The sequence below is a fragment of the Thermococcus marinus genome (assembly GCF_055389025.1).
Genome location: NZ_AP042417.1, coordinates 877,228 through 930,208, shown reverse-complemented (window position 1 = coordinate 930,208; position 52,981 = coordinate 877,228). Strand labels below are relative to the sequence as shown.

The following is a 52,981-nucleotide window of genomic DNA, read 5'->3' as shown; positions in this document are numbered from 1 at the left end:
CTGGTGCTGGGAGCCCTTTTCGTGGGAGAATACATTAAAGATGAACGGCATATCCAGGAAAAGGAACAGGTGTTCAAACAGGTACTCGCCCTGAACTCGACGGGCGGGGAGTGCGGCATGATAATGGCGGGTGTTTCTGCAGATTTCAAACCTGAGGACATCCCATGGTTCATAATGACGGTGGAGCAAAAGAACTCCTCAATCACCTCGGTGGAGTGGGAGGACTATACCGTCAGGATAAGCGTTTCGGCCCCATTCGACAATTACAAGGAGTTACTGAAGGAGTTCGAGGGAAGAGGGTGGGAGATATCAGCTATAGAGATTGACCCATCAGCCTTCCGCACACCGCCCGAAGAGATGCAGAGGCTCAACGGCACAATTCAAACGCTACTGAAATACCTTCCCCTGCTCCCAAGTGACGAGAGAGAGGAGGTAAAAGAGTACATCGAAGGCCTCAACAACACCATTCGGAGAGACATGGCCAGAAATCGGTTTGCATGCATTGAAGTCGTAACCAGCACTCCTGATGCGTTCCTCTACATCTACAAAGATTGGTCAGACTTCTTCGCAAAGGTTGCCCTGCTGGTAGCGGGCATGACAGTGGCGGCCACTCTGAGGAGGTAGTTCTGGAGGACATCAATATAACCACCCAGAAAAAAGCGGGCGAAACCGTTAATACCTACCAGCCTTACTTTTATTTTGGTGGTGTTATGGAGCGCTACGTCCTCTCACTTGACGAGGGAACCACCTCTGCCCGTGCCATAATTTTTGACAGGGAGAGCAACGTCATGGGAATGGGCCAGTACGAGTTCTCCCAGCACTACCCAAAGCCGGGCTGGGTGGAGCACGACCCGGAGGAGATATGGGACGCGCAGTTCAGAGCGATAAAGACGGCCATCGAGAACGCCAAGATCGAACCGTCCCAAATAGCGGCTATAGGTGTTACCAACCAGCGCGAGACTACAATCGTGTGGGACAGAAACGGAAAGCCCCTCTACAACGCTATAGTCTGGCAGTGCAGGAGAACGGCCGAAATGGTGGAAGAGATAAAGAGGGAATACGGCGATGTAATCAAGGAAAAGACCGGCCTCGTGCCGGACGCCTACTTCTCGGCCAGCAAGCTGAAGTGGCTCCTCGACAACGTCCCCGGCCTGAGGGAGAAGGCTGAAAGGGGCGAGGTTCTCTTTGGAACCGTTGACACGTTTCTCATCTACCGCCTTACTGGCGAGCACGTTACAGATTACTCCAACGCCTCAAGGACGATGCTCTTCAACATAAGGAAGCTCGACTGGGACGAGGAGCTCCTTGAGCTGTTCGACATTCCCGAAGAGGTCCTCCCCGAAATTAGAGAATCAAGCGAGGTCTACGGCTACACGAAGAAAGAGCTTTTGGGCGCTGAGATTCCCGTGAGCGGAGACGCCGGCGACCAGCAGGCGGCGCTCTTCGGCCAGGCTGGCTTTGAGACTGGGATGGTGAAGGCCACATACGGGACGGGGAGCTTCATTCTGGTCAACACCGGCAAGACCGTCCGCTATTCCGACAACCTACTTACAACCATAGCCTGGGGGCTTGACGGAAAAGTTACCTACGCCCTCGAGGGGAGTGTCTTCGTTACAGGCGCGGCAGTGCAGTGGCTCCGCGACGGGATAAAGATAATCAAGCACGCCGCAGAGACGGAAGAGCTTGCGGAGAAGCTTGAGAGCAACGAAGGAGTTTACTTCGTCCCGGCCTTCGTGGGGCTTGGAGCACCGTACTGGGACCAGTTCGCGAGGGGCCTGATAATCGGCATAACGCGCGGAACCGGAAGGGAGCACCTCGCGAGGGCGACGCTTGAGGCGATAGCCTACCTGACGCGCGACGTCATAGAGGAGATGGAGAAGCTCGTGGGCATAAAGGAGCTCCGCGTAGATGGGGGAGCAACCAAGAACGACTTCCTCATGCAGTTCCAGGCGGACATACTTAACAGGCGCGTTGTAAGGCCAGTCGTCAAGGAAACGACCGCACTCGGTGCGGCCTATCTGGCAGGTCTTGCCGTCGACTACTGGGAGAGCCTTGAGGAGATAAAGGAACTGTGGAAGGCTGAGAGGGTCTTCGAGCCGAGGATGGACGAAGAGACCAGAGAGAGACTTTACAACGGCTGGAAAGAGGCAGTAAAGAGGGCGATGGGCTGGGCGAAGGTAGTTGGAGTCTGACAGTCGAATGAACAACTATATGCATTTGCTTCCTGTTCGCCTCTGTCCTTTTTCCTAATGTCCTAAAAAGTCCTTTCCAGGCTTTTTTCAGCAAACTAAAGGTTAAGGAAAGCTTTAAAACATCAACACCGTTTCTGAGGTAAGATTGAGGTGACCCTTATGAAGACGAAAGTCGCTATAATAGGCGCGGGTATTAGCGGTGCGAGCATAGCAAGGGTTCTCAGCAGGTACGAGAACCTTGAAGTCCACCTGATAGAGAAGGCCCCCGATGTCGGCTGGGGTGTGAGCAAGGCCAACACGGCTTTAATCCACGGCGGCTACGACGACGACCCGAAAAAGTACCCGATGAGGGCGAAGCTGTGCATAAGGGGAAACAGGCTCTGGCACCAGTGGGTCAAGGAGCTTGAGATTCCACACGTCTGGAACGGGGCTCTGATAGTCGCTTTGAAGGAAGAGGACTTCGACGAGCTTGAGAAGCTCCTTGAGCGTGGGAGGCAGAACGGCGTCCCCGAGATGAGGCTCGTTGACCGGGAGGAGGTCTTCCACCTGGAGCCTAACCTCACGAGGGAAGCAATAGGTGCCCTCTGGGTTCCGATAGTCGGCCAGATTGGGCCGATTCCAGCCGTTATAGCTCTCGTCGAGAACGCTGTGGCTAACGGAGTCAAGACCCACCTTGAGACCGAGGTCAGGGAGATAAAGGTCGAGAACGGCGAGGTTAAGGGTGTTGAAACAAACAACGGCTTCATTGAGGCGGACATCGTTATCAATGCAGCGGGTCTTTACGCGGACAGAATAGCGAGAATGGCAGGCATAGACTACTTCGAAATCCACCCGAGGAAAGGTGAGTACTGGATTTTTGACGACGACGTTCCCGGGCCGAAGCGCGTCCTCTTCCCGACGCCGACGCCGATAAGCAAGGGAATAGTCGTGACCACCGAGATTTCTGGACACCTGATGATAGGGCCGAACGCCCAGGATTTACCGCCCGAGGAGAAAGAAAACCTCGCCACGACCAAGGAGGGCCTTGAGCAGGTCTGGGAGGGGGCCAAGAAGCTCTGGCCGCAGCTGCCCCCAAGAAGCAAGGTAATCAGGACTTTTGCAGGTCTGAGGCCCGAGCCGACTGGAGGGGACTTCATAATCAAAGCCGAGGAAGAGGTCTGGGGCTTCATCAACGTCGCTGGAATACGCTCACCCGGCCTGACGAGCGCCCCTGCGATAGCCCACGAGGTGGCGGGCATAATCGAGCGCGACCTTGGAATCGAGCTGAAGGAAAAGGAGAAGTGGAACCCCTACAGGAAGGAGATTACCCACTTCTTCATGATGAGACCAGAGCAGGCGAACGAGGCCGTAAAGAAGAACCCCGCCTATGGAAAAATCGTCTGCAGGTGCAACAACGTCAGCGAGGGGGACATTCTGGAGGCCATCGAGAGGATGAAGTTCATCGGCGTTAAAACACCGAGCGTGGATTCTGTCAAGTTCAGGACAAAGGCAACAACCGGAACCTGTCAGGGAAGCTTCTGCAGGCCGAAGATAATACAGCTCCTAGCCAGGGAGTACGGCGTCGAGCCGTGGAAGGTCACGCTGAAGGGTAAGGGAAGCGAGATTGGAATAGGAGACGTCAAGGCCCTTCTCAGGGGGGAGGAAGCATGATGGAGCCGTTCCCCCAGATTCCGATGCTGAGCTACGACGTCGTTGTAATAGGCGGCGGACCTGCTGGAATGGCCGCCGCGGTGAGGGCTAAGGAGCTCGGCCTTAACGTCCTTTTACTCGATGAGAATGATTATCTCGGCGGAATACTCCCCCAGTGCATTCACCCAGGATTCGGGCTTCACTACTACAAGGAGGAGCTGACCGGGCCTGAGTTTGCCTCGCGTCTCGCCAGGAAGCTTGTCGAGCTGGGCGTTGAGTATAAAACGGCCGCGAGGGTTCTGGAAATAAAGAACTACTCCGACCTCGAGAAGGTCGTAATATTCACCTCACCGAGTGGAGTCTACCAGGTCTGGGCTAAGGCCATTATTTATGCGGCGGGAGCGAGGGAAAGGCACGCCTTCGAGATTGGCATAACCGGCGACAGGGTTGCGGGAATCTACACCGCTGGAGAAGCCCAGACGCTCATGGACATCTACGGGGTTCTGCCCGGGAAGGAAATCGTCATCGTCGGCTCCGGAGACGTCGGCCTGATAATGGCGCGCCGCTTTGCCCTCGAAGGTGCGAAGGTCAAGGCAGTCATAGAGCTGATGCCATATCCGGGCGGACTCGCCAGAAACGTCATGATACTCAGGGACTTCGATATTCCACTCTACCTGAGCCATAAGGTCGTGGAAGTCCGCGGAAAAGGCCGCGTTGAGCGGGTAAAGGTTGTCAAGGTTGACGAGAACCTCAACGAAATCCCGGGAAGCGAGTTCTGGATTGAGGCGGATACGTTGATAATATCTGCAGGTCTCGTCCCGAGCGTTAAAAAATTGAAGAAGATAGGGGTTGAGATTGACCCCGCAACGGGCGGACCGGTCGTGAACGACAGGCTGGAAACCAGCGTCCCGGGGATATTCGTTGCCGGGAACTCGCTCCTGATAAACGACCTCGTTGACTACGTTGCCGAGCAGGGTGAACTGGCGGCTGAAGGAGCTAAAGAATTCATCGAGAAGGGGGGAATAGAGAGCAAAAAGTGGATTAAAGTGGAGAAGGGCGAAAACGTCCGCCTGCTTGCGCCCCACTACCTCAGCGGCGAGGGGGACGTTTACCTCTACCTGCGCGTGTCCAAGCCGATGGAGGACATTGAGCTCAGGATTCCAGAGATAGGCAAGAAGATGAGGCTCCCAGTCGTCAAGCCGGCGGAGATGCTCAGGATAAAGCTGAAGGCAGAGGAAATCAAAAACACCGAGAAGCTCACCGTGGAGGTGGTGAAGGCATGACGACCTACCGCTTTACCTGCATCGTCTGTCCCCTCGGCTGTTCAATAGAAGTCGAGGTGGAGAACGGGAAGGTCAAGGACGTCAAGGGATGCAGGTGCCCCCGCGGTAAGGAGTGGGCGGTTCAGGAGGTCACGAACCCGAAGAGGGTAGTGATGAGCGTCTTGCCGGTGGAAGGCGGCGCCCTGCCCACGGTGAGCGTCAAGACCGCCGAGCCGGTGCCGAAGGAGAAGATTCCCGAGCTCATGAAGTTCCTGGCAAATCTAAAACTCAAGGCGCCGGTGAAGGCCGGAGAAACGGTTGCCGAATGGGAAGGAATAAAAATAGTGGCCACGAGGGGGGCTTAGCCCCCTTACCAGGATATTTTCTTAAAGTTCCCCGCGTTCTCTATTCCCTCTGGCGTTTTTATTTTAATCGGCTCGTTGATGCCCCACAGGGCAACGGTTTCATGAATGGTCATGTGAATATCTGTAGTTTCTCCGCCATACACCCCACAGTTATCACGAGTTCCATTGTTTCTCGATGAGGGTCGGCATGCCGTCCTTTGTCAGGTGAACTTCGACCCAGCCGGCTTTCGTCGTGACGTTAACCAATCTCTCTCCATCCACGCCCCAAAGCTCGTCCACGTATTCACTCTGGTTTGTGGCGTTCATGAACTCCCAGAACGTCACGTTCACGCGGAAGGCATACCCGCTGGAAAGCTCCTTTATGGTGACGTTCTTGACCTCAAGGAGATTTCGAATGTAGTCAACGTTGAGGGAGACCTTAGCCTTCGAGGACAATTCCTCACTGGGCGGAACCTGACCTCCTCCTCAGCTAGGACGAGGGTTTGGCTTAACCCCTCGCCAACGGCAGGGAGGTTTGAGGGGTTCTCAAAAACGAACCCCAAAAGAGGGTTCGGAGAACCCCTCTGGCCGGGTCTCCGGCCAGTTACCCCTACCCACCGTCAAACCCGGCAGGCTCGGGGTTATGGTTTTCACAACCTTCTTTAAAATGTTGAAAGCTCCAACTAAATCCGCGTTAAAGACAAGCCCCGTCGCGGGACACTTAAACAAACCACGAACAACCCTTGCCCCCTCATGAGGCTTCCCGCAAACGGGGCAAGTTTGAGAAGTGAAAGCCTCATTCACAACCACAACCCGAATACCATACTCTTCCGCAACCTCAGTTAAACGTTTAATGACATAATTAAACCGCCACACATGAGAGAGGAGGAAGTTCTGCTTACTGCCCTTATCAGAGTTTCTGGTGATTCCCTTTGGATAACCAACCACGATTTTGGAAACGCCCAACTCGTAGAGCTTCTTAACCGCTCCTCTTACCGCCGTGTTAATGTAGTGTTTAGCCTGGAGTTTAGCCTTCCCGTGCATTCTTTTAAGCCTTCTACTCGTCTTGGCTCCAGACTTGTTGAGTTTTGACTGGTAATCGGCGATTTTCTTCCTCCAGTAAAAATCAATGCTCTTCAAAGGCCTTCCGTTCACTAGGAAGCTTTCCCCATTCTCCACGTAAACAGCCATGAGATTGTTCACTCCAAGGTCTATTCCTGCCGAAAGGCTTCCTTTAGGTTGCCTTGGAACGCTTACCCATTCTTCGCCTTCGAGTTTTTCCTCGACTGTAAAGCTCACGTGAGCATACCATTTTCTCCTAACGGGGTCGTGGGTTATCTCTAAGCGTCCTTGCTTGCCCTTCAAGTGTATTCTCCCCTTAAACTGGACTTCGAGGCGTCTGAACTTTCCAAGGCCTTTGAGGATTAGTTTATTGTCCTCAATTTTGTATTGGTCGTTCCTGAGGACGATTAGGGGTTTTCTCTGCCAGCCTTCTTTGAGATAGTTTGGGGGTTTTGGTTTGAGCCAGTCTAGTAGTTCTCCGTTCCGCTTTTTGCGAAGGAGTGAGAAGAACGAACGCCAGGCTTCAGCATTTTTCCTCGCTATTTGCTGAACCGTGGCTGAGCCAATTTCCCGTTTAAACTCCTCATAAACGGTTTTTTCGGTTGAATTGAAGTCCACGATTTGCTCTTGGAAGTATTGTTGTCTTCTCAGGTAGTTTACTCGGTTCCAGACTTTAGCTCCAGTATCGGCTAACTGATGGAGGATTTTTGCTTGTTCTTTTGGGGGCTGGAGTTTTACTGTTACTGTTCGCTTCATTTCAAGGAATGGTATGGTTTTTGGGCTTTAAAAAAGATTGCTTTCCTGTTTGGAGGCTTGTTGGGTTGTTTACTCCATCCCCGCCCTTAAGGGCGAGGCTTTCAAAAGAAAAATGTAAGGCCAGTTCATACCAACGTCCAGTCCCATCATATGGGCAGTCAGGTTCATCGTCCCATTCTCCAGCCTGGCAGTGTTGTTGAAAACACCGGTAGAGCGGCCAGACATCGTGAGAGTTATCTCCTTGTTGGTGTCCGGGTCTGTGAACTGCATGCTCACTGAGAAGTTTTGGTCGTACTTCCCGGTCTCTATGCTCTGGATTGCTTCAAGAACTTTCTCCTCGGTGAGACCAACGCTGTCCCCGATACATCCGCTTGCCAGCACTACAATGGCAATCACAATGAAGGCGATTGCACGCCTCATTATAACTACCTCCAATTGTTTTCTAATGTAGATAAGATAGTTGGTTTAAATACCTTTTTGTATGCAGATTTTACACACTACTTAAAAAAGTTTGCAAAAAGTGGAAAGTCTCCCTAACTCCCCTCAGGCCTGAACAGCTTAATGAGCTCTCCACGGATCAAGAATCTCAGAACCTCCCAGTTCCCTTTGTGAAAAATTATAAACAAAAATCCATTCAGGAACACAATTCAGAGCGCCTCAAACTTCTGTATGAAAATTTTCAAATCCGTCTTAAACGGTTCCTCCGCCCTTTGAAGTTCCTCATTAAGGAGCTGAAGGAAGTTCTCCTCGTCCGTCGCCTCATTCCAGAGCTCCCTGACGAGGGCCTCAAGCCTGTACCAGTACTCAACGTAGGGGCGGGCCTCGAAGAGCGCCTGCTCAAGTTTTTCCTCGTTCACCGCCATCCCCTCCTCCACAGGTAGTACCAGGCCTTCTGCCTGTCCTCTTCTTCACCGAGGATGAGGAAGTACCTGATGATTGAGATGTTCACCAGGATAAGGAATATCAGCATTATGTTGTACGCCGGGACGGTCAAGCTCAGGAAGGCGAAGTAGTCCCAGGCAAAGTGGAGAACTATCGCAAGGGCATAGAACTGGGCCAGTGAGTAGGTTTTGCCTTCCGCTAGGAGGCCGTAGCCGACTCCGATTATTGCCGTCCATGTAGCGTGGGCGAAGGGCGTTAGAAAGGCTCTGACGAGAGTTACCCCCAGACCCCAGCCAAGGCCGTAAAGGAAGTTCTCTGTGGCTGCGAAGCCCAGGCCCGCGGCGACACCATACACAAGGCCGTCCATGATGCCGTCCATCTGCCCTGCCCGGTACGGAAGCCTGAGTGCAAGCGCCTTGGCAGGCTCTTCGACCACACCCGCAACGAGTGCCATATAGAAGGCCGTTGCGGGGAGTATCGGCTTGATTAAACCCCCGATTGTTAGAACGCTCTCGAGCACGTACGCAATTCCGACGGATACTGTTGCACTGAGCAGGAAGGTCATTATGACGTAGCTCTTGGGCTCTGGCTCGTACCTGTCCTTATGATAGAAGTACCAGAGCACCGCGAGTGCCGGAGCGTATGCAAAAAACACGAGGGCCGTAAGCACGTCCATTGGCATTCACCTATGGATGTAATCCTTGGGGAGTTTAAACCTTTCGTCAGAGTCTTGAGAGAACCTCTCTAAGGCGGGAGAGCCTACCAAAGCTGAGGAGTTCATCGCCAGCGGGCACCACGACCTTAAAATCTTCCCGGTAGAACCCCAGGAAGGGCGAGACAATTTCCCTGAGGACGTCGTTTCCGTAGGCCCAGGGGCTGAAAGCGGGGAGGACAATGAGCTTCTCGCCCAGCAGAAACGCGGGAAGCTTGATGACCGCACCGACCTCGTCCCTCAGCCTCACCGCGGGGTGCTCGTGGCCGATTATGAAGCGCTCGCCCTCAACTACCTTATGGCCGTGGACGAGCTTCCATCCATTGAGTTCGAGTTCGTCAACGACCTCAACGCCGAGCTCCCTCAGCCAGAGGACTCCAACATCGTGGTTGCCCCTCACCAGGACAACCTCTTCCACAAGCGGGCTTATCTCATCGAAGAACGCCTTTAGCTCGGCCCTTTCACGCCACTCTGGAATAAATGAGTGCTTCAGGTCGCCGTCCACGATAAGCCGCTTGGGCTTCTCCCGCTCTAGGAGGGATTTCAAGCTCCCGACGACGTCATGAAAGACCCGGGGAAGGTAAAAACCCTCTTTTGCCATCGCTACTTCGTAGCCGAGGTGAACATCGGCTATTATGAGACTCTTACCAAGGAGCAACGCCTTTTCAGGCAGGGGTCTTGGCTTCATGCTCGGAGCTTCGCTTGGCTCTTTTTAAGGTTTGTTAGGGGAGCCAAACAGGTTTTAGGTAAATACCAAGAAATCTAGCGGTTAATGTAGTGAATTCCGGTCGCGTTTATCATGTCCAGAACGTCCTCGCGGGGCAGAAGCAGGTAGTCCTTCCCCATGGAAGGGGGCACGTAGCCTTTGTAAGAGCCTTCTATGAACTTCCAGCTTCCGAGCCCAGTGAAGTAGACATCGGCCCCGCTCGAGGGGGTTTTGCTCACCCAGACAACGATGGAGAGTATACCCGGCTCCTTCGTGAAGTTCACGGCGAGGTAGCCGGGAACAACGCTTCCGGTGCAGTTCACATCCATCCCGGAAAAGCCCACGGCCTCTAGCGTGCCGGAATCAAGCTCATAGACCTCCAAAACTCCCATCTGATCAAAGCTGTAAACGTATGCAACTGCACAGTCGCTTATCAACTGGTCACTGACGACAAACTGCCAGTCTCCCTCAGGGGGAGACGTTCCAAGGTATATCTCGCTCACCTGTGGAACTGGGGGCTGTATAGTACCCACGAGGTACTCACGCCAGGGGCCTACTGAGAGGATTACAATGGCGACAAACGCGAGCAACGCTAAAATCGTCGCTTTGCTCTGGAAAAAGTTTCCCATCGGCACCCCCCGAAAATAATAAGAAGTCATCATAGAAATACTTTACCGTTCCAGCCGTTTTCCTTTCCGGACGTTCTCAATCACATCAAACAGGCTCCACAAATCCCGTATAACGTGGAGGTGTGGAATCAGCGCGAGCTTTTCGCGGTTCTTTTCCACGAACCTGGCCGTGAATGGGAAGTAGTACCACACGAACTCGGTGTTCTCGTCTCCCCTCCCGATGAAGCGCCAGGGCTTGTCGTCCACCCAGATGAATGTTTCGTCCCCGTACTTCTCCCTGACGAGCCAGAATGCCTCGTCGAGCGTCATCTCCCTGCCGAAGACGATGACGTCGTCGAAGAGGTCGTACATGCCCGCCATCTTTAAGCGTTTGACCTTCATGCCGTCTATGAAGTCCTCAGCTGAAAACGAGATGACGGTGTGCCCCTCCTCTTTGAGCCTCTTAAGGAGCTCCGGGGCGTCGTCGATTGGCTTGCTCAGCTTGGCCCTCTCGATGAACCACGTCTCAAAGAACCTCGTCCTCAGGAAGAAGGGTGGCTTGTAGGTCTTCTTGTGGCCCCCAAGGCTCGGCCTCTCAAACTGGAGCTCGATTTTAGTCAGGAGTTTAGCCCACAGCGCTTTCCCTGGTAGCCAGCGGTAGCGCTTTTCAAGCGCCCTCTTGAATGCCTCTTCAATGCATGAGTAGCTGTCCACGAGCGTCCCGTCGAAGTCAAACGCGATTATCATGATAATCCCCCCAAAGCCATCGCTGGGTGCCTCTAAAAGCTTTTGCAGGGGGAACACTTATTAACCCCGGAGAGACAACACATCTGCCTGCAAAGGTGTAAAATGGAGGGGATAAAATGAGGGGGCTGAAAGCAGCTTTGGTTATCCTGGCCGTTCTGCTGGGAGTCGGAACCGCAGGCGCCTGGCCGACCGATGGGCCGACCCTCGACAACCCAATGAACGTCCACCAGAAGCTGACCTACAAAGCCATAGAGGCCGTTTACAATGACAACCCCGAGCTCGGTAAGATACTCATGCAGTACCAGGACAAGCTCCTCTACGGCGCCTACGATGAGGACTGGCGCGGCGGCCAGATTGAGTTCAACGGGAAGATATACACGCTCCAGAGCCAGTACCACTTCCTCGACCCGATGGACCACGCCGAGCTGATAACCGTCGATCTCTTCGGAGACCGCGAGAGCTCCGGCGCCGACATGGCCCAGAGGCTCTACGAGCAGGCTGTCCAGCTCTGGAAGCAGGGCAACAGGGAGGAGGCCATGCTCTACCTCGGGAGGGCCGTCCACATCCTTGAGGACATGAGCATGCTCATCGCCCACACGACTCCTCACCTGTTTGAGACTCTTGATGAGTTCACGTATGCAGAAGAAGCCCACGACTTCGTCGAGAACGAGGTATCCCCCGCCGTTGCCGGCGACATACTCAACGACCGCGTTCCCCTCGACCTCACGCCGATAAAGTGGTGGCAGATTCCGCAGGAGAAACAGAAGTTCATCATGGGTGCGGACATATACATAGCCGACAACGAGAACGGCCACATGGACCTTTCCCACGGCGTCGCCTGGGCCTATGCAGACCTCATAGCCCACAACTCCTGGCGTTACATGCTCTACTCAACCGGCAAGGACATCAACCTCTGGAGCGAGCGCGGTCACCTCGGAAGCTACTTCTGGACAAAGACCCTCAAGAAGGGCGATAAGAGCGTCCTCAAGCTGGAGTTCAAGGGAGCCAGCTCGATAACCCTCGTCTTCAAGGACATAGACATGCAGAACTCCTACTTCAAGACACTTGGCTACGTCGAGATTTACGACAAGAACTGGAACCTCATAGCCCGTTACTCCCAGGACCCGAACCCGCTTAAAGACACCCGCGTCACCGTGCCAGGCGACACGGTCTACATATACACCCACGTGGACAAGGACGACTGGCTCGATGACGACGTGGACGGCTGGGCTATAAGGAACATAGAGCTCCACGCCAACTTTGACGTGAACTCACCGAGCGGCTTCAAGACCCTCGACGGAAGGGAGTACACCAAAGTCCAGTGGGCGGTTTATGAGGTCATGCAGTACGACATAAGGGCCGTCGCCGGGCTTATGGAGAAGTTCTTCGAGGACGTTGGTGTTACCGGTTGACCTTTCTACCTTTTCATTGTTCATCACAGCTATTTTTGTCAGCACGTACCCCTTCTGTCCCCCAATCCCAAGCACAAAGCATATATCCCCCAGACCTAACTTTCAATGAGCATTTTAAAGCTCAGAAGGTGATGAGTATGGGAAAACACTACCTCCCAAACCTCCCGCAGAAGGAGGAAATGCTCAAGGAGATAGGCTTTGAGCGCATCGAAGACCTCTTCTCAGACGTCCCGGAGGGCATGGTCAAGGAGTTCAACCTGCCCGAGGGGAAGAGTGAGTACGAGGTCTTCACGGAGCTCAACGAAGTCCTCTCAAAGAACAAGACCGTCCTTGAGATGCCCAGCTTCCTTGGGGCCGGGACGTACTTCCACTACATTCCGGCCCACGTGAAGTACCTCATCGAAAGGAGCGAGTTCCTGACCGCTTACACCCCCTACCAGCCAGAGATAAGCCAGGGAATGCTCCAGGCCCTCTTTGAGTACCAGAGCATGATAGCTGAACTCTACGGCCTGCCTGTCGTCAACTCCTCCATGTACGACTGGGGAACTGCAATAGCCGAGGCCGCCCTGATGACGGTCAGGCTCCACAGGGGCAAGAGGAAGCGCTTCGTTGTCCCGAAGGCCATGAGCCCCGAGAAAAAGGCCGTTATAGAGACATACACCCGCGGGGCCGGGCTTGAGATAGTCGAGGTTCCGTGGGACGAAAGGGGACAGCTTGACATAGAGAAGCTCAAGGAAGCCGTTGAAAACGCGGCCGGCGTCTACGTTGAGATGGCCAACTTCTTCGGCCTGGTCGAGGAAGACGTGAGGGAGATAGGCGAGATAGCCAAGGAAGCCGGAGCCTACTTCGTTGTAGGGGCAGACCCGACGATGCTCGGAGTCTTTGAGGCCCCCGGAGAGCTCGGCGCTGACATAGCCGTTGGTGAAGCCGCATACCTCGGCAACCCGATGAACTTCGGCGGGCCGAGGGCTGGAGTCTTTGCGATCAGAAACGACAAGAACCTGATTCGCCAGATGCCCGGAAGGATAATCGGAATGACAAAGGACGCCGACGGAAAGAGGGCATTCGTCATGACGCTCCAGACGAGGGAACAGCACATAAGGCGCGCCAAGGCTACCTCAAACATCTGTTCAAACGAGGCTCTCGTTGCGGTTGCATCTGCCATACACCTCGCGAGCCTTGGACCAAAGGGGCTGAGGGAGCTTGGAGAGGTCATCCTCAAGAACACCACCTACCTCAAGAAGCGCCTCTCTGAGGTTGCTGAAGTCCCGTTCGAGGGTCTCTACTTCAAGGACGTGCCTGCGAGGTTCGAGGTTCCCTACGATGTTATACACGAGAGGCTTCTTGAGAGGAACATCCACGGCGGCTACTACATTGGAAAGCACTTCCCAGAGCTCGGCGAGACGGCACTCTTCGCGGCGACGGAAACGACGAGGAAAGAGTGGGTTGAGGCCCTCGTAGGGGCTCTGAAGGACATAATAAACGAGGCGGAGCTGTGAGGTGGTAAAGATGTTCCGTCAGGCTAAATGGGATGAACCCCTCATCTTCGAGCTCTCAAGGCCCGGAAGGGTCGGCTACACCCTCCCCAAACCGATTGAGGATATAGAAGTTGAAATCCCCGAAAAGCTCAGGCGCAGGAGCCCCCTCAACCTCCCGGAGCTGAGCGAGCCCGAGGTCGTGAAGCACTACACCCGCCTGAGCGAGATGAACTACGGCGTCGATTCCGGCATCTATCCGCTCGGCTCGTGCACCATGAAGTACAACCCCAAGATAAACGAGGAGATAGCCTCCCACCCAGGCGTCGCCTACGTGCACCCCTACCAGGACGAGAGGACTGTCCAGGGCGCGCTGAAGATAATGTGGGAGCTGGAGCAGTGGCTCAGGGAGATAACCGGCATGGACCGCTTCACGCTCCAGCCGGCGGCCGGTGCGAACGGTGAGTTCACGGGCGTTTCGATAATCCGCGCCTACCACCTCGACAACGGCGAGCCGCAGAGGGACGAGATGCTCGTTCCGGACTCGGCCCACGGAACGAACCCAGCAAGCGCCGCCATGGCCGGCTTCAAGGTCATCGAGATTCCTTCCAACGAGAACGGCACCGTTGATTTGGAAGCCCTTGAGAACGCCGTGGGCGAGAGGACTGCTGGACTAATGCTCACCAACCCGAACACCCTCGGCATCTTCGAGGACGAGATACTCGAGATTGCGAAGATAGTCCACAAAGCAGGAGGTCTGCTCTACTACGACGGGGCCAACCTCAACGCCGTCCTCGGAAAGATAAGGCCCGGCGACATGGGCTTCGACATCGTCCACCTCAACCTGCACAAGACCTTCTCTACCCCGCACGGGGGCGGCGGTCCTGGAAGCGGGCCCGTTGGCGTTAAGGACTTCCTCAAGGACTACCTCCCGGTTCCGCTCGTGAGCTACGACGAGGAAAACGACCGCTACTACCTCGACTACAACGTGCCGAAGAGCATAGGCAAGGTAAAGGAGCTCTACGGCAACTTCGCGGTTATGGTTAGGGCCCTTACATACCTCAAGATAATGGGCAGGGACGGCCTGAGGGAGGCCAGCGAGGTAGCCGTTCTCAACGCAAACTACCTCACCCTGAAGCTCAAGGGGACGAGGGGTTATGAACTGCCGTATAAGGAGCTGAGGAAGCATGAGGTCGTCTTCAGCGCCGAGCCCATGAAGAGGGAGACCGGCGTTAAGGCCCTGGACGTTGCGAAGAGGCTCCTCGACTTCGGCCTGCACGCACCGACGATATACTTCCCGCTCATAGTGCACGAGGCGCTGATGATTGAGCCGACCGAGACCGTCAGCAGGGAGGAGATAGACGCGTACGTTGAGGCCCTCAAGAGAATAAGCGAGGAGGCCTACACCAACCCAGAGGTTGTCAAGAGCGCCCCGCACAACACCGCAGTTAGGCGCGTGGACGACGTCCTGGCGGCGAAGAAGCCGATAATAACTTGGCGCATGTACAGAGAGCTCAAGGAGAAGGGAGAGGTTGACTACTGACTCTTCCTCTATTTTTCACAGTTTTTGGCGCAAATATATGTTCCCGAGAAAGTCTGGTTTTCTCCCGACACCCTTCTAATGTCGGCTTCTCACTTCAAGGGCAATCGTCTAAAGAGAAAACACAAAATTTGAACCCTTAAAAGGAGCTACGGACTTTGATGAAACTTTTGCTCGGCAAAAGTTTCTTGTGGTGGGCCCGGGGGGCTTTGAACCCCCGACCACGCGGTTATGAGCCGCGCGCTCTGACCAGGCTGAGCTACGGGCCCACTTGATGGCGCCGCCGCCCGGATTCGAACCGGGGACCGCCGGATTAACAGTCCGGCGCTCTACCTGCTAAGCTACGGCGGCTCGACCCAATGTAGGGGATACTGGGTACATTTATAAATTTTGCGGTTGGGAGAGGGAAAAGATTTATAACCCCTAAGGAATTCCCTAAAGCGAGCCTGCCCCGGTAGCCTAGCCTGGCGGGGCGGCGGACTTGTAATCCGCCGGTCGCGGGTTCAAATCCCGCCCGGGGCTCCAAAATTGTCCTTCCCTTCTTAGGAGCTTTCCCTCAAAGGAAAGCCTCATCAAAATGGCATCTTCTATGAAACGGCTCCTGTTATACGTTGCCCTGTCCATAAGTTCAATAACCTGCGGACTAAGCGTGATGTGAATGGGAACACGAGACCTTTTAGGCTTCTTTTTGGTCATTTCAACGCCCTCAACGTCTTCTTTTTGTGTGGCCACATATGGCCACATGTGGCCATGCGAAAAACTTCCGCGCCCCAAGGATATAGATGTTGTGGTCATGAGGCCTCACCAGAGTTCGGCGACTTTGCCTATCTCGAATTTCCACATTTTGGCAAGGCTTTCCATTCTTTCCGAGAAGCGGTCGGAGAGCCTGTACATGCCCCTGTCCTCGTAAATCATGCCGAGGGCGAGAAGCTTCTTCACGACCCTGAAGTAGAGGACTTTATCAGCGCCTTCAATGCCGAGGGCTTCCTGATACTCGTCCTTAAACATGCCTCCGTTCCTTTTGAGATACTCAACGAGACGCTTCGCTATCTCGAGGGTCTTGCCCTCGAAGAGGAGCTCGAGGGTGCTGGCCGGTGGTTGATAGACAGGAACTCGTATTTCTACATAGTCGGGAAACTTTCTCCTGCGGGGCATTATACCACCTCTGTTATTTTGTTAGAGGGAAGCGTATTTTTGAGTTTGGGGAACGGTGCGCGGAGTGGGGAGTATAAGTACAGGTGGTGTATATTTGGGCGGGTTTTTCGGGGTTTGGAGTTGGTCATTCGCGGGAAAGTTTTTGGAAAGACGGATAATATACAGGGGGCGTTAGTATTCGGCATCATATTATCCAGTCCTCCTCGGCAGGGTCAGGAATCTCTTCATCATCGAGCTCGGGAAGGTCAACCCTGCCGTACCTGATAAGGAAGTTGATGATGAACTTAATGACGTGCTCTGGAAAACCAGCTTCCCTAAGCTCGGCCTCAATGAACTCTACGGGCTCAATGTAATAAGCACACCAGCGCTTCCCCTCGTACTCAAAGCAGATGAGGCTTCCCGGATAGCCATCATCACTGACCTCGAACCTAATCACGAGCTCACTCACGGCCATCACGCTCCTACCCATACACTATAACAATCGTGTCCCTCAAGATTTTCCACATCTGACCCAACTCGACGTTGAACAAGAATTCCTCGCCAGTCTTTTCATCTACACCCTTGAATTCAGGCCCCTCGATGTGCTTCACCCTGAGCCTCCGCCGTGTCCCATCTTTAAAGACAAACTCCCAGACGCCCTTCTCAACTTCCTTTCCTTCTACCACCAAGTCAGTAATATCTACAAACGCCACGCCCCGTCACCTCCCCTCTTGGCTAAGCTCTATCCAATACGCTGGAGGCAGCGCATCACTAAGAAGGAAAGAGATGTCAGCATCATCAAAAACGTCGCACTCCCTGCTTTTGACAGCCGCATAAAAGCAAACCTTAGCCCTTCTAACTCTCAGCCCCTCCCTAACAGCCGCCTTGACACGCGCTGCACCCAACAAAATCACCTCCCCCACAAGAGAAACCTGAGCGTTTCCGGCAACTCCTGAGCCGGAACACGGATAACATCATCCAAATCCACGAAAGCATAGTAATCATGCGCGTGCCCCTCACCATACCACCTGAAGTCCGCGTAAGTGTTCCTGACATTCCAGACCAAGAACTCCCTGCCGAGGTTCACAAGATAGTAGAAATCCATGCCCGCCTTCTCCGCAAACCACTTGTGCCCCTCGTACTGCTTCCCATTCACCTTGACCTTCCCGTTCACGATTGCCGAGCGCGGGTTCATGTTTTTGAGTTCAAAACCCGTGAAGCGGAAGCCCCTGACGCCGTTTCTCTTGAGATACTGCACGATGAGGCTGTCGACGTCAGTCACGTACATGTGCACGTCCAGGCCCTTCCGGGCCTTCTGGAGCGCCCTTGAAAAGGCGACCCGGTTCTCCGCGTCCCGCATGAGGCGCTTGAAGTAAGTGAAAGCGTCATCAATGCTGAGGGCATCTTGATAAACGAAAGCAGTCCTCGAGGCCATCACTCCCCACCCCCGAGGAGGACAGCGATCACATCTCGCATGATGTCCTTGTGGTAGGTCTTCTGGAAGGCTTCCACGTGCTTCTTCAGACCCTTAGCCGCCGCCAAGATTTTCCGCCGCTCTTTTCTTTCATTCTCAGAAAAGAGTTCGAGAGCCGTTTGAAAGCTCATGCTTTCACCTCCACTGCCCGGCTTCCAGCCCTGTGCGCTTCTTCCAGCCGGGCGCGCTCGAACTCTTCAAGCACGCTGAGCCTGTCCAGGCGCTCCGCGAATAATGCAGAGATTCCTGCCCGCTTTGCCTCCTTCTTGTCCAAGACCTCAATGCTCACCTCGTCATCAAGAAGCTCGCCGTTTCTCTTCATCAATGCCGCCTTGGCCAAAGCCACCTCCCACGCCATAAGCCTATGAGGAGCCTCCACAAGAAACAATTCCCCATCAATGAGAATGAGGTACTCAGTCATGAGCGACCCCTCCTCTTGCAGAGGTCTTTCACTTCCTCGTCAGGCCAAGCCTCAATCTTGACGTAGAGCTTGCCCTCCCGCGCAGTTTTCCTGAGAATCCTGCAGAGATCGTCAACTTCCGAAGCATCGTAGCAGTCGCCCGCGTACACCCAATAATCTTCATCAGGCAACCGTGTAAAGACAAGAAACTTCATGCCCTCACCTCCCTCGCATCTACTGAACCCTCCTTGAGGATCCTCCCCGCCAGAACTATCTTCTCCTCAGCATCTCTCCAGTTCTCAGCCTCAACTTCTACCTCAAAAGAATCCTCGACCATATCCACGTAGCTCATGCCATACTCCTGTATCGCATCGTCTTCATCCATCCACTCGCCATCAATCCGAACAAACATGAATCTGTACCTCATACCCTCACCTCCCTCCTCTGGATTTTCCTTAGAAGGTCCTCCAGCGCGTCCGCGTAGCCAGTCCAGTACTCCGCGCCGTTCTCCTGCCTTAGAGTCAGAGAGAACGCCGTTTCGCGAGCCTCCGCGATTTCGCGCTCAAGCCACTCGATTATGGTGGGCACTTCCTCGACCTCTCTGGCCTGCTCCAGCGCCGCCCGCTCACGGGCGACGAAAGACCAGAACTCAGCCTCCGCCTGGCTCATTCCTCATCACCCCAATCCTCGTCCTCCAGAAGAGCCTCCACGAACTGCGATTCGGCCTCCACAGCCCCCTCCAGCTCCTCTATCTGTTGGAGGATGTCAACCACAGAATTTAGCAACGCTACCTCGCGGTTTTCGTCGGGTTTTGCAACGTACACGTATCCCTCGAAGTCCCCAAACTTCTCAGCGAACTCCCTCCACGCCTTGCCGAACTCTGCCGCCTGCTCGGGCTCTATCGGGATGCGAAATACCCCAAGCGCATAGATCTCAGACATCGGCCTTCACCCCCGAATTGTCGCCTTTTATGGCTTTGAGGAACTTTCCAGCCAGAACAGCGAGTCCCGCGGTCGTAGGGCCAATTTCCTCTGGCGTGGTAAAATCCCAAACCGAAATATTGCCTTTCTCAAAGCCCACATCAACGGATACTTCAACAGTGTCTGGATAGCACCAGATGCGTATCCTCAGGTCTCCAAGTGTTAGTTTTGCATGGTTGTAGGAAATCTCCTGAACCTCTGGCCTGAACTTCTCCGGGAACTCCTTCAGAACTGCCTCAACAAGCTTCCCAATATCACAAACCTCAGACATCGGCCTTCACCTCCAAAACCGGTGCGTGGGATTCAGCCTCCTTCAAAGCGCGCAAAACAACGCGCCGAAGGTTAGAAACAAAAGCCTCAAGCTTTCCATCACCCTCAGCCCTGGCCTCAAGCTCATCGAGAACCGCCAGGACGGCCCTCCGCCAGTCGGCAGGGTCAATGTCCTGAAGGACCTTCTCCAGCTTCGTTGGAACGCTCTCCTCAAGGAACTCTTTCGCCTCCTTGCCACGCTTCTGGTTGAGCAGGCCCATGTACTGCCTCTCGACAACCTCAAAGAACGTCGCAAGCCAGCGCTCCGCCGCTTTGCCCGTCTTGAGAGGCTTGACCTCGGGAACGGCCTCGCCCTTGTTGATGGCCTTGGCCGCCTTCAGCGTGTCCTCACGGTAGAGTTCATAGTCAATGATGTCCGCGACCTTCGTTTCAGGCCTCTTGAGAATCCAGCCATGGAACTCCTCCGCGATGTCCTTCGGGTAGAACTTGTCCGGGAAGCGGTTGCGGTCGTTCTTCCTGACGACAAAAGCCAGCTTGAGAAGGTCCTTGATTTTCTTTTCATCGCGGAGGCCGAGGACCTCAGCACAGAGGGCCTTCCAGCTCACGCCTTCCCTCGCGTGCTTGGCGAGTTCCTTGAGCTTGAGCGCGTCCTGGTATGAGCGGACCGAACGGCCCTGCTTGAGAGCCTCAATCTGAGCTTCTAAGTTCCTAACTTTCTCTTCCAGCTTTATAATCTTCGAATCTTTTTCCTCAATGATCCTATTCTGGCGTTCAATTATCTTGTCTTTCTGAACAATGATTTTGTTCTTCTGCTCAAGCTCCTTCTCAAGAAGGGCCACCTTCTGTTCAAGCTCTGCTATTCTCCGCCCCATTTCCTTGATGTCCTTGTGGGTGTGGTCCATCACAAATACGAAGTATTCAGTTCTACTCATTAGCCCGCGTTCGGTATCGAATCTCTCTTTGTACGACTTAGGAACACGGAGGAACAAATCAACAAGTTCTTCTGGCCACTTCTTGGGTCTTCCTGGTCCTGCTGTTGGTCTCCGAACGCGGGCCATAATTGTCGCCTCTAGACTGTGGTGTGGTGGGCCTTCCAGAACTCCCACAGCTCCCAAACGAATTCGCCCCAAGGCTTTCGTCCCTTGGCCTGCTCCATTTCTTCGACTTTCTCAGGCGGAAGGAGGAACTCCACACGCCTGACGGCCTTATACTTCCGAGTCCTTGGCATCTTGGCCACCACCTTTGTGGAACTTAAATCCATATATGGAACTTAGTTCCATAAACCATACGGAAGGAATGTTTAAAAGATTTGCGTGGGCATAATTGGGGCAAGATGCATGTAATCCAGCATTTATTTACTACTAAAATTCGTTAAATGAACATGAATGGTCAAATTTTGTATATCATAAATTCAGACCCTGAAAAAGGGCCATTTAGTGAACAGTATCAAGAAAATAAACGTTTTTTCTTTCTTCTTTTCTTGCATGATAATTATATCTATATATAATTAAACGTCCAAAAAAACATATTTGAAATTTGACTCATTATCAGGTACTTCACTCTTGAAGATGTCTAACAGAATGACTTCTACAAGTTCGTCCGGTTCAATATTCAGACTTCTACGAACTTCATTGGGGATGTATGCAGTTCCTTTCCTTCCAACCTTGCTAATTATCTGTTTTTGAGTCTCCACAAATATTGTCTTGTCATTGAAGTCTATCTTAATTTTCCTAACGATTAACTTAATGTAATCTCCTCTTTCAATTTTTAATGTATCTCGAATATACCTCGGTATGACTAATCGCCCGTCTTTATCTACCCTTGCATGAAACTTCGCTAATGGTTCTTTGGTTTCTTTCATAGGGCCACCCCTGCGTGTTGTGAGTGTTGAACCTGCGCAATAGAGAGCATTGAGAGAAGTCTCTTCTCGTCTTTTTCTGAGATGAGTTTATATTCATTTGAGCGTAGAGCTTTCATGATTTTCAACCCCTGGTCTCCTATCACGTCTTCAATCCTGATAAAGCCAATGAGCAGGACTTCGACGAAATCTCCATCTGAGATATTTAACTCACGTCTTAGACCGAGAGGGATAGTCAAAACTCCCCTGACTGTCAGCTGAGCCAAAAACCACCCTCTGCCGATGATTTTATCGTCCTCGTATTTTCTCACGATTAGTTCTACTATGTCGTGCTGGTCGAGGCCGTAGTAGTCGCGTTCGTTCTTTGGTATGGCTATCCTGCCGTTGCGGTAAACCTGAGTATGGAATTTAGCTAATGGTTCGTTGCAGTCGCTCATCTGCCCACCCCATAATTTGTTCTTCCTCTTCACTAATGATGAAATATTTTCCACTCTTCACGACTTGGAAAAGCTGGTATGCTTTATCTCCTACTTTGTTCTTGAGCTTGATGAAGTCAATAAGAAGGACCTCAATCTGGTCTCCTTCTTTTATGTCCAATTCAGCCCTGAGACCATTAGGGATTGTCAATCTCCCATGGATAGTTAGCTGAGCCCAAAACTGCCCCCTGCCAATGATTTTACCACCAACAACTTTTCTAATGACTAGGTTGACAATGTCATGCTTGTCTAATCCAAAATATTCCCTCTCATTCCCGGGAATTGCTATTCTACCGTTCTTATACACCTGCACGTGAAATTTAGCCAATGGCTCGACTACTCTAGCTTCGCTGGTAGTCATTGGACTCCCTCCATTAAGACCGATTCTTTTTCGGGGGTCAATAGTTCGTATTTGCCCTTAATCACACCGCTCAAGAGCTTGGCTTTTTCGCCAAGAAGGTCCTCTGGTTTGAGTATGTCGATGATTAAAACTTCAACATAGTCTCCTTTTTGGATTCCTAATTCGTCCCTCAAGCCTTTTGGGATAGTCATATATCCCTTATCGTAGACTCTGGCCAAGAAATGACCTCTGAGAGTGCCTTCAGTGGTGTGTTTCCTGATTATAACCTCGATAAAATCTCCAAGGTCAATGTGATAGTACTCCCTAATAGTGCTGAGGAGGGTTATTCTACCCTGAATCATGACTTTGGTCGGATACTTCGCGAGAGGCTCAATGGGATTAATCTCTTTGTCGTTCATGAAAACACCCCACTAATGCTCTCAAGCAACTGTTTCTCTTCGTCAGCAGTGATGAGTTTGAACTTTCCATACTTGAACTGTTTGAGGAGTCTGTAATGTTCTTCGGGTATGATTTCGTTTAGTTTAGTATAACCGACGAGTAAGACTTCTATCATGTCCCCTTTTTTGATGTTGAGCTTTTGTATGAGGTCCTTGGGAATGGTTACATTCCCTCCTGAAACTAACATGCCTTCAAAATACGCTCTTGCAACTGGCTTTTTCTCTTCGTCGAGAGTCCGAATGATTAATTTTACAATATCCCCATCGGTAAGCTCCAAAAACTCCCGTTCATTGTTGATTATCCTGATTCTCCCTTTAACGTATACTTTTGCGTGAAACTTCGCCAGCGGTTCAACTACCTTGGTCTTGTTGGAGGTCATTGAAGTCGCCTCCTTGGGATTATCTCTTGCTCTTTTGCCTCATCAACTACCTCAAAACCATTATCCACGAATCTGAGCAGTTGCTGGTACTCTTCTTTTACGATGTCTTCCAGAGAATAACGGGAAATTAATAGTATCTCTAAGATGTCGCCTATTTTGACGCCCAACTCCTCTCTCATCGGTTTTGTAATAGTGAACATACCACGCCCGGTTAATTTGACGAGAGTGTGAACCCTCTTCAATGGACGGAGGGTGGCCGTGTCTATTGTCCTTATTATGAGTTCCACATATGTTCCCTTAGTTAGGTTAAATAGCTCTTTTTCCCCGTCAGGGATGACTACTCTGAACTTAGATATCACGGGGACGTGAAATTTCGCCAGCGGTTCAACTACTCTGGTCTCGCTATCAGACATAGACTCACCTCTTCTCTCGATTTTAGCTAATGGCTGTTGTTTGTTTTCTGTATTCTGTTTAGAATACATAAGGTTTACCGTGAGGTGCTCTACTGATGCGAGTAATTTTTCCGTCCGTAATCTACTTAAGGGAATTTTGGGTTTTAATGGCTGGTGTCGTGATGCTGAGGTCGTTTGAGGTTGAGCTGGAGGCTCTTGGGGAGAATGTTCGCGTTGAATTTTTGAGTGAGAGTTATATTGACTTAATTAAGGCTTTTGATTCTGGTGAGGGTGGGGAGGAGCAGACGGAGTTTGCGAGGGTCAAGGCATGGGATTCTCATGAGCGGTGTCTTTCTACGGTTTTTGTAATTCTGAGCAGAGAAAATTCTCTTATATCGTATTTCACGCTTTCTCCGTTTATTGTTAGTCTGAAGATTCGCGAGGATATGCCTGAAAATAAAAAGGAGCTTGTTGAGGATTTGAGGGCTCGGCTTGTAGAGCTGTTGGGTATGGATATTGAGTATTCTTCTGTGCCTACTATTCTTCTTGGGCAGTTTGGTCTCCAGAAGGAGTACCGGGGTAGAGGTCTTGGCGGGGAGATTCTGGCAAAGATTGTCAAGCCGTATGCTGTTCTTTATGCCGCTCAGATTGGTGGTGTTGGTCTTTCGCTTCATGCGAAGAAGAGGGTTGCGAAGAGGTTTTATCTTAACCCTAAAAAGAACCCTCTTGCGGAGGATTTCCAAGTTGTTTCTAAGGGTGGCACTTATGAGTTGTTTTATCCGTTTGTTGCTGAGGCAATGGCAGTTAGAAGAGCTTTGATTGAGAAGTTAAGGGGTAAATACATCAGATAAGGCCCGCAATAGCCAGGGCTCTCTTAACGGTGTCTTCTATCTCTTTGGGGTCTCGCTCTTTAGCTTTCTCAAATGCATTTACAAAGTTCTGGAGTTCCTCGGGGGTCTCTAACACGAGTTCATAGCCGTTGAACTTGGCCATTTCTCTCACCGTTGTTTCCTTACGGAAGGAATTATATAAAGGTTTCGAGAAAGAGAAGATTAATGGACTGTTTGCAAGTTATATTTAATGCAAGATATGGATTTCTCGATTAGTCTTGACTCTTCGTCAGCATTGGTAAGAATTCTAAAGGGTTTATGAGTTAATTTTGAGAGCAGTGATTTCCCTTTTGGGCTGATTAAATCATCAAATTTGTGGAATCCGACGAGAAGAACCTCAATTATCGAATCCTGAGTTATATCTAAACTTTCACGGACTTCTTGAGGGATTGTGATTAAGCCTTTAGAACTAAGTTTGGCTATGATATATGCAACTCCAGTAATCACAAGCTTTGAGTCTGATTTCAGAACCTTTCTTACAATGACTTCAACCACGTCATCTTTGTCTAATCCTAGGAACTCTCTGTCTTTCTTGGGAATTACAATCTGACCCTTTGCGTTTATACTAGCATGAAACTTCGCTAATGGTTCTTTGGTTTCTTTCATAGGGCCACCCCTGTTGGTTTTTGACTGCTCATTCGATACTGGAAAATATAAGTGAAGTGTTTCATGATTTTGTCTTCTGGAATGAGTTCTCCAGGCTTGATTTCAAGCCATTTCCCTGACGTCTGAACCTTGGAAAGCAGTTGTTTACCTTTTTCGCTGACTAACTCGTCGAACTTGTGATAACCAAGAAGCAAAACCTCTACGATGTCTTTTTCATGAAGCTCAAACTCTTTCTTGAGGTCAGCAGGAAGAAAAATAAGGCCTCTTGTCCCAACTCTTGTGATTAGATAACCTTGCTTAAGGACCTTGATTGTGGCTGTTTCGGGGTCAATCTCGATTTTACGGACAATAACTTCCACATAGTCATTTTTATTGATATTCAGGGCTTCCCTGATAGTTTTGGGAATAGCAACCCTACCCTCCTTGTCCAGACGTGCGTGGAATTTGGCTAATGGTTCTTTGGTTTCTTTCATGGAGTCACCTCGGAACTGTGCTAATTTTACGAATTATCCATACGGTAAGAATGCTTAAAAGGTTTGAGAAAATTTCCCGTGCGGGGGATTTTTACCCGGGCCTGTTGAGAGTCCTGGCGAAGCCTTTTTATAGGCCGGAGTAAAATCTCCAGCGCTCTAAAAAGAGCGGAGGAGGGCCCTGGAATGAGTGAAGATATTCCTTCTATTAAGGAGGTGGGTAAGTCTAGCTTAAAAAAGGTCCCTCAGATTTACCCGGAAGGCGTGGAGTTCTCGAAAAGATGGAGACTGTTTAAGACCGGGTGGGTCGGTGTCATCTTGATAATCATTGGCTTTGTATTTGTTGGTTATGGGCTGGCACTCAGCCCAACGTATTATTGGGCTCCGGTTAACCAGTGGTCGGACTCCTGGACTATCAAGCCAGGGGAAGAGTGGTACCATTCTTGGACTATCGACGAGCCTGCAGGAAAGATGCTTGAGGTCAATATCTCTGTCTCAGGCGGCAACAATGATCTTCAAGTCTACATTGATACACCCAAGGGCAGGATTGATTATGGTAAGCTCAGCTCACCAATTCACATAATGATTAACACGTCTAAATACGGAGCTGGCAAGTATATGATTCATTATAGCAATGGATTTAGCCTAATAACTCCAAAGACTGTATGGGTTAAGGAGACAATATATAAGCTTGAGGAAGACACAAGCGACAAGGACGGTGTTATGGGGGTGGGGATATTCTTCTTCATAGTTCCTGGAGTCATATTGCTCCTTGTAGGGCTTCGCGAGGTGGCAACATTAAAGGTTGATGATGACATTCTTGAAGCAAAGATCCTCTCATGGGGCAAGCTCGAACTGAAGGTAAATGGGTACAAATTGGATCAGAAGCTGGATCACGACGTGAAGTTCAAGGCGGGCAGGGATGAGTCTCGTATTGTAGAGTTGAAACGGGAGAAGCATGGAAGCACCACTTTTTGGAGGTTCTTCGTTGACGGCCAAGAGGTTGGCCGGTTGCCGTGAGGTTTTCGTTCTTTTCATTCTTTAGAAACCTTTAAAAGTTTACAATGCTTACATGTTAATGAGCCCGTGAGAATGATCGGGCGATGAGCCGCATGAGCATGAAGTCCCGTTGGGGACGGAGTTGGCGGCTTCTTCCACTCATTTCCAAACATCGTTAAGGTTCTTCTTGAGTCTTAGATAGTTACACAGATTGTCAGCAAGCTCCATGATTTTCCTGAGCTGTTTGTCAGTTAATTTTCCCTCTATGTGAACCACATGGCCCGGATATTTGAGCCTTTGAAATATGAAAAGGCCCTGGACACTTCAATAAGGGGCAGGACTTGAGAATACCTTCCGGGAAAATCATTAAAGTAACTGGTTTTCTTTTTTCCAAGCTTCTTTGAGTGTTTAACCCATTTGACTATGCCACTGTAAACATTAGCCTTATTTGAATCGGCAATTATTAATACGGAGACATAGGAGATGTTTCTGTCGTCGGATTTGTCCACGAAGATTAACCAGCTCATTCCACCACCAGCCAGCTCGGCCTCTTTTCCTCTGGAATCAGCTCGGCGAGCTCTTTGAGTTCTTCTGGAGTGAGGATGTAAACTTCCTCTGGAAGCTCTGCTTTTGAAGGAACGTAAATAAGCCTCTGCTCGACGTTATAGACTTTGCCCCTCTTTTTCTGCCTCTTGATTTGCTTGCGAACCTGAACTTTAAGCATTGGACCCACCGATATACGGTAGAAGGCTCTCCTTATAAGGTTTTCTACGGTAGAAAAAGAAGAGGTCAAGATTTGGGCCGCAATACCCCTGGAAACATATCTTCATTCTCCTCGATAATCCTTTTCAAGAGCACGACGGCCTCTCTAATGTTCTCCTTGACGTCAGGCTGGAATGAGTGCTCTTCCGCCGCCTTCAGCCTCCGAAGCACGAGGAGCATCAGCGCCGAGTTAGTCCTGTCTGTGACTGAAATATACCGGCGCTTTCCCGGGCTCTTTGGCCTTTTCTTCTTCACTTCCTCCCCGACAACCTCGCCCTCGTTATGCTCCTGCTCAATGACCTCCTGCTGTTGCTCAAGGATTTCTTTGAACAGGTCCTTCGCAACGACGCTCCCCTCTGGTGCAACCTCAGCCTCGCTCATATGTTGAACTCCTCCCAAATGTCTTTTTCGCCCCTGCTCAGGATTATTTCTCCGCCTTCAGCAACCTTAAAGCGCTCCTCTTTCTTCTTCTGGTTCTTGGTCTTCTCGATGAGCTGGTAGCTCTTGACGAACGGGTTAATGTCCAGGGCCGTGTTCACGAGTGAGCCGGTCTTCTTGAGCACGTTGTCAATCAGGGCCTCAAGCGTCTGGCTCTTCTGGTAGATTGCGTAGAAGGCTGCTATTTGCTCCTCGCTCAGCTCCGGAGGCATCGCAAAGTCGCCCCACACAGTGCTCATTATCCTCGAGGTCTCTACAATTATCGTCGTGTCCATGGCCGAGAGTGGGGCGAACTGTGGGAAAGTCCAGAGGAGCTTTTGATGTGGCCCTCTACCAAGAACCCTGGCAAGAGACAAAAACACTTCATCAAGCCAGCTCGGCGCTCTTGGCGTGTATGCAATCACGAGCATGTTGTTGGGAGCTATCGCAACGCCCTGCACGTAGCCGAGGGTAACGATTTCTTTCACCATGCTGTTGCCACTTTTGAATTTGTAGTAGGCCTTCAGAACTTGGTGGTGGGTTCTCACAAACTTTAGAGACTGAACGGCCTGTTTCTGCCTCCAGTCCAGGAGGGTCGGCTTCTCTTCATGCATTAGCTTCTCGTTGACTTTTTCAACTCTTCCGTCAATTAGAGTAATGTTCTGTGTGTCCTCCACGTAGTTCCTCTTCGGAAGGCCTCCTTCCCTCTTCTTTTTCCTCTTCAACCACTCAAACACTTTCAATCACCTCCACCTCACAAGGTTTGTGAAGGGCGGAAATGAATCCGCTCGGTAAAGAACTTGTTGTAAATGAAATATCCGCGTCCGCGATACTTCCTTTTTAGTTCCTCAACTTCAGCGGGTGAGGAAGCAACGATACGCTCAAAGCTAACATCAAAATCTGGAACGACCTTTTTCAGGAGCGCGTAATCGTCAGCCGAAGCGAGGGTTCCGAGGATGGCGATGTGGCTGGCTCCGTATATGAGTTCTGACGGCAGACTGTGAAGGTACTGTGTGGCAGCGAGAAAGTTCACCTGGTTGGAACGGCCCTCTCTGAAGAGCTTAGCCGCCATAGCCTTGCCCCAACGGCTTCTCAGGTAGTTCTGAATCTCATCGCCCGCAATAAAGACAGCCGTCTCCTTCTCCTGCACGTACTCATTCAGGACCCATTCCACGACTTTTTTGAAGATGATATTCTTCGCGTTCTCGGTCAGGTCGGAGTTCTGGCTAAAGTCAATAACGTTGATTTTCGTGTTGTCCAACTGCTCGAAAAGGTCTTTACCGCTCTTCTTTAGCCAGCGAACTTTCTTAAGGCTCTTGGCAACGTTGTAAACGCCCCATAAGCTCGTGGGTGGCTTCTTGTTCTCAACTTCAAGGAACTCAAGCATTTCCTCGTAGATTCTCTTCGCCTCAAAGACCAGCTCATCCGGGTCCCTGGCCTTCTCCTCATCCCATGCCGACTTGATTATCTGCGCGTAAATCGTGTTGGGGTTGATGTTCACGACCTTTGCAACGTCCTCAAAGTCCAATCGTTCATACTTGAGGAAGGTCGCAATGACCTCGGTCTCGGGCCCTGAGTCCAGGGCTATGTTATGAGGGTTCCTCGTAGGATTAAAGACAAATCTACGAATCGGGAAAGCGCGAGGCTTTATTCCGAACAGGCTAAAGAGCGTGTGCTGTTTATCATACTTCAACCAGCCAAGGATGTTCTCCCACCCGAGGGCAAAGTCCCCCATAAGGCCGAGCTGGCCCTCATAGGCAGGGAGCTCGAGCATCTTGATGTAGAGCTTGAGCTCAGTAACCTGGCTCATTCTAGCCCTAAGCCAGCCCTCTCCCCGCTCCCTCAAGAGCTGGTAAAAGGTCCTTTTGACAAGCTGTGCTTTGGCACGGTCGTACTTCCTCTCGAACACTATGATGAGTGGAGGCTCTTGGTTCCTACCCCACCTCGTGTTCAGCCAGATTTCCTGAAGTAGGGCCTTCATCGTCGTGGACTTCTGGAAACCGCTTGGCCCAAGGAAAAGTATGTGATTAGCATCGTCGTCGTTTATCTTTAGCCACCTGTCTAGAGTATGGCGATACTCGTCGCTCTTCACGCCTCGCCCTATGTAAATCTCATTTAGCCTTCCTTTTGTTACAGGCACCCATGAGCTTGAATTACTAGCGACCTGCTCCACTCTAACCCCTCCGTTTTCTTAATGAAAATAAAATAACCCCCTTCACACACATAATATTTTAGCACCAAGCGCCCCGCTCAGTTCTTTGTTTCCTCAAAACTCCCACCTCCTGCTGTGTTATCGCTTATGTCAGCTCCCAAGCTCTCTTTTTCCTATAAAGCCCATATCCGACTAATCCCACTACAACAACGCTTCCAACCAGGCTCTTCCACAGAACCGAGCCCACTAACCGCTCTTTCTTCGCCTTCTCAATGTAGCTCTGCTTTGCTTCTGAACTCTGCTCGTTCATCACCTGCTGGATAATCTGCCTGTATTCCTCGTTCTGCTGCTCAAGGAAGTCCGCCTTTGCTTTGAGCTGGTTGTATTTCGTCGTTAGATTCGCAAGCTCAGCCTTGAGTTCGCGGTTTTCCTTCGTGAGGTTGACGAGCTTTGTCTGGAGCTCTGCAGTGTTGGGCTGGCTTTTCAGCTGTTTTTCGAGCTCTGAAACACGCTGCTTGAGCTTTGTGTTCTCTGTTTTGAGGACACTGTTTTCTTTCTTGAGCTGATCTATTTTCGCGGTTAGGTTTGTAATAATCTTGTTTTTCTTCTCAAGCTCTCCTTGCAGCTCTTTGATTGCAGTCTCATTGACGATTGTGTTGTTCACGACTTTTGTGATGATTATTGGCTCAAAGGTTGCGCTCAGTGGCGTGTTTGAAGCTATCAACACTTCTGCGCTGTTGAGGTATGGAGTCACCTCGATGTAGAGGCTTCCAAGTGTCGCATTGCCTCTGTCAAGATAGTATTCGCCTTCGGGCGTGATTATTTCCAATAGAGGACCTTTGAGGAGTGTTAGCGTTGTGTTTCCAGAGAGGTATAGCGTCTGGTTCGTGATGAGAAGACCATTCCACATGAAGGAGTACTCATGCCCCTCTTTGGTAGGCTCTTCTCGCTTTACTGGCTTTGTCATGATTGTGAAGAACTCTTCACCATCGATTTTGAGGAGTGTGGTGTTGTTCGCGAGCGTCAAGGTGATTGTGAGGTTTTGAACTTGGACACTGGCATTGGGCCTCAGAATTTCGAGAATCTGGCCGTCTCGAATGATTATCACGATTGTAGTATTAGAGAGTGTTTTGGTGATGTTGAGTACGAGGTCATTGACGTAGAGAGTCCCATCCTCTACGGGCCCCTGCCAAGTGTATGCTGAAACTGCGCTTAGTCCTATTATATATATTATGAATATAGGCAAAACCCTTCTCACGTTCTCGCCCCCATATAGGAGATAGGGACAACTCAGCTGAAGCTGACTCTCAGCACGTCGCCCTCGTACATGACAATGTTCTCGCCGTCCCATCCCGGGTTCGAGGGCTCGGTGTGAATGGTGACGACGGTCGAGTTTGTTGCAGGGTCAACGCTGTGAACCGTGATGTAGACTGTATAACCGCACTTTGTCGTGGTTCCCTCAGTGGCCCCTACAGGAATGCCCTGCGGATCTCCGTATTCGATTAGCTTGCCGTCCAAATAGTAGCAGCTCGTGATCGTGAAGCCCGCAAAGCCCTCGCCGACAGTTACAAGCTCCAACTCCATCTGCGTGCAGTCATAAGTCTCGGGGTCGGAGGAATTGGTTGTCGTGGTCGATGACGAAGAGGTTGTGGGTATGGTATATGACTCATCGCCAAACGTGATTATTATCCCGCCGTCTCCTTCTTGAATACAACCTGCCGAGGCCACCACTATGCCGAGGAGAATCAACAAGGCGAGAAGTTTCCTCATGGGCATCACCCCAAAATACCTCTAATCTCAACGGCTCCAGTTCGGCGGTTCACCCACGCGAAACCCGCGAACATGTCATTACTGCCCGCCTTGAGATTTAACTCGAAAACCCAATACTTCTGCCCGTTCTTTTCCTTCTCAGTCAGGCTCTTCTTCTCGGGATAAAGCCGGTAGCCGTATTTAGCGAGTTTTTGGTTGTAGCTGGCTAAATACTGTAGGACGAGATTGTAAGCCTGCTCCGCTGTGATTGGATAGTTCTCAACATAAGCGCCCTGAATTATCGTGAGGTGCCCATCGCTCCAGAGGATAGTTCCATTCTCGACAATGTAGCCCTTTGTGGGATAACCGAGCTGGTAGAGGCGCTCCTTCAGCGGGTCAGTCTGATGGAAGGTCGAGTAGCCGTAGTAAATTAAGAATATCGTAGAGAATATCGCGAACAAGCGCAGTATCACGCGGGAAAATGAAGGAGAGGAGCGGTGGGCGTACATTTCAGCCACCTCAGCTGGAGCTCTGTTCAGGCACTACAACCGGCCAAGTCGCGGAGCTGTTAGCCTGGACGATGTACGGAGCGGTCTCGTTGTAGAGCATCGCGACGTTTCCGCTCAGGTCCTCGACCTTGAAGTAGAACGCGTAGTAGTTGCCCTCGGTGATGTTAGTGAGAGTAATTGGCGTAACAGTCGCATTGACTGGAGTGAAGGCTGTAGTGTTGCCAATAGTGCTGTTAGTGCCGAGGTCAGCGTAATACACGTAGTAGGTAGCTATTGCGTCGTTGTCGGTAGCGTTGAAGTCAATTGAGAAGGTTGCAGTGGCGTTGTTGTAGTCAATGCTGACAGAGCTCAGGGTCGGCTCAGTAGTGTCAACGACGGTTATGGTGTGGACGTCGGTCACGAGCTCTTTTCCATTGTCATAGACGACCTTGACCTTGTAGTAGACGGTATCGCCGAAACTGGCCGGAATCTCGGCGCTATAGGTGCCGTTCTCGGCTGCGGCGTTCAGAACGCTAAAGGTGGCGTTGTTGGGATCGGCGACGTTGAGTGCATAGAGGACCTGGACAGAGCTGATGTTGAAGTGCTCCTCGTTTGAGAGCTTGAAAGACACTATCACGTGCCCGGTCGCCTGGTCAACGCTGGCGGAGAGGTCTGAAACGGCAAGCTGGTAGGTTTCTGTGCTGTTGCTCTGATTGTCAAGGTTCAGGAGCACTCCAGGGCTGGCGTGCCCGTTGTAGGCCCACCAGGCTATCGCCGCAAAGAGTACCACCAACCCGATCGTTATCAACTGCCTTTCCTTCTTTCTCAACTTAACACACCTCCAAATTCCTTTATCTTATCAAGGAGCGCGGAAAGCTTGTCAATCAAGCCTGAAACGTCGAGCTTGTCAAAAAACGAAAGGTTAGAGACGCTGTCCGGCAGGTAACCCGCCTTTGCGAGGTAGTAAATCCCTGCCACTGCGATTAGGCTGAACAGGAGCGTTTTAATGAGACTCTTGAGCAGGAAAAGGCCAATTACTGCGATTATCCCAAGGATTATTAGACTGTTAACGTCCACCCTGCCCACCTCCGCGGAGGGCTAATGCACCGAGTATCGCGGCGACGCTGAAGCTGACGACACCCTGCGTTAGCTGGAGGAGGGTTGCAGTGGGGTCGCTGGTGAGAGCTAGCATGATGATGCTACCGATGATGAGGAATCCTGCCGCGTCTAGAACTCCCCAATGTTCAAGGTCTGCAATTCTGTAAACGCTCAGGCCGACCAGGGTCGAAGGAATGAAGAGGGCCCAAAAGCCCGAAAGGCCGAAGAGCTGACCTACTGTAACCATGCTGTCTTGAAAATGGAAAATGCAAAGGAGGTAGGCAATGAGGGCCACTGCAATCCTGCCGAGCATTGTGAGTCACCTCAGTTGACTATGATACTGACCATCTTTGCGAGGAATGGCAAGCTGAAGGCCGTATCGAGATATTTACCTCCTGTAACCACCGTGGCTGCAATCCAAAGGAATGCTATCAGTTCGTCATCGCCCGTCTCTGGTGCTACAATGTATAGGGCATAGGTTGCCGCGGCGAGGAGGACTCCAGTATTGTAGGCTCCAACGGTCATTGAGATGGTGCCTGTCATGAAGTAGAGCACTGCCACAAACCCTATTCCGGCAATTAGGAGGCTCATGATGACTTTGTTGACTCCATACTTCGAGCCGTAGGCGAAACCAAGGAACTCGTAGTCCATTTTGTCAGAGAGTTTGTCCAGCGCTTCGATTGCGATGATAACGTAGATTGGAGTCATGGCAACTGCTTCAACGTACTGGTTCACTGTGATGTTCTGGCCAGTAGCCCATCTCAGGACAAAGCCGCCTATTAGACCCACCAGCACCAGTTTGATGAGATAATTCACGTTGTTCAACTTCTTCATATCAACCAAGAGCACCACCTCCAAGGAGCACCGCAACGGCCATCTGGAAGAGCGAGATGGCCGGGAGTATTGTCAGGTGCGCACCACCGGTCACTATGGTCTCTGCAATCCAGAGCCAGAGAAGCCATTCTGACGTTCCAGTGTTCGGCAGGAGGACGACAAGAGCCACGAGAGCAGAGGCAACAAGTGTGGCTGGCGTGACTGTAGCAAGGTTCAGCGTAATGGTCCCTGCCAGGAGCCACGTGAACATCAGGAAGAAGACGAACACTGCGCCGAATGCGAAGACGAGCTTCGAAAGCCCGCTCTTGCCCCTGCCGAGCATTTTGTTGTAGAGTTTGCCCGTGTCGAGGCCGTAGTCAAAGAGCAGGGCGAGGATTATGCCGACGAGCGGGATGCTTGCGTAGGCGGCGTTGAATTCTGCTATCGTGACGCTTTTCTCCTGCGCGTACCAGGCTATTAGTGCCATCATGCCCGTTGCCGCGATTCTGAAGCCTAGTTTGTTGAAAAAGAAATTCCCGGCCCGTTCTCCAACTCCGGGCCGGTTCTCATTCTTGTTTGCATTCCCCACGTCACATCACCTCAGAGCAGTTTCTTCCAAATCACGAAAGCGCCCACAAGAACGAAGATAATCAGCAGAAGCACCCACAGCTTGACGCCGAAGACCTCTTTGTTCAGCAGATCCTTTGCAGTGCCTAGAATGTCAATATGGGGTTTGTACTCGTCAGCGAGGTCAACGAGCTCATCGCCCTTCTGCGCATCGAGTTCAGCCTGCTCGTACTCACCATAAAGGGCCTTCTCTGCCGCACTCATGTAGAAGTCGCCGGCCTGTTCGAGCTTCTTTGCAACGTTAAGCCAGTTGAGGTACTCTTGCACCGCATCAGTTTGTGTTATTTTGTTGAGCGCTTCAATCGCATCCTCGTACGCTTGTATTGCCTTTTCAGCGTAGAGTGATGCTTTCTCGTTGTTCTCCGCGTCAGCTTTCTTCTTGAGGCTCTCAGCGGCGGCAATCTTCTCCTGCAGGCCGTTGATGAGGCTGGCTGCTATGCCCTTGATCTGCTCAATTTCCTCTTCGGTTATCTTGTCGTCGTCTGTGAACTGAACGAGCTGCTCCATCTGCTCATCTGCGAGAACCGTCCTCGTGTTCGGGATGACGGAAATCTTCGGGCTCACAACGAGCCAGAGCGGGATGGTGGTGTTATCATCGCGCTTGATAGTGAATGAAGCCAGCCCGTAGACCTTGTAGGTGAGAGTGTTCGGGTCTTCGGTGTAGTGGGCAGTCAGGAGCTTCATCGTCGGTGAATCAGCGCTCATGGTTCCGAGGTCGCCGAAGATGCTGTCTGCGACCGTCCAGCTTAGGTCTTTGTACTCCCTCACAACCACGAAGCGGAAGTCATCCTCGAAGGTCGGATTCAGCGGGTCGAAGTAGCCCGGATTCGGCACAATATAGAACTTGTAGTCAGCAGTTGACCCTACGACATGGAGCGGCGTGGCAGAGGTCAGGATGATGAAGTTCGAGAGGGCTCCGGCGTATTTCTCCTGGTAGATTGCCCACTTTGTAGCCGCCTCAGTGTTGAGGAATTTGACCGGTAGGGAAGCATAAAAGCCGTCTGTGAGCTGCGCTATGTCATGAGCCATTGTGACGTGCTTCCAGGCGCTTGTAGTATATGCAGTGTAGTCTATATCATCGTTCCTGACGAAGACGTAACAGGTGCTTGTGTTGGTATCCCACTTGCCGCCGGCGTTTTCACAGCTGGTCTGATTAGTATAACTCGGGTCGCTCTGCCAGACCTCGCGGTAGGCGTCAACCTTGACGAAAATTTCCCATGTGGAAGTGTTTGCGTTGAAGAGAGTCTCAATGAGATTCCTCGTGACCTGGCCGGTTGAGATTGCGTTCTGGACTGAATAGACATAATCATCGGGCACCTTGAGGATTGTAGTATATACTGCACTCTCCCCATTTAGGCCCTCGCTGCCGGCTCCATAGTCCCATACCCTCCTCCAGAGCGGGACGGTGCTGTTCTCCTTCTGAAGGTATATCTCGACGGAGCGGAGGTGAATGACGTTGAAGGGGATATTGCTCTTCTTCGTGTAGAGTTTCGCCTGGACTGGAAAAGCAGAGAAGCCGTATATTGACTGTGGGCCATAGATTTCAATCCAAAGGTCGCCGGTGGCGCCGTCTTCTTTTGTATCATACTGCACGAGGTCGGAGCGGAGCTTTGCGGTGAGCTCGGCAATCCTCTTGTAAGCCTCCTGGTTCGACTCGTCGAGGAGATTTGTGGTTTCATCAGGATCATCCGTTACAGTTGACTGGTTTGCGTACCTGTCAACACTTAGAGTCCCGCCGCTTGTTTTTTCACTGTCATCTCCTAACAGGATCTCCATCCCTGCGTAAGTTGCTCCTGCAGCCGCCAAACCCATCCCAATACATGCCGCAGAGCCTGCTCCAGCCGTGCCAGCTAGGCAGGCTCCAGTGGCTATGCCTCCGACCACGACTGGTACAACAGTCTTGACTGTGTCTTTTGCTCGCTCCTTAACTCCATTCCACCAGCCCGAGAACGAGAACGCGCTAGCAGGCTGTGCGTAGATGCTGACGAAGAGTATTAGCATGATGAGTGCTCCAGCTACGCGCTTCCGCCTGTTGCATCTCTGATTTTTCTTCTCGTTCTCTTCCTCGTCTTCCTTCTTCCTGCACTTCAGAAAGTTGAAAAGAGAGAGCACAATCTCACCTCCTCCTCAGGATTGCGATAAATAGGCCGAGGCCAACCAAGGCCGCGAGGCCGTAGTAGAGCGTCTTTGAACTTGAAGCCCCACCGAAGAGGCTGAATCCAGAACTATCCGAAATACTGACGGCAACCTTGTCAGAGAAGACCGTCGCGTTGCCCTGCATGACGGCCACATTCAGCTCGTAGGCGTCATAAGTGAGGTCTTCCGGCACGGCGAAGGTGATGCTGACGTCCTTCTCAGTGAGCGGGCCGACACTGATGCTCTGGTTGATTTCAGCCGGCAGGAAGCCGCCGGAGACCTTTATCGTGTAGTACTGGACATCGCTCGACGGGTTCTTGAAGTGGAGCGTGATGACTCCCTCGCCGCCCTCGGAGACGGTAAGGGTCTTGGTAACGAGGGTAATGGCAGGGTTTACTTGGATTGAATAAACTGCCGTCTGGCCGTTCCAGGTGAGTTCGAGCGTGTAGGAGCCCTCAGCTGGAACATTGATCTGGAAGGTGTGCGCCTCATACGGGCTGAATGCGTGGGAGTCACTCCACACCTCGTTGCCTTGGCTGTCCTTGAGGACAGCCGTGATTAGGTAGCTCTGACCGCTCGATTCTGAAATCCTCAGCTCGTTCTGGCCGACCTGCCACTCAGAGGGCATCTGCACGCTGAACGGGAGCGGCTCGACCTTATACGTCACCTGCTTTGTCGTCGTGTAGGTCTTGCTCATGATTGCATCGTTGCTCGTGAGGGTGATTGTGAAGCCGTGAGTGCCAACGGAGCCAACCTTGAACTTGATAGTGACCTGAACAGGCGAGGAAATGTCGCCGAGGTAGTACTTCCCGGACTCCGGAGACACGACGGAGCCGTCCTTGCGGACTTCTATGATGTCGGAGAGGCCAGAAAGGCTTAGATAAGTGTTGTAGGTCGCGCTGGTCTGGATTGGGCTCAGTGTGAACGTGAGCTCGTAAATCGTGTTCTCGGGAATAGTGATGTCGCTCGGGAAGTTCTCGAGCTTGAAAGCCGCGCTGGAGGGGTACATTTCAACGCTGACAGTCATGTCGCTCTGGACGTCAATAGTCTTCGTGACGCTCCAGTAGCCGGTTTTCTCAAAAGTTAATTCGTGAGTGCCCTTCGCCAGCTCCAGCGAGCCGCCGTCGTCAATCGTGCCGAGCGTAGTATCGCCCTCTTTGACCGTTACGCCCGAAAGAGGCTGGCCGGTGAGGGCGTCTTTCAGGTTAAACGTGACCGGATAAGCCTCCGGGACAATATCATAAACGTATAAGTCGTGAGCATCCCCATTAAAGTCCTGATAAAGGAACAGAGCGACCTTAACGCTTTTCACCTCGTCCGCCGACGCTATCACCCCTTTTGATATTAAGTCCTCCACAGGGTTAATTGAAAACTCAATAACCGAGCCTGTGGGGTCTGGTAAGTCATTGAACCAGTAAACGCCGCCAAACCAGCTATCAAAAGCCGTTGTGGAGAAACCATCAGCCGCCGAGCCCACCCAATAGTGAATAACTACATACGTGGTGTTTGAAGTCGTTTCAACGACAGCACCGACACCATAACCGCCGTCGTTTGGTCTCTCAGAATATCCCTTTATCTTGTATGTAAAGTTTCCCTGCAACGACAGCGGACTGTCGTAAACAAGCAAAACATGCCTACTACTTATTTCTTGCGTATGAATTCTGAAAGCGTTTAACGTTGAATTCCAAGCACCTGTTATTGTGCCAGTATCTCCCCCCGAATATTGATTTGTAGATTTAAGATACATTACCCAACCATTAGCCGCCCCTGTTGCTGTGTAGTCGCTAGATGAAACCGTGAAATCAATGCTAAAGCCTGCATTCTGAAGATCAATCAATGAAGTCGCCGCGACCGAGCCCGCTCCTGCCAAAACGCTGAAGAGTACCAGCAGAGCGAGCACTACCCCGAGCCTTTTCACTTAGACCACCTCCTTGAGAGTGCCCAAGTGTCAATGCCAAGCCCGACGAGGACGATGCCGATTGACATCAATCCAAACGCGAGAACCAGTCCGAGAACGTCCATCGCTCAGCCTCCTACGCTGTAATCAATGCCAATCCCGCCCACAAGGGCCAGCACAAGAGCAGTTTGTTCGTTTATTGCAAGCAGGCTGTTGGGAAAAGCCTCAAAGCTTCCAGCGAGCTGGTAGAGAGCAATGAGCCACGTCACGAGTAGAATATCATAGATCAGTACGCGCCAGCCTGCCGTCAAGGGCTTGATGTAGATAATGTTCCTGTTCCCCTTGTTTGTGAGCAGCCAGTGCAGGGTAATCCCTCCGAGGGCCCCAAAGAAAGCAGCTTCCTTCGTTATGCTGTCCCACGCGACGTAGCCGAAGAAGGCGATGATGAGAATGAAGAGAATGAGCTGGACGAGGCTCTTTGCGCTCTTTGCGTTCATGCCGGTGCAACCTCCTTTCTCTTGCGTAGTTTTGACATTGCTACAGAAACAGCGGAACTCGCACCTTCTGCTATCGCGTAGCCGATAGTCGCCCACACTGCCGGAATCAGCGCAAGGAGGGTGAAGCTCATGTCGTTCGTTGCGAGCAGGAATATCACGAGCAGGAGATTTCCGAGGAACACCTTCATAGCGGTGACCGCAACTTTCTTCACGCCCTTCATACTGCCGTCACCTTCCGCGCCTTCTTAAGGCGAGAAAGCTCTGCCACCAGTTGTTGCTTCTTGCGCGTGACCCTCGCGAGCTCGCGCTGTGCCGCATTAATCTGTTCCCGAAGCCTCACTGCATACCTATCAAGAGCCTCAATCTCCCGAGCAATCCCCTCAAGAGAGTCCATACTACCACCTCTTGCAGGCAATGATGATTTGACAGAACTGATTTGAGCGGAGGAAGGCCCAAGTGGGCTAAAATAGAGAGTACGGCAAAGATATTTAAGAATCCTCGAAAAACTCATGCGAAAGGATTGAGAAAAGTTCGCAAAAATCAGGCTTTCACTTCGTTGTAGAGCCGTCTAATCGCCATCCTGACGACTGCCGACTCGTTTCTTATGCCGAGACTCCTTGAGAGTTCCTTAATCATGCGATGAGTCTCCTTATCAATACTAAACCCCCAAACATAAGTGCCAGAACCGTTAACCTTTTCCCGGGCCATCCTCCGCTCACCTCCTTTATTTTTCTACCATCATGAGTCTCCAAATCGTTCCAAGCGTGGCCACAAACGGAAAGAGCACCCACATCATCAGGCTGACAACATTTCCGAGCTTTATCCAGTTCATTTCGAACCCTCCAGAACTTTCTTCAGGTCATCAACCACGGCAGAATACCACTCATCGGCGAGGAGGGTCTTGTTCAGGTAGTGAGTCGCCCCAACGCGCTGGCTTGCACGTCCCTGGATGAAGTCAGCGATGTCGGCAGGAACGCCCTGACGAATGAGAAAAGTGTAATGCCACTTCCGGATTGTGTTGGCAGAGACCCTCTTGTACGTAACCCATTCCCATGCCGTTGACTCTTTTATCCTGATTCTTTTGAGTTCTGTAGTCAGTCCGGCAGGCATGTAAACCCAAAAACCCCTTTTCTTTCCTTTGGAGAGTTCACGGATTGGATACCTGGCTATACCTTCAGCCGGGAACTGGAGCAACGTTGGGTCAAAAGTCGCGAGCATTCTAACCAATTGCGATAACCGAACTCCTGAGAACACCATAAGTTTGAACAAGAGACGTGCTTCCTCTCTTCTTCTCTTGATGTGCTTCCATGCTTCTGAGATTTCTTCATCTGAAATATAGATTTCGCGGACTCCATTTGTTTTGGCCTTCGCATAGCTCTGCAAGAACTTAGAAAACTCCTCGTCTATAACTTCAACCTCGGCCAAAAATTTGAGAAAGTTCCTGAGGCCGTAGGCGTAGCGTTTCTTGTTTCCGACGGCATCAACTGCTTCCTTTATGCTTCTCTTGTCAAAGGTCACAGTGTAGTTCATGAACAGCTTTTCGAGGGCATTGTAGTAGTCCTTCACTGTCTTTTCTTTTGTGAGTCTGCGGGAAAGCCACTCTCTGAACTGCTCTTTGTGCTGGCTCCACAGCTCATTTAGCGTTTGGAGTGATATACCCTTGTAATCCGCCGGTCGCGGGTTCAAATCCCGCCCGGGGCTCCATTCATTTCTCAAGTAAGTTCTCAACGAGGGCAACAATCTGTCTGTGGACTCCGTCAATGTCCTCCATGGCGTTAACGATTTTAATCTCCGGAAAGCGCTCCGCGAGCTTGAGGTAGTTTTCGCGGACTTTCTTCTGGAGCTCCGCTATCTTGTCGAACTCGCTCTTTATGCTTCTCGTCCTTATGCGCTTCATGCTCTCCTTGACGGGCAAATCGAGGAGCAGAACGAGGTCGGGCTTTATTGCAAAGCGGTTCAGGTCTATCAGCCACTCGAGGTCAAGCCCCCTGGCCCACTGGTAGGCCAGCGAAGAGTAAAAGTACCTGTCCGAAATCACGACCTTTCCGGACTCGAGGGCGGGCTTTATTAGCTTGTCAACGTGCTCCGCCCTGTCCGCCGCGAAGAGGAGGGCCTCCGCCTCGTGGCTTATTTTAGCGCCGTCTATTATTCCCTCCCTTCCACCCGTCAGGACGAGCTTTCTGATGAGTTTTCCGAAGGGTGTGTCCGTTGGTTCCTTGGTCAGGACTACCTCATAGTCTCTCTCCTCAAGCCACAGTTTGAGCAGCTTCGCCTGCGTTGATTTACCAGCACCGTCTATGCCTTCAAGCACAATGAATATCCCCAAACCCGTCACCCCCAAAATGAAAGAATGTGTAGACCCCTCGACGAGGGGCTTATAAAATTGCCGCTACGTCAGGCGAAAGTTTTCTTCAGGTAATCAACGAGCGACCACATGCTTCCAAACTCCTTTTCTTCCCCGCCCGTGTACAGCTCCACGACGCCATCGGGCCTGAAGCGCATTCCGAAGTCGTAGTCGCCCTTGTTGAACTTGTGGAGGAAGACCTCCTTCGGCTTCGGCGGCAGGTAGCTCGTCATCATGTCGTTCATGAGCTCGACCTCAAAGCCAAAGTGCTCGCTCAGCCTGGGGAAGAACAGAACCGCGGGGGTGTTCATCGCGTCCACGAGGGCCTTGCCGCCAATCTTGAAGTTATAGTGCTTGAAGAGGTCGTTCATAAAGTCGTCGAGGGCGTTGGGGTAGTATACCGTCGCACCTATGTCATTCGGGTGCGCCTCGATGAAGCTCCTGCTCTCAAGGATCGCCTTTATCTCGTCCACGTCGAGCCCGCTGACGTAAACGCGAACGCCGCCGTGGTAGTAGACGTACACGAGCGGGAGACCCTTCCTGTGGGCAAAGTCCTTAAGCGCTATGAGGGGGATAAGGCGGACGTCCATTATCGTAGAACCTGTACTGAGGATGCCAACGACCATAGCCCTCTTTCCGTAGCGCGAGATTGCCCTGCCGTCCCTTCCAACTATTGTCGTTCCATGGGCGACTGTTCCTATGGCCCTCCCTAGAAGAGCCAGCTCCTCGGGGTTGAACTTCTCGGAATGGTAGAGTTCCACGGTACCACCTCCCATATCACCGTAAGTGTTATCGTTTTTCAAAGTTTCCCCGGCACAGCCCAACAAAAATCTGTCTGCTGATGTCCTTAAATATTCTTCGGAGTACTTAAATCCACTGGCAAACTATTTTAATACACTGGCCAACAGAAACAGGAGGCGGTAAAAATGGAGGCTCTTGAAAAGCTTAAGGAACTCCTCCCTAAAGAACAGTTTGAGAAAATCAAGGCAATAGACAACCCGGAGCTCCACGCTTTTTTGGCGGAATGGATTGAGTGGCTCGAACCGGATAAAGTCTTCGTCTGCACGGACAGTCCGGAAGACGAGGCCTATGTCAAATGGAAGGCCCTCTACTACGGAGAGGAGAAGATGCTCGAAACGCCGAACCACACCGTCCACTACGACAGCTACTACGACCAGGCGAGGGACAAGGCAAACACCAAGCTCCTCGTGCCCGGCGGAAAGAAAATCCCCTTCCTCAACACCAAGGACCGCGACGAAGGCCTGAAGGAGATTAAAGAGCTCATGAAGGGAATCATGCGCGGAAAGGAGCTCTTTATATGCTTCTTCGTCCTCGGACCCAAGAACTCGGTCTTCACGATTCCCGCCGTCCAGCTCACCGATTCGGCCTACGTGGCCCACTCGGAGTTCATCCTTTACAGGAAGGGCTACGAGGAGTTCAAGCGCCTTGGAAGAGATGCAAAGTTCTTCCGCTTCGTCCACAGCGCAGGGGAGCTCGACGAGAGGAAGACCAGCAAGAACCTCGACAAGAGGAGGATTTACATAGACCTCGTTGACGACACCGTTTACTCCGTCAACACCCAGTACGGCGGCAACACCATCGGTCTGAAGAAGCTCGCCTTCAGGCTCACAATCCAGAAGGCAGTCAGAGAGGGCTGGCTCAGCGAGCACATGTTCCTGATGCGCGTCAACGGTCCAAACGGCAGGAAGACCTACTTCACCGGTGCCTACCCGAGCATGTGTGGCAAGACCTCTACCGCCATGATTCCATGGGAGAACATCGTCGGCGATGACCTGACCTTCATAATGCCCCTCAACGGCGTTGCTAGAGGGGCGAACGTCGAGAAGGGGGTCTTCGGCATAATTCAGGGCGTCAACCCAGAGGACGACCCGATAATCTGGCAGGTTCTTCACTCGCCGGCCGAGATAATCTTCTCAAACGTCCTCGTCAAGGACGGAAAGCCCTACTGGAACGAGATGGGCGTCCCGATACCCGATGAGGGTGAGAACCACAGCGGAAAGTGGTGGAGGGGCAAGAGAGACAAAGAAGGAAACGAGATACCGCCGAGCCACAAGAACGCCCGCTTTACCGTCAGCCTAGAGCACTTCCCGAACGTGGATTTAGAAGCCCTTGACGCCCCGTGCGGCGTTGAGGTCGGCGGGATGATTTTCGGTGGTCGTGATAAAGACACCTGGCCGCCGGTCAGGGAAGCTTTCGACTGGAAGCATGGAGTAATAACGATGGGCGCCGCCCTTGAGAGCGAGACGACCGCTGCCACCCTCGGCAAGGAGGGAGTGAGGGCCTTCAACCCGATGGCCATACTAGACTTCATGAGCGTCCCGCTCGGTGACTACCTCAGGAACTACCTCGACTTCGAGAAGAGGCTTAGAAAGACCCCGAAGATATTCGCCGTGAACTACTTCCTCCGCGATGAGAACGGCAACTGGCTGAACCACAAGCTCGACAAGGCCGTCTGGCTCAAGTGGATGGAGCTCAGAGTCCACGGCGACGTTGATGCGATAGAGACGCCGATAGGCTACATCCCGAAGTACGAAGACCTAAAGAGGCTCTTCAAGCAGGTTCTTAACAAGGACTACAGCAGGGAGGACTACGAGAAGCAGTTCACCATACGTGTGCCCGAACTGCTCGCGAAGATTGAGCGCATCGAGAAGATCTACCGCGAGCAGGTCAAGGAAGTCCCGGAGGAGCTCTTCCAGGTTCTTGAGGAGGAAAGGAAGCGCCTCCTTGAGGCCAGAGAGAAGTATGGCGAATACATAAGCCCGTTTGTCCTGGAGAAGTGAGTTTTCCCCCAACTTTTCTTTCCACTATCTTCGTCAAACGCCGAACGACAGGGTTTTAAATGCAGGTGTTTAGTAGGTATCACCAAAGATGATACATGGTGGTTGCTATGGCCAAGATAGACACCTGCATCCAGGATTCAATAAGGAAAAAGCTCCCATATCCGTTAGGAGGGCTCGCTGACCTAGCCTACAACTACTGGTGGAGCTGGAACAGGAGGGCCTCAAAGCTCTGGGAGCACATAGACCCCGAGCACTGGAGGGAATACAAGAACCCCGTTAAGCTCCTTCTTGACACGCCCGAAAAACGCTTCAAGGAGCTCATAAAGGACGATGACTTCATGAACCTCTACGAACTCGTCATGGACCAGTTCCACGCCTACATGAACCCGCGCTCCACCTGGTTCTCGACGAACTACCCCAAGTGGGACAAGCCCATAGTCTATCTCTGTATGGAGTACGGCATAAGCAAGAGCCTGCCGATTTACTCAGGCGGCCTGGGAATCCTCGCCGGCGACCACGTCAAGACCGCGAGCGACCTTGGCCTTCCGTTCATAGCCATCGGCCTCCTCTACAAGCACGGCTACTTCCGTCAGGAGATCGACGAGAAAGGCAACCAGATTGAAATTTTCCCCGAATACAAGCCAGAGGAGATGCCGATTAAGCCCATACTGGACAGCAACGGCGAGAGGCTCCTCATCGAAATCCCGATAGAGGACAGGATTGTCTACGCGAGGGCCTTCGAGGTTCAGGTCGGAAGGGTCAAGATTTACCTCCTCGATACCGACGTTCCGGAGAACAGCCCCGAGGACAGGACGATATGCGACTACCTCTACAACGCCGAGATGGACAAGCGCATAAAGCAGGAGATACTCCTCGGCATCGGCGGAATGAGGCTCCTCAAGGCTCTTGGAATAGAGCCCGGTGTTATTCACCTCAACGAGGGTCACCCGGCCTTCGCCAACCTTCAGAGGATAGCATGGCTCATGGAGGAAGGCCTCACTTTCACGGAGGCACTGAGCGTCGTAAGGGGGACAACTATCTTCACCACCCACACGCCTGTCCCAGCGGGCCACGACAGGTTCCCGATTGAGGAGGTCAAGAAGAGGCTCGCCAAGTTCCTCGAGGGAAGGGAAGAACTCCTGGAGCTCGGCAGGGAGGGCGACCAGCTCAACATGACGCTCCTCGCCATCAGGACTTCGAGCTATGTGAACGGGGTTAGCAAGCTTCACGCCGAAGTGAGCAAGAGGATGTGGCAGAACCTCTGGCCGGGAGTCCCGCTCGACGAGATACCAATAGAGGGCATCACCAACGGAGTTCACACCATGACGTGGGTCCACAACGAGATGAGGAAGCTCTTCGACCGTTACATCGGCAAAGTGTGGCGCGAGCACACGAACCTTGAAGGCATCTGGTACGCGGTCGAGAGAATTCCTGACGAGGAGCTCTGGGAAGCCCACCTCGAAGCCAAGAGGCAGTTCATCGAGCTCCTCAGGAGAAAGGCCATGGAGAGGAACAAGCGCCTCGGAATAGACGACCCAATTCCGGACATCGACGAAAACGCCCTCATCATCGGCTTTGCCAGGCGCTTCGCGACCTACAAGCGCGCCACTCTCATTCTAAGCGACCTTGAGAGGCTGAAGAAAATCCTCAACAACCCGGAGAGGCCGGTCTACATAGTCTTCGGCGGAAAGGCCCACCCGAGGGACGAGGGAGGTAAGGAATTCCTCAGGAGGGTCTATGAAGTCAGCAAGATGCCGGAGTTCAGGGGCAAGATATTCATCATGGAGAACTACGACATGGGAAGCGCCAGGCTCATGGTTGCCGGTGTTGACGTATGGCTCAACAACCCGCGCAGGCCTATGGAAGCCAGCGGAACGAGCGGAATGAAGGCCGGCCTGAACGGCGTCCTGAACGTCAGCATCTACGACGGCTGGTGGGTCGAAGGCTACAACGGCAAGAACGGCTGGGTGATAGGCGAGGAGAGCACGGAGCCGGAGAGCGAGGAGGACGACCCCAAGGACGCACAGGCCCTCTACGACCTCCTTGAGCAGGAAGTCATTCCGACGTACTACGGCAACCGCAAGCGCTGGATATACATGATGAGGGAGAGCATAAAGAGCATCGCACCACGCTTCAGCACCCACAGGATGGTCAAGGAGTACATGGACAAGTTCTACTCCAAGGCCATGAGCAACTACATCTGGCTCACGAGGGACAACTACAGGGGGGCGAAGGAGATAGCCGCATGGAAGGACAGGGTCACCGCATCGTGGCCAAAGGTGGACTTCGTTGACGTTAAAGTCCTCGACGACAACTCCGGCCTGGAGGTCACCGTTGACCTCGACGGCCTCAAGCCGGAAGACGTCCGCGTCGAGCTCTACTACGGCGTCCGTGCGGACGGCAACACCGTTGAGAGACCAAACATAGTCGAGCTCAGGCACCCAGAAAAGCTTGAAGACGGCAAGTGGCTCTACACCTATCACGGAAGCGCTCTGAAGCACCTCGGAGACCCGTGCTGGCACTACGCGGTCAGGGTTCACCCCCACCACGAGAAGCTCCCGCACAGGTTCCTCCTTGGCCTCGTGAAGTGGGTTGGCCTCGACTGAATTCCTTTTTCCTGTCTGTTTTCTCTTCAGACTATTTCTTAACAAATATCCAAATTGGGCAGGAGCCAGTGGTAAAAATTTTTAATCACCGCCCCACACCAACGAACGGAAAACGCCGGAGGTGGCAAAAGTGGACGAAACAAAGAAATGGACCCTCTATCTGATATTCCTAGTCGCGGGATTCACGACGGGTATAGGCTCAATAGGACTCTTTCCGCAGTTCTGGCTTGAGTACGGAATGACAGGCCTGATAGTTCACCTGGTCTTCCTGGCAATCCTCACATACGTGGCAATAGCTGAGGCCGAGAAGATAATCAAGTCAGGGTACTACTTCGTCGAGCTGTACAACAGAATCTTGAAAAAGCCCGCCATGATGCTGGCGGTGCTGGCAGTGATAATAGTGTTCCTCTCGTACTACACGGCCAACTCAATGCTGTTTCTGCTGTCTCCAGTGGTCGGCACGGGAACCCTTGGAAGGCTGGTAGCCAAGCTCATCATGATTGCAATAATCTTCGTAATCCTGACAAGGGCAAAGGAAAAGACGTTCACGATAATGGCAGCCGGTTCAATGATACTCGTTGCCTCAGTCATCATCACAACGGTTGCTTTCGTTTCTGAGATACCCTCAACGGCAGCATTCCTTGGCATGGCCAAACACATGATAACAAGCAGGCACCCAATAACCGCAGACCTCATCGTTGAAGCCCTTGAAAGGGCCATCTACGCCTCAGGCCTTGGATTCGCGTTCTATCTGATGCTCGGAAGCTTTATGAACGAGCGCTTTAACGTTAAACTCATCGTCGGTACCGGAGTCCTCATCCAGGTCATCATCGGTATCCTATCCACAATAACTATAATCTACGCAATAGCCCCATCAACCCCCGAGGAGCTCCTAAGGTACGTCGGTGGGGGAGAAGAGGCCGCAATTAGCTTCATGGGGAAGCTCCCAACAATCCTCGCTGATTACCCGAGGCTTCTGGTGCTGATAGCACTCTCCCTGTTCTTCGCAGGACTTACCAGCATTCTGCCGACCTCTGAGGTGGGTCTACAGATAATAGAGTTCAACACCAGAGTTGGAAGGAACAGAGCCGCCATGTACCTCCTGCTCTTAGTGCTGCTAGTTGGTATCCCAAGCTCAGTACCGAGCCTGGCCCAAGCCCTGGTTCTCGGGGTTACTACAGCGACACTCTTCACTGCGATTTTTGAGTACCTTCCCATAATCTCTAGGGAAGTTGGAAAGGTCACAGGGATTCAGCCGACTCCACTCCAGATGGCTACGGGAGCGGTCTTACTCGCAATCTTTGTACCGATGGGGCTGTATTCACTGTACACCACGGCAAAGTCCGGCGGTGTTAACCTGATTGGTGCACTGTTCGCAGTGACCGTTGTTGGACTGGGAATCCTCGGCGACAAGATAGTCAAAAAAGAAGAGGAATGAATCACTTGTGGGCGAATATCGCCCTGACCTTTCCATCTTTTACCTCATCGATTCTCACGAAGCCGAAGCGTTCGAACTGGACGACGTCATCGACCTTGACGTTGGCGTCGCTCTCGAGGAGGCCGTTTCTGATTATCAGCTCCTCGCCCTCCGGAACCCAGACCTCGCAGGGCTTCCCTTCGGTGACCCAGTGAACCATCCTCCAGCGGTTCTCCCTGGCGATTTCGTATTCAATGCTGTGGAACCTTGCCTTTATGCCGTCCTCGTTAACTTCGAGGATTTCAACGTTGAAGAGGTCCTTAAGGCGGACGAAGTTGCCCGGCTTGAAGAGCTCCATGTCATCTTTTGAAACATAGACCGGTTTTCCTGGAACGAACTTCAGTTTCCTGACCCCGCGCTCTGGATGGTCGGGGTGGAGCGGTATCTCGGCAACGAACTCCTCATCGTAACCCTCGATGTACATTGGGATAGGGTCTGCAACGAAGAAGTAGCGGTTGGCTATCGGCTCGATTATGCGCCTGTTTATGGCCGCAAGGTTATCCCAGCTTATCGTCGTGTCGCTCCTCTTAAGGCCGACCTCGATGATGAGCTCCCTTATTGCCTCAGGCCTTATGCCGCGCCTCCTTAAAGCACGAATCGTTCCGAGCCTCGGGTCGTCCCAGCCGAGGTACTTGCCCTCCTCTATTCCCTTCCTCGTCTTGGACTTGCTGAGGATAACTCCCTCGATGCTCAGTCTGCCGTGGTGGACGGTGACCGGGTACTCCCAGCCGAGGTACTCGTAAACGTACCTCTGCCTCGTCTCGTTCTCGGCGTGCTCCTGTCCACGGAAGATGTGGGTGACGCCAAGCTCGTGGTCGTCTATCGCTGATGCAAAGTTGTAGAGCGGCCAGACGCGGTACTTGTTCCCAGTCCTCGGGTGGTTGGGGTTGTCTATAATCCTGAGCGCTGGCCAGTCTCTAACTGCAGGGTTCGGGTGCTTGAGGTCTGTCTTTATCCTGACGACCGCCTCGCCCTCCTTGTACTCGCCGTTGAGCATCTTGTGCCAGCGCTCCAGCTGAACCTCGACCGGCTCGTCCCTGTGGGGGCAGGCTATACCCTTGTCCCTGAGCTCGCGGAACTTCTCGGGCTCACAGGTGCAGACGTAGGCCTTGCCCATCTTTATCAGCTTCTCAGCGTAGTCGTAGTATATCTCAAGCCTGTCGCTCGCTATGTGTATCTCGTCAATCTTGAAGCCGAGCCACTCAAGGTCTTCCTTAATCCACTCGTAGAAAATCGGCTCCGGCCGTTTTACCTTGGGGTCGGTGTCGTCGAAGCGGAGTATGAACTTGCCGTCGTACATCCTCGCGTACTCGTGGCTCAGAATAGCGGCCCTCGCGTTTCCGAGGTGGAAGGCACCGTCGGGGTTAGGGGCAAAGCGGGTAACGACCTTCCCCTTCTCCGCCCTGGGAAGCGGGGGAAGGCCCTTCTTCTCCTTCTTGGTCTTCTTCTCCTCAAAGAACTCGGGGTAGAGCTCTCTAAGCTTGGCTTCCTGCTCCTCAAGGGAAAGCCCGTTCACCTTCGCGACTATCTCGTTCACGAGCGGGATTATCTCCTTTGCCCTCGGCCTCAGCTCAGGGTTCTCGCCGAGAACCTTCCCTATCACCGCTTTGGGGTTCGCCTTTCCCTTGTGGGTGTAGGCGTTGATGAGCGCGTACTTCCAGATTAATTCCTCGACCATCTTTAACCACCTGTGGGAAAAGGTAGAGAGCAGTTATAAATGTTAGTCCGAAAATGCGAAAGAAAAATAAACCTAAAAGTCAGGATTCAATTTGCGAACATTACTATGGGGATGACCATGCGGCTCCTCAGCACCGGAATTAAAAAACTTGACCGCGCAATAGGCGGGGGCATCCTCCCGAACACCAACGTCCTGATACTCAACAACACTTACTCAACAGGCTGGGCCATAGCGTTTGAGATACTGAAAAACAGAGTTCAAATGGGGGACTTCGGCGTCATCACGAACACCGCAGTGCCTCTGTCATCGCTGGAGATTGAGCTAATTCCGGTCGGGGTGGACATAAAGGCCCTTGGAAAAAGCGGAAATTTAGCAGTCATAGATATATTTGGCTCCCTCCATGGAATACGGTACAACGAGGATTTCGTCCATTCTGGGAACCATTTTTCAGTGGATACGTTCGTCCCAAAGTACTCGATGCTGTTTGACATTTTTTCTTTCTCAAGCCTCGCCGTTCACGGTGGGGATGTGGTAGACACTCAACGAGCAATCAAACAGGAAAGCAAAACTATTTTAAAGCCTAAAATTCATACTATTCATTAAAATGAAGCGAACAGTAACCATCAAACTCCAACCCTCAAAAGAAGCTGAAAGAATCCTTTTCAAGTTAGCTGACACTGGAGCTAAAGCGTGGAACCTAGTAAACTACTTGAGGAGACAACAATACTTCCAAGAACAAATCGTGGACTTTAACAAAACCGAGAAAACCGTTTATGAAGAATTCAAGAGAAAAATCGGCTCAGCCACAGTCCAGCAAATAGCGAGAAAAAACGCTGAAGCCTGGCGGAGCTTTTTCTCACTCCTTCGGAAAAAGCGGAACGGAGAACTCCCCAACTGGCTCAAACCAAAACCACCAAACTACTTGAAAGAAGAGGGAAGGAGAAAACCCTTAATCGTCCTGAGAAACGACCAATATAAGATTGAGGGCAATAAACTAATCTTAAAAGGCCTCGGCAAGTTTAAACGCCTCGAAGTCCAGTTCAAGGGTAGAGTTCACCTTAAGGGCAAGCAGGGGCGGTTAGAGATAACCTACGACCCCGTTAAGCGGAAATGGTATGCTCACGTTAGCCTTACTGTTGAGGAAAAACTTGAAAACACTGAATGGGTGAACGTTCCGAGAACGCCAAAAGGAAGCCTTTCAGCGGGCATTGACCTTGGAGTGAACAATTTAATGGCCGTTTACGTTGAGAACGGTGAAAGCTTCCTCGTGAATGGGCGACCATTAAAGAGTATTGACTTCTACTGGAGGAAGAAGATTGCTGATTACCAGTCTAAACTCAACAAGTCTGGAGCTAAGACGAGTAGAAGGCTTAAAAGAATGCACGGGAAGGCTAAGCTTCAAGCCAAGCACTACATCAACACTGCCGTAAGAGGAACGGTTAAGAAGCTCTACGAGTTGGGAGTTTCCAAAATTGTCGTTGGCTATCCGAAGGGGATAGCTCGGAACTCTGATAAGGGCAGTAAGCAGAATTTTATTCTCTCCCACGTGTGGCGGTTTAATTACGTTATCAAACGCTTGACGGAAGTTGCGGAAGAGTATGGTATTAAAGTTGTGCTCGTTGGTGAGGCTTTCACTTCTAAGGTTTGCCCTGTTTGCGGGGAGCCTCACGAGGGGGCTCGCTTTGTTAGGGGTTTGTTTAAGTGTCCCGCAACGGGGCTTGTTTTTAACGCGGATTTAGTTGGAGCGTTTAATATTTTAAAAAAGGTTGTGAAAACCATAACCCCGAGCCTGCCGGGTTTATCGGCGGGTAGGGGTAACTGGCCGGAGACCCGGCCAGAGGGGTTGAAAACCCGCTTTTCAGCGGGTTTGAATGAAGCCCCTCAAACCTCCCCGTCCGTGGCGAGGGGTTAAGCCAAACCCTCGCCTTAGCTGGGGAGAAGGTCAGCCTCGACGGCTTTACCTTCTTCCTGGGCGAGAGGAACACGCTGAGGATATTCCAGAAGTTCATCGCCTTGAGTGAAAATGAGGAGAGAGAATCAATAAACATATGGATCCTCAACAGGGACAGGACGTCGAGAAAGTTCCTCTCGTGGATTTCGCTCTACGCCCACTACGTCCTTGAAGTTGTGTCAAGGGAGGGAATAGAAGAAAGGCTCTACGTGAGGAAAAGTCCCCTCTTCTACACGCCAAAAGAGGACGGAATCCCATTAAAAAGAGGGAAAAGGGGAATAATTCTCGGCTAGATCATTCAGCGAAGGTTATTATCTTGAGCTGAACCGGCCTTCTAACGACGTTGTACTTCCTGGCACCGATGAGGTAGTGGACGCCGGTCTCGCTGACCGTGTCGATGAGCCTCTGCGTTATGACCCCGTTGAACACGACAGCATAGACGTCCTTGCGCTCCTTGAGCTGGTTGGTGAGCTCCCTGACGGGTATCTCGGCTATGACGTTCTTGTTCTCATCGAGGAGCAGGGCTACACCGTCCTTCTTAACGCGCTCGATGAACTCGCCGAACTCCTTGAGCTCGGGGACGGAGGCCTTTTCCAGGGGCTTGATGATTTTCTCCTCCCTGGGCTCGGGCTTCTCGACCTTTTCGACCTTTCCAGCAGCTTCAGGTTTCTTTTCTTCGACTTTAACCGGGACTACCCTGGGCTCCCTGGGCTCGACCCTCCTGTGCTCTGGCTTCCTCTCTTCCCTTTCCCTTATCAGCTCGTAGAAGCTCTTGCCCTTGTTGAACATCTCGTTGATGACCTGCTCGGCGGGAACCTTGCTCCTCAGGGCCTTGACTATCTCCTTCTTGGTGAGCTCCTCGACTTCCTTGCCCTCCGGTGCCCTCGCCACATAGTCAACGTCCGCAACCTGCAGGAGCTCCTTGAGGATGAGCTCTCCACCGCGGTCGCCGTCGGTGAATGCCGTGACAATGCGTTCCTTGCTGAGCTTGATTATGGTCTCTGGAATCGAGGTTCCCTCCACGGCTATCGCGT

The 52,981-nt window shown here is 51.9% G+C and carries 69 protein-coding genes, 3 tRNA genes and 1 pseudogene (2 of these 73 running past the window's edge); 17 read left to right on the top strand and 56 right to left on the bottom strand.

Translation table 11 applies throughout. From position 1 onward, the window contains the following. From ACZ5ER_RS05140 to ACZ5ER_RS05120, 5 genes are all read left to right on the top strand, one after another. Window positions 1–624: the 3' portion of a hypothetical protein gene (locus tag ACZ5ER_RS05140; RefSeq protein ID WP_464934966.1), read on the top strand. Its footprint begins 618 nt before the window's first position; the window shows 624 of its 1,242 coding nt (coding positions 619–1,242); its start codon lies off the left edge, out of view; its stop codon occupies window positions 622–624. An 86-nt stretch (window positions 625–710) separates the two neighbouring features. Then, window positions 711–2,192 (top strand): glycerol kinase GlpK, encoded by a 1,482-nt coding sequence (gene glpK, locus ACZ5ER_RS05135; protein WP_464934965.1) that lies wholly within the window; start codon window positions 711–713, stop codon window positions 2,190–2,192. A gap of 159 nt (window positions 2,193–2,351) precedes the next feature. Then, window positions 2,352–3,842 (top strand): FAD-dependent oxidoreductase, encoded by a 1,491-nt coding sequence (locus ACZ5ER_RS05130; RefSeq protein WP_464934964.1) that lies wholly within the window; start codon window positions 2,352–2,354, stop codon window positions 3,840–3,842. After that, on the top strand, window positions 3,842–5,104 hold the full coding sequence (locus ACZ5ER_RS05125) for an NAD(P)/FAD-dependent oxidoreductase (RefSeq protein ID WP_464935107.1): 1,263 nt from the start codon (window positions 3,842–3,844) through the stop codon (window positions 5,102–5,104). The genes ACZ5ER_RS05130 and ACZ5ER_RS05125 overlap by 1 nt, the downstream gene beginning before the upstream one ends. Then, window positions 5,101–5,448: a DUF1667 domain-containing protein gene (locus ACZ5ER_RS05120; RefSeq protein WP_050002872.1), complete on the top strand. Its 348-nt coding sequence runs from the start codon at window positions 5,101–5,103 to the stop codon at window positions 5,446–5,448. Before ACZ5ER_RS05125 ends, ACZ5ER_RS05120 begins: the two co-directional genes overlap by 4 nt. Before the next feature lie 153 nt (window positions 5,449–5,601). Here ACZ5ER_RS05120 and ACZ5ER_RS05115 read toward each other — a convergent pair whose 3' ends face one another. The 8 genes and pseudogenes from ACZ5ER_RS05115 to ACZ5ER_RS05080 form a co-directional block, all read right to left on the bottom strand. After that, window positions 5,602–5,883, bottom strand: coding sequence for a hypothetical protein (locus ACZ5ER_RS05115; protein WP_050002871.1), 282 nt, complete (start codon window positions 5,881–5,883; stop codon window positions 5,602–5,604). Window positions 5,884–5,935: 52 nt separating this feature from the next. After that, window positions 5,936–7,245 (bottom strand): annotated as a pseudogene (locus ACZ5ER_RS05110) (RNA-guided endonuclease InsQ/TnpB family protein). Window positions 7,246–7,314: 69 nt separating this feature from the next. Continuing rightward, window positions 7,315–7,665 (bottom strand): hypothetical protein, encoded by a 351-nt coding sequence (locus tag ACZ5ER_RS05105; RefSeq protein WP_464934963.1) that lies wholly within the window; start codon window positions 7,663–7,665, stop codon window positions 7,315–7,317. A gap of 227 nt (window positions 7,666–7,892) precedes the next feature. Continuing rightward, on the bottom strand, window positions 7,893–8,108 hold the full coding sequence (locus tag ACZ5ER_RS05100; RefSeq protein ID WP_050002869.1) for a hypothetical protein: 216 nt from the start codon (window positions 8,106–8,108) through the stop codon (window positions 7,893–7,895). Further along, a complete protein-coding gene (locus tag ACZ5ER_RS05095) occupies window positions 8,099–8,803 on the bottom strand; it encodes a PrsW family intramembrane metalloprotease (protein WP_050002868.1) in 705 nt (234 codons plus the stop codon). The genes ACZ5ER_RS05100 and ACZ5ER_RS05095 overlap by 10 nt, the downstream gene beginning before the upstream one ends. Before the next feature lie 46 nt (window positions 8,804–8,849). Further along, a complete protein-coding gene (locus ACZ5ER_RS05090; RefSeq protein WP_464934962.1) occupies window positions 8,850–9,527 on the bottom strand; it encodes a metallophosphoesterase in 678 nt (225 codons plus the stop codon). Between the two features lie 74 nt (window positions 9,528–9,601). Beyond that, the gene (locus tag ACZ5ER_RS05085; protein ID WP_050002866.1) at window positions 9,602–10,174 is read right to left on the bottom strand and encodes a hypothetical protein; all 573 of its coding nucleotides are present in this window, start codon (window positions 10,172–10,174) and stop codon (window positions 9,602–9,604) included. Between the two features lie 42 nt (window positions 10,175–10,216). Next, window positions 10,217–10,900, bottom strand: coding sequence for an HAD family hydrolase (locus ACZ5ER_RS05080; protein ID WP_464934961.1), 684 nt, complete (start codon window positions 10,898–10,900; stop codon window positions 10,217–10,219). 116 nt (window positions 10,901–11,016) lie between these two features. Between ACZ5ER_RS05080 and ACZ5ER_RS05075 the strand changes: the two genes are divergently transcribed. From ACZ5ER_RS05075 to gcvPB, 3 genes are all read left to right on the top strand, one after another. Beyond that, window positions 11,017–12,312: a phospholipase C gene (locus tag ACZ5ER_RS05075; RefSeq protein WP_464934960.1), complete on the top strand. Its 1,296-nt coding sequence runs from the start codon at window positions 11,017–11,019 to the stop codon at window positions 12,310–12,312. A 137-nt stretch (window positions 12,313–12,449) separates the two neighbouring features. Next, entirely contained in the window at window positions 12,450–13,811 is a 1,362-nt protein-coding gene (gene gcvPA, locus ACZ5ER_RS05070; RefSeq protein WP_464935105.1) for an aminomethyl-transferring glycine dehydrogenase subunit GcvPA, read from the top strand. 10 nt (window positions 13,812–13,821) lie between these two features. After that, a complete protein-coding gene (gene gcvPB, locus ACZ5ER_RS05065) occupies window positions 13,822–15,330 on the top strand; it encodes an aminomethyl-transferring glycine dehydrogenase subunit GcvPB (RefSeq protein WP_050002862.1) in 1,509 nt (502 codons plus the stop codon). Window positions 15,331–15,518: 188 nt separating this feature from the next. Here the strand turns inward: gcvPB and ACZ5ER_RS05060 are convergent. Next, window positions 15,519–15,596: transfer RNA gene (locus ACZ5ER_RS05060), tRNA-Ile, on the bottom strand. Window positions 15,597–15,602: 6 nt separating this feature from the next. Next, window positions 15,603–15,678: transfer RNA gene (locus tag ACZ5ER_RS05055), tRNA-Asn, on the bottom strand. Between the two features lie 97 nt (window positions 15,679–15,775). Here ACZ5ER_RS05055 and ACZ5ER_RS05050 point away from each other — a divergent pair. Then, a tRNA-Thr gene (locus ACZ5ER_RS05050) sits at window positions 15,776–15,852 on the top strand. A gap of 276 nt (window positions 15,853–16,128) precedes the next feature. Here ACZ5ER_RS05050 and ACZ5ER_RS05045 read toward each other — a convergent pair. From ACZ5ER_RS05045 to ACZ5ER_RS04950, 20 genes are all read right to left on the bottom strand, one after another. Next, window positions 16,129–16,482 carry a hypothetical protein gene (locus ACZ5ER_RS05045; RefSeq protein WP_464934959.1) on the bottom strand — a complete coding sequence of 118 codons (354 nt, stop codon included), beginning with the start codon at window positions 16,480–16,482 and terminating at the stop codon, window positions 16,129–16,131. Window positions 16,483–16,666: 184 nt separating this feature from the next. Continuing rightward, a complete protein-coding gene (locus ACZ5ER_RS05040) occupies window positions 16,667–16,939 on the bottom strand; it encodes a hypothetical protein (protein ID WP_464934958.1) in 273 nt (90 codons plus the stop codon). Between the two features lie 4 nt (window positions 16,940–16,943). Next, complete coding sequence (locus tag ACZ5ER_RS05035) at window positions 16,944–17,174, bottom strand: hypothetical protein (protein ID WP_464934957.1); 231 nt, start codon at window positions 17,172–17,174, stop codon at window positions 16,944–16,946. 6 nt (window positions 17,175–17,180) lie between these two features. After that, complete coding sequence (locus ACZ5ER_RS05030) at window positions 17,181–17,366, bottom strand: hypothetical protein (protein ID WP_464934956.1); 186 nt, start codon at window positions 17,364–17,366, stop codon at window positions 17,181–17,183. Between the two features lie 5 nt (window positions 17,367–17,371). After that, on the bottom strand, window positions 17,372–17,896 hold the full coding sequence (locus ACZ5ER_RS05025; RefSeq protein ID WP_464934955.1) for a hypothetical protein: 525 nt from the start codon (window positions 17,894–17,896) through the stop codon (window positions 17,372–17,374). Continuing rightward, complete coding sequence (locus tag ACZ5ER_RS05020) at window positions 17,896–18,066, bottom strand: hypothetical protein (protein ID WP_464934954.1); 171 nt, start codon at window positions 18,064–18,066, stop codon at window positions 17,896–17,898. Before ACZ5ER_RS05020 ends, ACZ5ER_RS05025 begins: the two co-directional genes overlap by 1 nt. Further along, on the bottom strand, window positions 18,063–18,356 hold the full coding sequence (locus ACZ5ER_RS05015) for a hypothetical protein (RefSeq protein WP_464934953.1): 294 nt from the start codon (window positions 18,354–18,356) through the stop codon (window positions 18,063–18,065). The genes ACZ5ER_RS05020 and ACZ5ER_RS05015 overlap by 4 nt, the downstream gene beginning before the upstream one ends. Next, on the bottom strand, window positions 18,353–18,550 hold the full coding sequence (locus ACZ5ER_RS05010; RefSeq protein WP_464934952.1) for a hypothetical protein: 198 nt from the start codon (window positions 18,548–18,550) through the stop codon (window positions 18,353–18,355). Before ACZ5ER_RS05010 ends, ACZ5ER_RS05015 begins: the two co-directional genes overlap by 4 nt. Beyond that, the gene (locus ACZ5ER_RS05005) at window positions 18,547–18,762 is read right to left on the bottom strand and encodes a hypothetical protein (RefSeq protein WP_464934951.1); all 216 of its coding nucleotides are present in this window, start codon (window positions 18,760–18,762) and stop codon (window positions 18,547–18,549) included. Before ACZ5ER_RS05005 ends, ACZ5ER_RS05010 begins: the two co-directional genes overlap by 4 nt. After that, a complete protein-coding gene (locus tag ACZ5ER_RS05000; RefSeq protein WP_464934950.1) occupies window positions 18,759–19,004 on the bottom strand; it encodes a hypothetical protein in 246 nt (81 codons plus the stop codon). Before ACZ5ER_RS05000 ends, ACZ5ER_RS05005 begins: the two co-directional genes overlap by 4 nt. Then, entirely contained in the window at window positions 19,001–19,276 is a 276-nt protein-coding gene (locus ACZ5ER_RS04995; protein WP_464934949.1) for a hypothetical protein, read from the bottom strand. The genes ACZ5ER_RS05000 and ACZ5ER_RS04995 overlap by 4 nt, the downstream gene beginning before the upstream one ends. After that, a complete protein-coding gene (locus ACZ5ER_RS04990; RefSeq protein WP_464934948.1) occupies window positions 19,269–19,586 on the bottom strand; it encodes a hypothetical protein in 318 nt (105 codons plus the stop codon). The genes ACZ5ER_RS04995 and ACZ5ER_RS04990 overlap by 8 nt, the downstream gene beginning before the upstream one ends. Continuing rightward, window positions 19,579–20,517, bottom strand: a complete 939-nt coding sequence (locus ACZ5ER_RS04985) for a hypothetical protein (protein WP_464934947.1) — start codon at window positions 20,515–20,517, stop codon at window positions 19,579–19,581. The genes ACZ5ER_RS04990 and ACZ5ER_RS04985 overlap by 8 nt, the downstream gene beginning before the upstream one ends. Before the next feature lie 137 nt (window positions 20,518–20,654). After that, entirely contained in the window at window positions 20,655–20,822 is a 168-nt protein-coding gene (locus ACZ5ER_RS04980) for a hypothetical protein (protein WP_464934946.1), read from the bottom strand. 270 nt (window positions 20,823–21,092) lie between these two features. Next, the gene (locus ACZ5ER_RS04975; RefSeq protein ID WP_464934945.1) at window positions 21,093–21,446 is read right to left on the bottom strand and encodes an AbrB/MazE/SpoVT family DNA-binding domain-containing protein; all 354 of its coding nucleotides are present in this window, start codon (window positions 21,444–21,446) and stop codon (window positions 21,093–21,095) included. After that, entirely contained in the window at window positions 21,443–21,880 is a 438-nt protein-coding gene (locus ACZ5ER_RS04970) for an AbrB family transcriptional regulator (RefSeq protein ID WP_464934944.1), read from the bottom strand. The genes ACZ5ER_RS04975 and ACZ5ER_RS04970 overlap by 4 nt, the downstream gene beginning before the upstream one ends. Next, on the bottom strand, window positions 21,852–22,280 hold the full coding sequence (locus tag ACZ5ER_RS04965; RefSeq protein WP_464934943.1) for an AbrB family transcriptional regulator: 429 nt from the start codon (window positions 22,278–22,280) through the stop codon (window positions 21,852–21,854). The genes ACZ5ER_RS04970 and ACZ5ER_RS04965 overlap by 29 nt, the downstream gene beginning before the upstream one ends. After that, window positions 22,277–22,678, bottom strand: coding sequence for an AbrB/MazE/SpoVT family DNA-binding domain-containing protein (locus ACZ5ER_RS04960; protein WP_464934942.1), 402 nt, complete (start codon window positions 22,676–22,678; stop codon window positions 22,277–22,279). Before ACZ5ER_RS04960 ends, ACZ5ER_RS04965 begins: the two co-directional genes overlap by 4 nt. Then, window positions 22,675–23,097: an AbrB/MazE/SpoVT family DNA-binding domain-containing protein gene (locus ACZ5ER_RS04955; RefSeq protein ID WP_464934941.1), complete on the bottom strand. Its 423-nt coding sequence runs from the start codon at window positions 23,095–23,097 to the stop codon at window positions 22,675–22,677. The genes ACZ5ER_RS04960 and ACZ5ER_RS04955 overlap by 4 nt, the downstream gene beginning before the upstream one ends. Next, window positions 23,094–23,510 carry a hypothetical protein gene (locus tag ACZ5ER_RS04950; RefSeq protein WP_464934940.1) on the bottom strand — a complete coding sequence of 139 codons (417 nt, stop codon included), beginning with the start codon at window positions 23,508–23,510 and terminating at the stop codon, window positions 23,094–23,096. The genes ACZ5ER_RS04955 and ACZ5ER_RS04950 overlap by 4 nt, the downstream gene beginning before the upstream one ends. Before the next feature lie 161 nt (window positions 23,511–23,671). On the opposite strand from ACZ5ER_RS04950, the gene ACZ5ER_RS04945 reads away from it, so the two are divergent. Next, window positions 23,672–24,340, top strand: coding sequence for a hypothetical protein (locus tag ACZ5ER_RS04945; RefSeq protein WP_464934939.1), 669 nt, complete (start codon window positions 23,672–23,674; stop codon window positions 24,338–24,340). On the opposite strand, the gene ACZ5ER_RS04940 is transcribed toward ACZ5ER_RS04945, so the two are convergent. From ACZ5ER_RS04940 to ACZ5ER_RS04930, 3 genes are read right to left on the bottom strand one after another with little or no spacing between them, the layout of a single operon-like run. Beyond that, on the bottom strand, window positions 24,333–24,491 hold the full coding sequence (locus ACZ5ER_RS04940; protein ID WP_464934938.1) for a hypothetical protein: 159 nt from the start codon (window positions 24,489–24,491) through the stop codon (window positions 24,333–24,335). The genes ACZ5ER_RS04945 and ACZ5ER_RS04940 overlap by 8 nt on opposite strands. Window positions 24,492–24,541: 50 nt before the next feature. Then, a complete protein-coding gene (locus ACZ5ER_RS04935) occupies window positions 24,542–24,985 on the bottom strand; it encodes an AbrB/MazE/SpoVT family DNA-binding domain-containing protein (RefSeq protein ID WP_464934937.1) in 444 nt (147 codons plus the stop codon). Next, window positions 24,982–25,458, bottom strand: coding sequence for an AbrB/MazE/SpoVT family DNA-binding domain-containing protein (locus ACZ5ER_RS04930; protein ID WP_464934935.1), 477 nt, complete (start codon window positions 25,456–25,458; stop codon window positions 24,982–24,984). The genes ACZ5ER_RS04935 and ACZ5ER_RS04930 overlap by 4 nt, the downstream gene beginning before the upstream one ends. A 183-nt stretch (window positions 25,459–25,641) precedes the next feature. On the opposite strand from ACZ5ER_RS04930, the gene ACZ5ER_RS04925 reads away from it, so the two are divergent. Then, entirely contained in the window at window positions 25,642–26,475 is an 834-nt protein-coding gene (locus ACZ5ER_RS04925) for a hypothetical protein (protein WP_464934934.1), read from the top strand. 242 nt (window positions 26,476–26,717) lie between these two features. On the opposite strand, the gene ACZ5ER_RS04920 is transcribed toward ACZ5ER_RS04925, so the two are convergent. From ACZ5ER_RS04920 to ACZ5ER_RS04820, 21 genes are all read right to left on the bottom strand, one after another. Then, window positions 26,718–26,981, bottom strand: coding sequence for a hypothetical protein (locus tag ACZ5ER_RS04920; protein WP_464934933.1), 264 nt, complete (start codon window positions 26,979–26,981; stop codon window positions 26,718–26,720). After that, on the bottom strand, window positions 26,978–27,178 hold the full coding sequence (locus tag ACZ5ER_RS04915) for a t26-17p (protein ID WP_464935104.1): 201 nt from the start codon (window positions 27,176–27,178) through the stop codon (window positions 26,978–26,980). The genes ACZ5ER_RS04920 and ACZ5ER_RS04915 overlap by 4 nt, the downstream gene beginning before the upstream one ends. Before the next feature lie 65 nt (window positions 27,179–27,243). After that, window positions 27,244–27,597 carry a hypothetical protein gene (locus tag ACZ5ER_RS04910; RefSeq protein ID WP_464934932.1) on the bottom strand — a complete coding sequence of 118 codons (354 nt, stop codon included), beginning with the start codon at window positions 27,595–27,597 and terminating at the stop codon, window positions 27,244–27,246. Continuing rightward, window positions 27,594–28,376: a hypothetical protein gene (locus ACZ5ER_RS04905; RefSeq protein WP_464934931.1), complete on the bottom strand. Its 783-nt coding sequence runs from the start codon at window positions 28,374–28,376 to the stop codon at window positions 27,594–27,596. Before ACZ5ER_RS04905 ends, ACZ5ER_RS04910 begins: the two co-directional genes overlap by 4 nt. Before the next feature lie 11 nt (window positions 28,377–28,387). Next, the gene (locus ACZ5ER_RS04900; protein ID WP_464934930.1) at window positions 28,388–29,806 is read right to left on the bottom strand and encodes a helicase HerA domain-containing protein; all 1,419 of its coding nucleotides are present in this window, start codon (window positions 29,804–29,806) and stop codon (window positions 28,388–28,390) included. Window positions 29,807–29,930: 124 nt separating this feature from the next. Continuing rightward, entirely contained in the window at window positions 29,931–31,043 is a 1,113-nt protein-coding gene (locus tag ACZ5ER_RS04895) for a hypothetical protein (RefSeq protein WP_464934929.1), read from the bottom strand. Window positions 31,044–31,075: 32 nt separating this feature from the next. Beyond that, window positions 31,076–31,561, bottom strand: coding sequence for a hypothetical protein (locus ACZ5ER_RS04890; protein WP_464934928.1), 486 nt, complete (start codon window positions 31,559–31,561; stop codon window positions 31,076–31,078). Then, on the bottom strand, window positions 31,561–32,043 hold the full coding sequence (locus ACZ5ER_RS04885; protein ID WP_464934927.1) for a hypothetical protein: 483 nt from the start codon (window positions 32,041–32,043) through the stop codon (window positions 31,561–31,563). Before ACZ5ER_RS04885 ends, ACZ5ER_RS04890 begins: the two co-directional genes overlap by 1 nt. A gap of 10 nt (window positions 32,044–32,053) precedes the next feature. Beyond that, window positions 32,054–32,851 (bottom strand): hypothetical protein, encoded by a 798-nt coding sequence (locus tag ACZ5ER_RS04880; protein WP_464934926.1) that lies wholly within the window; start codon window positions 32,849–32,851, stop codon window positions 32,054–32,056. Beyond that, entirely contained in the window at window positions 32,848–33,099 is a 252-nt protein-coding gene (locus ACZ5ER_RS04875) for a hypothetical protein (protein WP_464934925.1), read from the bottom strand. The genes ACZ5ER_RS04880 and ACZ5ER_RS04875 overlap by 4 nt, the downstream gene beginning before the upstream one ends. Then, the gene (locus tag ACZ5ER_RS04870; protein ID WP_464934924.1) at window positions 33,089–33,367 is read right to left on the bottom strand and encodes a hypothetical protein; all 279 of its coding nucleotides are present in this window, start codon (window positions 33,365–33,367) and stop codon (window positions 33,089–33,091) included. Before ACZ5ER_RS04870 ends, ACZ5ER_RS04875 begins: the two co-directional genes overlap by 11 nt. 77 nt (window positions 33,368–33,444) lie before the next feature. Then, entirely contained in the window at window positions 33,445–33,954 is a 510-nt protein-coding gene (locus tag ACZ5ER_RS04865; RefSeq protein WP_464935103.1) for a hypothetical protein, read from the bottom strand. A 1-nt stretch (window position 33,955) separates the two neighbouring features. Further along, the gene (locus ACZ5ER_RS04860; protein WP_464934923.1) at window positions 33,956–34,522 is read right to left on the bottom strand and encodes a hypothetical protein; all 567 of its coding nucleotides are present in this window, start codon (window positions 34,520–34,522) and stop codon (window positions 33,956–33,958) included. An 11-nt stretch (window positions 34,523–34,533) separates the two neighbouring features. After that, window positions 34,534–36,672 (bottom strand): hypothetical protein, encoded by a 2,139-nt coding sequence (locus ACZ5ER_RS04855; protein WP_464934922.1) that lies wholly within the window; start codon window positions 36,670–36,672, stop codon window positions 34,534–34,536. 4 nt (window positions 36,673–36,676) lie between these two features. After that, window positions 36,677–38,296, bottom strand: a complete 1,620-nt coding sequence (locus ACZ5ER_RS04850) for a hypothetical protein (RefSeq protein ID WP_464934921.1) — start codon at window positions 38,294–38,296, stop codon at window positions 36,677–36,679. A 425-nt stretch (window positions 38,297–38,721) separates the two neighbouring features. Continuing rightward, a complete protein-coding gene (locus tag ACZ5ER_RS04845; protein ID WP_464934920.1) occupies window positions 38,722–39,090 on the bottom strand; it encodes a hypothetical protein in 369 nt (122 codons plus the stop codon). Beyond that, complete coding sequence (locus tag ACZ5ER_RS04840; RefSeq protein ID WP_464934919.1) at window positions 39,087–39,311, bottom strand: hypothetical protein; 225 nt, start codon at window positions 39,309–39,311, stop codon at window positions 39,087–39,089. Before ACZ5ER_RS04840 ends, ACZ5ER_RS04845 begins: the two co-directional genes overlap by 4 nt. Beyond that, on the bottom strand, window positions 39,308–39,484 hold the full coding sequence (locus ACZ5ER_RS04835; RefSeq protein ID WP_464934918.1) for a hypothetical protein: 177 nt from the start codon (window positions 39,482–39,484) through the stop codon (window positions 39,308–39,310). The genes ACZ5ER_RS04840 and ACZ5ER_RS04835 overlap by 4 nt, the downstream gene beginning before the upstream one ends. A gap of 434 nt (window positions 39,485–39,918) precedes the next feature. After that, window positions 39,919–40,776, bottom strand: coding sequence for an integrase (locus ACZ5ER_RS04830; protein ID WP_464934917.1), 858 nt, complete (start codon window positions 40,774–40,776; stop codon window positions 39,919–39,921). 19 nt (window positions 40,777–40,795) lie between these two features. Then, the gene (gene tmk / locus ACZ5ER_RS04825) at window positions 40,796–41,416 is read right to left on the bottom strand and encodes a dTMP kinase (protein WP_464934916.1); all 621 of its coding nucleotides are present in this window, start codon (window positions 41,414–41,416) and stop codon (window positions 40,796–40,798) included. Between the two features lie 68 nt (window positions 41,417–41,484). Next, window positions 41,485–42,195 (bottom strand): phosphohexomutase domain-containing protein, encoded by a 711-nt coding sequence (locus ACZ5ER_RS04820; protein ID WP_050002860.1) that lies wholly within the window; start codon window positions 42,193–42,195, stop codon window positions 41,485–41,487. 165 nt (window positions 42,196–42,360) lie between these two features. Between ACZ5ER_RS04820 and ACZ5ER_RS04815 the strand changes: the two genes are divergently transcribed. The 3 genes from ACZ5ER_RS04815 to ACZ5ER_RS04805 all read left to right on the top strand — a co-directional run bounded on the left by ACZ5ER_RS04815 (window position 42,361) and on the right by ACZ5ER_RS04805 (window position 48,279). After that, a complete protein-coding gene (locus ACZ5ER_RS04815; RefSeq protein ID WP_464934915.1) occupies window positions 42,361–44,235 on the top strand; it encodes a phosphoenolpyruvate carboxykinase (GTP) in 1,875 nt (624 codons plus the stop codon). Window positions 44,236–44,330: 95 nt separating this feature from the next. Further along, window positions 44,331–46,841, top strand: coding sequence for a maltodextrin phosphorylase (malP, locus tag ACZ5ER_RS04810; protein ID WP_464934914.1), 2,511 nt, complete (start codon window positions 44,331–44,333; stop codon window positions 46,839–46,841). A gap of 130 nt (window positions 46,842–46,971) precedes the next feature. Continuing rightward, window positions 46,972–48,279 carry a sodium-dependent transporter gene (locus tag ACZ5ER_RS04805; protein WP_050002857.1) on the top strand — a complete coding sequence of 436 codons (1,308 nt, stop codon included), beginning with the start codon at window positions 46,972–46,974 and terminating at the stop codon, window positions 48,277–48,279. A 1-nt stretch (window position 48,280) separates the two neighbouring features. Here ACZ5ER_RS04805 and ACZ5ER_RS04800 read toward each other — a convergent pair whose 3' ends face one another. After that, the gene (locus tag ACZ5ER_RS04800; RefSeq protein ID WP_464934913.1) at window positions 48,281–49,996 is read right to left on the bottom strand and encodes a glutamate--tRNA ligase; all 1,716 of its coding nucleotides are present in this window, start codon (window positions 49,994–49,996) and stop codon (window positions 48,281–48,283) included. A gap of 105 nt (window positions 49,997–50,101) precedes the next feature. Here ACZ5ER_RS04800 and ACZ5ER_RS04795 point away from each other — a divergent pair, with 105 nt between their 5' ends. The 3 genes from ACZ5ER_RS04795 (at window position 50,102) to ACZ5ER_RS04785 (ending at window position 52,240) form a co-directional block, all read left to right on the top strand. Beyond that, on the top strand, window positions 50,102–50,599 hold the full coding sequence (locus ACZ5ER_RS04795; protein WP_464934912.1) for an ATPase domain-containing protein: 498 nt from the start codon (window positions 50,102–50,104) through the stop codon (window positions 50,597–50,599). 1 nt (window position 50,600) lies between these two features. Further along, complete coding sequence (locus tag ACZ5ER_RS04790) at window positions 50,601–51,908, top strand: RNA-guided endonuclease InsQ/TnpB family protein (RefSeq protein WP_464934910.1); 1,308 nt, start codon at window positions 50,601–50,603, stop codon at window positions 51,906–51,908. Window positions 51,909–52,009: 101 nt separating this feature from the next. Further along, the gene (locus tag ACZ5ER_RS04785; protein ID WP_050002853.1) at window positions 52,010–52,240 is read left to right on the top strand and encodes a hypothetical protein; all 231 of its coding nucleotides are present in this window, start codon (window positions 52,010–52,012) and stop codon (window positions 52,238–52,240) included. A gap of 1 nt (window position 52,241) precedes the next feature. Here the strand turns inward: ACZ5ER_RS04785 and dnaG are convergent, their stop codons facing one another. Then, on the bottom strand, window positions 52,242–52,981 hold the 3' portion of the coding sequence (dnaG, locus tag ACZ5ER_RS04780; protein WP_050002852.1) for a DNA primase DnaG. It continues 655 nt past the right edge of the window; 740 of the gene's 1,395 nt are visible here — the last part of the coding sequence; its start codon lies beyond the right edge, outside the window; the stop codon is at window positions 52,242–52,244.

What these genes read in the sequence shown, in the direction of transcription:
- ACZ5ER_RS04790 (WP_464934910.1), top strand. Translation starts at nt 50,601, where the DNA reads ATGAAGCGAACAGTAACCATCAAACTCCAACCCTCAAAAGAAGCTGAA.
- ACZ5ER_RS05045 (WP_464934959.1), bottom strand. Translation starts at nt 16,482, where the DNA reads ATGCCCCGCAGGAGAAAGTTTCCCGACTATGTAGAAATACGAGTTCCT.
- ACZ5ER_RS04975 (WP_464934945.1), bottom strand. Translation starts at nt 21,446, where the DNA reads ATGAAAGAAACCAAAGAACCATTAGCGAAGTTTCATGCAAGGGTAGAT.
- ACZ5ER_RS04800 (WP_464934913.1), bottom strand. Translation starts at nt 49,996, where the DNA reads ATGGTCGAGGAATTAATCTGGAAGTACGCGCTCATCAACGCCTACACC.
- ACZ5ER_RS04840 (WP_464934919.1), bottom strand. Translation starts at nt 39,311, where the DNA reads ATGAAGGGCGTGAAGAAAGTTGCGGTCACCGCTATGAAGGTGTTCCTC.
- ACZ5ER_RS04815 (WP_464934915.1), top strand. Translation starts at nt 42,361, where the DNA reads ATGGAGGCTCTTGAAAAGCTTAAGGAACTCCTCCCTAAAGAACAGTTT.
- ACZ5ER_RS05125 (WP_464935107.1), top strand. Translation starts at nt 3,842, where the DNA reads ATGGAGCCGTTCCCCCAGATTCCGATGCTGAGCTACGACGTCGTTGTA.
- ACZ5ER_RS05100 (WP_050002869.1), bottom strand. Translation starts at nt 8,108, where the DNA reads ATGGCGGTGAACGAGGAAAAACTTGAGCAGGCGCTCTTCGAGGCCCGC.
- ACZ5ER_RS05075 (WP_464934960.1), top strand. Translation starts at nt 11,017, where the DNA reads ATGAGGGGGCTGAAAGCAGCTTTGGTTATCCTGGCCGTTCTGCTGGGA.
- ACZ5ER_RS05020 (WP_464934954.1), bottom strand. Translation starts at nt 18,066, where the DNA reads ATGAGCTTTCAAACGGCTCTCGAACTCTTTTCTGAGAATGAAAGAAAA.
- ACZ5ER_RS04960 (WP_464934942.1), bottom strand. Translation starts at nt 22,678, where the DNA reads ATGAACGACAAAGAGATTAATCCCATTGAGCCTCTCGCGAAGTATCCG.
- gcvPA (WP_464935105.1), top strand. Translation starts at nt 12,450, where the DNA reads ATGGGAAAACACTACCTCCCAAACCTCCCGCAGAAGGAGGAAATGCTC.
- ACZ5ER_RS05090 (WP_464934962.1), bottom strand. Translation starts at nt 9,527, where the DNA reads ATGAAGCCAAGACCCCTGCCTGAAAAGGCGTTGCTCCTTGGTAAGAGT.
- ACZ5ER_RS04990 (WP_464934948.1), bottom strand. Translation starts at nt 19,586, where the DNA reads ATGTCTGAGGTTTGTGATATTGGGAAGCTTGTTGAGGCAGTTCTGAAG.
- ACZ5ER_RS05105 (WP_464934963.1), bottom strand. Translation starts at nt 7,665, where the DNA reads ATGAGGCGTGCAATCGCCTTCATTGTGATTGCCATTGTAGTGCTGGCA.
- ACZ5ER_RS05015 (WP_464934953.1), bottom strand. Translation starts at nt 18,356, where the DNA reads ATGACTGAGTACCTCATTCTCATTGATGGGGAATTGTTTCTTGTGGAG.
- ACZ5ER_RS05010 (WP_464934952.1), bottom strand. Translation starts at nt 18,550, where the DNA reads ATGAAGTTTCTTGTCTTTACACGGTTGCCTGATGAAGATTATTGGGTG.
- ACZ5ER_RS04985 (WP_464934947.1), bottom strand. Translation starts at nt 20,517, where the DNA reads ATGAGTAGAACTGAATACTTCGTATTTGTGATGGACCACACCCACAAG.
- ACZ5ER_RS04835 (WP_464934918.1), bottom strand. Translation starts at nt 39,484, where the DNA reads ATGGACTCTCTTGAGGGGATTGCTCGGGAGATTGAGGCTCTTGATAGG.
- ACZ5ER_RS04945 (WP_464934939.1), top strand. Translation starts at nt 23,672, where the DNA reads ATGCTGAGGTCGTTTGAGGTTGAGCTGGAGGCTCTTGGGGAGAATGTT.
- ACZ5ER_RS04870 (WP_464934924.1), bottom strand. Translation starts at nt 33,367, where the DNA reads ATGGTTACAGTAGGTCAGCTCTTCGGCCTTTCGGGCTTTTGGGCCCTC.
- ACZ5ER_RS04865 (WP_464935103.1), bottom strand. Translation starts at nt 33,954, where the DNA reads ATGAAGAAGTTGAACAACGTGAATTATCTCATCAAACTGGTGCTGGTG.
- ACZ5ER_RS04795 (WP_464934912.1), top strand. Translation starts at nt 50,102, where the DNA reads ATGGGGATGACCATGCGGCTCCTCAGCACCGGAATTAAAAAACTTGAC.
- gcvPB (WP_050002862.1), top strand. Translation starts at nt 13,822, where the DNA reads ATGTTCCGTCAGGCTAAATGGGATGAACCCCTCATCTTCGAGCTCTCA.
- ACZ5ER_RS05095 (WP_050002868.1), bottom strand. Translation starts at nt 8,803, where the DNA reads ATGGACGTGCTTACGGCCCTCGTGTTTTTTGCATACGCTCCGGCACTC.
- ACZ5ER_RS04930 (WP_464934935.1), bottom strand. Translation starts at nt 25,458, where the DNA reads ATGAAAGAAACCAAAGAACCATTAGCCAAATTCCACGCACGTCTGGAC.
- ACZ5ER_RS04890 (WP_464934928.1), bottom strand. Translation starts at nt 31,561, where the DNA reads ATGCCCATGAGGAAACTTCTCGCCTTGTTGATTCTCCTCGGCATAGTG.
- ACZ5ER_RS04965 (WP_464934943.1), bottom strand. Translation starts at nt 22,280, where the DNA reads ATGACTACCAGCGAAGCTAGAGTAGTCGAGCCATTGGCTAAATTTCAC.
- ACZ5ER_RS04910 (WP_464934932.1), bottom strand. Translation starts at nt 27,597, where the DNA reads ATGAGCGAGGCTGAGGTTGCACCAGAGGGGAGCGTCGTTGCGAAGGAC.
- ACZ5ER_RS04885 (WP_464934927.1), bottom strand. Translation starts at nt 32,043, where the DNA reads ATGTACGCCCACCGCTCCTCTCCTTCATTTTCCCGCGTGATACTGCGC.
- ACZ5ER_RS04915 (WP_464935104.1), bottom strand. Translation starts at nt 27,178, where the DNA reads ATGCTTAAAGTTCAGGTTCGCAAGCAAATCAAGAGGCAGAAAAAGAGG.
- ACZ5ER_RS05120 (WP_050002872.1), top strand. Translation starts at nt 5,101, where the DNA reads ATGACGACCTACCGCTTTACCTGCATCGTCTGTCCCCTCGGCTGTTCA.
- ACZ5ER_RS05080 (WP_464934961.1), bottom strand. Translation starts at nt 10,900, where the DNA reads ATGATAATCGCGTTTGACTTCGACGGGACGCTCGTGGACAGCTACTCA.
- malP (WP_464934914.1), top strand. Translation starts at nt 44,331, where the DNA reads ATGGTGGTTGCTATGGCCAAGATAGACACCTGCATCCAGGATTCAATA.
- ACZ5ER_RS05130 (WP_464934964.1), top strand. Translation starts at nt 2,352, where the DNA reads ATGAAGACGAAAGTCGCTATAATAGGCGCGGGTATTAGCGGTGCGAGC.
- ACZ5ER_RS04935 (WP_464934937.1), bottom strand. Translation starts at nt 24,985, where the DNA reads ATGAAAGAAACCAAAGAACCATTAGCGAAGTTTCATGCTAGTATAAAC.
- ACZ5ER_RS04955 (WP_464934941.1), bottom strand. Translation starts at nt 23,097, where the DNA reads ATGACCTCCAACAAGACCAAGGTAGTTGAACCGCTGGCGAAGTTTCAC.
- ACZ5ER_RS05000 (WP_464934950.1), bottom strand. Translation starts at nt 19,004, where the DNA reads ATGAGCCAGGCGGAGGCTGAGTTCTGGTCTTTCGTCGCCCGTGAGCGG.
- ACZ5ER_RS04920 (WP_464934933.1), bottom strand. Translation starts at nt 26,981, where the DNA reads ATGAGCTGGTTAATCTTCGTGGACAAATCCGACGACAGAAACATCTCC.
- ACZ5ER_RS05085 (WP_050002866.1), bottom strand. Translation starts at nt 10,174, where the DNA reads ATGGGAAACTTTTTCCAGAGCAAAGCGACGATTTTAGCGTTGCTCGCG.
- ACZ5ER_RS05025 (WP_464934955.1), bottom strand. Translation starts at nt 17,896, where the DNA reads ATGGCCTCGAGGACTGCTTTCGTTTATCAAGATGCCCTCAGCATTGAT.
- glpK (WP_464934965.1), top strand. Translation starts at nt 711, where the DNA reads ATGGAGCGCTACGTCCTCTCACTTGACGAGGGAACCACCTCTGCCCGT.
- ACZ5ER_RS04970 (WP_464934944.1), bottom strand. Translation starts at nt 21,880, where the DNA reads ATGAGCGACTGCAACGAACCATTAGCTAAATTCCATACTCAGGTTTAC.
- ACZ5ER_RS04845 (WP_464934920.1), bottom strand. Translation starts at nt 39,090, where the DNA reads ATGAACGCAAAGAGCGCAAAGAGCCTCGTCCAGCTCATTCTCTTCATT.
- ACZ5ER_RS04950 (WP_464934940.1), bottom strand. Translation starts at nt 23,510, where the DNA reads ATGTCTGATAGCGAGACCAGAGTAGTTGAACCGCTGGCGAAATTTCAC.
- ACZ5ER_RS04925 (WP_464934934.1), top strand. Translation starts at nt 25,642, where the DNA reads ATGAGTGAAGATATTCCTTCTATTAAGGAGGTGGGTAAGTCTAGCTTA.
- ACZ5ER_RS04995 (WP_464934949.1), bottom strand. Translation starts at nt 19,276, where the DNA reads ATGTCTGAGATCTATGCGCTTGGGGTATTTCGCATCCCGATAGAGCCC.
- ACZ5ER_RS05005 (WP_464934951.1), bottom strand. Translation starts at nt 18,762, where the DNA reads ATGAGGTACAGATTCATGTTTGTTCGGATTGATGGCGAGTGGATGGAT.